Source organism: Burkholderia cepacia, assembly GCF_029962485.1.
GTDB lineage: Bacteria > Pseudomonadota > Gammaproteobacteria > Burkholderiales > Burkholderiaceae > Burkholderia.
On sequence record NZ_CP073637.1, the window covers coordinates 968,145 to 1,023,465 of the forward strand.

The window sequence follows — 55,321 nt, forward strand, 5'->3', positions numbered from 1 at the left end:
CTTTCCGGCCGTGCCGCTCGGCACGCTCGCGTCGAACCTGATCGGCGGCTACGTGATCGGCGTGGCGGCCGTCATGTTCACGGCGCGCGTCGGGCTGCCGCCCGAGTGGCGCCTGTTCGTGATCACGGGCTTCCTCGGCGGCCTCACGACGTTCTCGACCTATTCGGTCGAAGTGATGACGCATGCGCTCGAGGGGGAATTCGGATGGGCGTTTGCGGTGGCTGCCCTACACTTGACTGGATCGTTCGCGCTCACGGCGCTCGGCATGTGGACCGCGCGTGCGTGGCTCGCGGCGGCCTGAGCGTGCCGCCATCGGAGGGTGCGATGGACAGGGTCTTCTTGCGCTTCTATGTGCACGAGCAGCACCGGCTGCACTGGAAGCCGCTGTGGGAATGGCTGCTGGAGGAGGCGAGCCGGATGGGCGTCGCGGGCGGGTCGGCATTTCGCGCGATGGCCGGCTTCGGCCAGCATCGCGTGCTGCACGAGGACCGCTTCTTCGAACTGCAGGGATCGCTCGCGATCGAGGTCGAATTCATCGTCACCGAGGACGAGGCGCAGCGGCTGCTCGAGCGGCTGTCACGTGAAAAGGTGCGCGTGTGTTACGCGATGATGCCGGCGCGCTTCGGCGTGATCGACACGCTGGCCGCACCGCCGGCCCAGGGGCCGGCGGCGTAGGACGGTGGGCTGGATCAGATGCCGAACATCGTCAGCGAGACGGCCGCGCGCGTGACGATCATCAGCAGCACCTGCACGATCACGAACAGCAGGATCGGCGACAGGTCGATGCCGCCGAGGTTCGGGATCACGCGGCGCAGCGGGTTCAGGAACGGTGCGGTGAGCTGGAAGAGGATCGGCATCGCCGGCGAGCGCGGGTTGAGCCATGACAGCAGCGCCATCAGGATCGTCATCCAGATCACGAGATTGAGCGCCCACTTCACGACGGTGAGCAGTGCGACCACGACGAGCGTCGCGATCACCGCGGCCGGATCGAAGCCGGCCATCACGACCATCAGCACGACGTAGACGAGCGCGGTGAGGAGGGCTGCGACGACGCTGGCCCAGTCGATGCCGCGCACGCCGGCGATCACGCGGCGCAGCGGCAGCACGAGCCAGTTGGTCGCCTGCAGCACGGCCTGCGTGACAGGGTTGTACGGTGGCACGCGGACGGCTTGCATCCAGATGCGCAGGATCAGCGCGGCGCCGAACAGCGTGAAGACGGTATTGAGCAGAAAACGGGCGATCTCGCCGAACATCGTTGGCATCCTTTTTATACAGTCAGTAGCGCGCGGCCGCCAACGCCGGTTGGCGGCGCATCGGCCGACACAGTATCACGCCTCGTCGCGCGACGGGGAGGGGTGCGCGGCCGTGCGCGCGAGCGACGTTTCGACCGCTTCGGCAAGCGCCGGCAGCGACGCCGGCGGTGCGGCGCGCTTCGCCGCGAGCGCGACCGCGCGGCGCGTCAGCAGCGCATACAGCGCCGCGTGATCGCCGCCGAGCGTTTCAAGCAGTGCCAACTGGCGTTCGACGATGCCCGTATCGCCGCGCGACACCGGGCCGGACAGCGCGTTCGCAAGCCCCTTGTCCCGCGCGGTCTCGATCGTGCCGGCGAGCATCGGCAGCAGCGCACGCAGCGCGGCGTCCTCGTCGAAACCGAGGCCGCGCCACAGCTCGACCGCCTCCGACAATCCGCACAGCGCGAAGCTCGCCGCGTAGTGCGCGGCCGCGTGGTACAGCATCCGGCCGCCGGCCGGAATCGACAGCGGATGGCAGCCGAGTGTGGCAGCAAGTCGCAGCAGCGTCGCGTGCAGCGCACCGGTTGCTTCGATCGTGACCGAGCAGCCATCAATGCGTGCGAGGTCGGCATCGGTGCCGCCGAACAGGTAGAGCGGATGGAAGCCGCCGGTGGCCACGCCTTGGTGCCTGGCCGGGTCGAGCAGCGCAACCGCCGACGCGCCGCTGCAGTGGACGACTGCCTGGCTGGCGGCGCGCGACGCGTCGAAGCGGAGGGCGGCCGCGGTCGGCGCGAGATGGTCGTCGGGCACTGTCACGAAGATCAGGTCGGCGGCCTCGGCAACTTGCTGCGGCGTGTCGACTGCGCGGCACCCGCCGATGCGCGCGGCGAGGTCGGCAGCCGATGCGGGTGTGCGGCTCGTGATCGCGACGACCGGGAAGCCTGCCTGCGCGAAGCGCTGCGCGACGCAGCGCGCGAGGCGGCCTGCACCGATGAAGCCGAGGCGGGGTGTGTCGGGAAGGGACATGGCAGCGAGCGTAAGCAAAAGCGAAGCAACCGCCAGTATCGCAGGAATGTCGGTGGCGTCGCGCAAGGGCAGTTGTCGCGCCGCTGCGGGTATTCATTACCGACGCGCGCCCCGATCCTCTCGCGTATCGGTGCCCGTGGCGACGGTCGAATCATGATCGTGGAATCCGACCCCGAAACACATCGCGCGCACGTCCCGCTTGAAATGTCGGCATCTTGTCTCAAATTTGTAATCGTTCATTACGTGCGCGTGCCTGCTGCGCGCGCCGTATCCGGTAAGACTGACCGGCCAGTGTGTCGCGACCCGAGTCGTCGGACGGAATCGCGCGATCTGCAAGGGTCGCCGCGCGCTCCGGACGCCACACCGCAGGGCACCTCAAGCCGCGTGCAATTGCAATTTGCAACAAATGCACGATACGCGAGGGGCGGGTTTTCGCTACATTGCTTCCATGCGACGTGCATGCCCGCCGTTGCCGACAGGAGCGCACAAAATACCGCTCCAGCAGGAGAATCGAAGTGAAAAAGCTCATTCCGTTCATCGCCGCCGCCGCGCTGGGCCTGGGTGCCGCAAGCGCCGCGCAGGCTCACGTGTCGATCGGGGTCGGCATCGGTATCCCGGTCGCACCCGCGTACCCCGTCTATGCACCGCCGCCGCCCGTGTACTACGCGCCGCCGCCTCCGCCCGTCTATTACGCACCGGCGCCGGCCTACTATGCACCGCCGCCCGCCGTGGTCGTCGGCGGCTATGGTGGCTATGGCGGTTACTACGGTCGTCCGTACTACCGTCATGGCTACGGCGGCTGGGGCCATCACGGCTACTGGCGTCGCTGATTCGTCCCGCGCGGCCTGACCGCGCGTGGCAAAACGGCGCATCGTCCCGTGAGGGGCGCTGCGCCGTTTTTCTTTGGGGCGGCCGCTTGATGTGCGGCCCGTGCGGGCCGGCTTCGCTTACACCGCGTGCACGATCAGATCGCGGTAGCCGCCGACGATCACGCTGTACGAGAAATACGCGAACAGCAGCGCCGACGCGATATGGCACGCACGCATCAACCCGGCGCCCGCGCGCTTGCGGCCCTGGCTCGCGAGCGTGCACATGAAGAGCGTCCAGGCGAGGCCGCCGAGGAAGAAGCCCGACAGGAACACCGACGCGGTGGCCGGCGTCGTCGCGCCGGCCTTCGCGATCAGTGCGCCGCCGACCGCCGCGAACCACAGGATCGCGCTCGGCGACGACATCGCAAGCAGCATCCCGCGCAGGAAGCTGCGACGTGCACTCGCGCGCGGCTGCGGGGTGTCGGCTGCATCGTCGTCGCCCGTGCCGGCCGGCGCCAGCGCTTCGCGCGCCATCTTCCACGTGAGAAACAGCAGCACCGCGCCGCCGCCGATCCACACGATCCAGCGCACGGGCTCGAACTGCAGCAGCACGGCCATTCCGGCGAGCGCGAGCGCCGCGTAGACGAGGTCGCCAACGCACGAGCCGACACCGAGCCAGAAGCCCGGCCGGAAGCCGTGCGACAGCGTCAGCGACAGCATCGCGACGTTCACGAGGCCGATGTCGAGACAGAGCGACAGCGACAGGAAGAAACCGTCGGACAGCATGGAGGCGGGCGGAAAGCTCATCTTCGTCGTTCTTGTGGCGATTGCGGTGCACGGGCCGGCGCGCGCCGGCCGCATGACTTCAGAGGCCGATCTCCTGCCAGAGCCGGTCGACGCGCGCCTTCACGGCCGCATCCATCTCGATCGGGCGGCCCCATTCGCGATTCGTCTCGCCGGGCCACTTGTTGGTCGCGTCGAGCCCCATCTTCGAGCCGAGACCGGCCACCGGCGATGCGAAGTCGAGATAGTCGATCGGCGTGCTGTCGACCATCACCGTGTCGCGCACCGGGTCGACGCGCGTCGTGATCGCCCAGATCACTTCCTTCCAGTCGCGGATGTTCACGTCCTCGTCGACGACCACGATGAACTTCGTATACATGAACTGCCGCAGGAAGCTCCACACGCCGAACATCACGCGCTTCGCGTGGCCCGCGTAGCTCTTCTTCATCTGGACGATCGCCATCCGGTAGCTGCAGCCTTCGGGCGGCAGGTAGAAGTCGGTGATCTCGGAGAACTGCTTCTGCAGCAGCGGCACGAACACCTCGTTGAGCGCGACGCCGAGCACCGCGGGTTCGTCGGGCGGCTTGCCCGTGTAGGTCGAGTGGTAGATCGCGTCGCGGCGCATCGTGATGCGCTCGACGGTGAACACGGGGAACCACTCCTGCTCGTTGTAATAGCCGGTGTGGTCGCCGTACGGACCTTCGAGCGCATGCTCGTACGCGGCCGCCGCGTTGCCGGAAGGGCGCGGCGGTGCGCCGGCCGGTGCGGGGGCAAGGGCGCCTTCCTGCGGATAAATGAAGCCTTCGAGCACGATCTCCGCGCGCGCGGGCACCTGCAGCGTGTCGACGCCGGGCGTCAGGCACTTCGCGAGCTCCGTGCGGCTGCCGCGCAGCAGGCCGGCGAACTGATACTCGGACAGCGAATCGGGCACGGGCGTCACCGCGCCGAGCGTCGTGGCCGGATCGGCGCCGAGCACGACCGCGACCGGATACGGCTTGCCGGGGTTCTGCAGCGCGAACTCGCGGAAGTCGAGCGCGCCGCCGCGATGCGCGAGCCAGCGCATGATCAGCTTGTTGCGGCCGATCAGCTGCTGACGGTAGATGCCGAGATTCTGGCGCGACTTGTTCGGCCCGCGCGTGACCGTCAGGCCCCACGTGACGAGCGGCCCCGCATCGCCGGGCCAGCAGGTCTGGATCGGCAGCCTGTTCAGGTCGACGTCGTTGCCTTCCCAGACGATCTCCTGGCAGGGCGGCGACGACACCGACTTCGGCGCCATGTCCCACACGGCCTTCGCGAGCGACAGCAGCTTGCCGGCATCCTTCAGGCTCTTCGGCGGATCGGGCTCCTTCAGCGCGGACAGCAGGCGCCCGAGATCGCGCAGCGAATCGAGCGCGGCGTCGTCGCCCGCATCGACCCCCATCCCGAGCGCGACGCGGCGCGGCGTGCCGAACAGGTTGCCGAGCACCGGGAAATCGTAGCCGGTCGGCGCGTTGAACAGCAGCGCAGGGCCGCCGGCGCGCAGCACGCGGTCGCACAGCTCGGTCATTTCGAGCACGGGCGACACGGGTTGCGTGACGCGCCGCAGTTCGCCGAGCGCCTCGAGGCGCTGGATGAAATCTCGTAAGTCTTTGTATTTCATGAAGAAGGTCCGGGCCACCCGTATGACGGGCAGCGATGGGTGGGCGCAGCGGCCGACTGCGGCCCCGAATCGACCGACGATTTTACCCGCGCCGCCGCACGGCCGCCCGGCGGAGAAAAAAGTCGACCGCGCGCAAACCCCCTACGGCACGGGATTTGCGATCTGAAGAGCGATCGTAAATTACTTGTTGTTATGATTTCGCGGTTTTATAGTGTTGACGATCTATAAAACCCTGCTAGAATCCGCTCACATTGGCTGCAGGGTAAAAGGCTTCGAGCCGCCAATCACCGATCTTTGACGCAGCGCGTCACCGTCCGCCGAATCCTGCACGGCGTATCCGACGGCTTTAGTAGTAGTCCCAGCCAGCGCTACCAGACGCTGGTTTTTTGCGTGGGTGCCACCGCGTATGCCCGCCTCGCCCAGTGTGCGAAGGCGCCGGCCCTCTTACACCGTGGCCCCGAACGGTACTTATACCGTTTCCCCGATGTTTGTACGTCCCAACCAAGGCGTGCGGCATCGTGATTCCGCGGCGCGTTTTCTGTCTCGCCATCGAGCTGAGCGAGCCGCACGAGTCATGTTCATGGGAGATGATCTGAATGAACGCTTGGTTATCGTGGCGTCCCAATGAGCAGCATGCGCAGATCGTGCGCAACATGCTGCGTCGCGGGACGCGTGTCAGTCACCATCTATTCAGCGTTGTCGGCTGTTTCGCTGTCGCAATTGCGCTTGCACTGTGGCTGCTGCCAACCGTCCGCGGCACGCTCGCCGCGAAGCTGATGCCGGTCGTATCCGCGGCCGTGCAGGCCGGGCCAGCCCGTTTGCTGTCCGGTCATCCGCTGCCGAACTTCGCGCCTGCCGGCGCGCAGCCGCAGCAGGAAGAGACGCCTGAAACGGACGCGCTTGCGGTCGGCCTCGATGTCGCACCGGAAGCTGCCGCACAGGGCGCCCAGGCCGATGCTTCCGATCCGGCCCGCAACGGCCCGTCGCCGGTCGCACTGGCCAAGCTGATCCCGACCCAGCGGGTCGCGGCCGATGCGCGCGACGACCGTGCACTCGCGTCGAACCGCGAACAGGCGCTCGTCGCGACCTACCTGTCGCGCCGTTACCGCGTCGCACAGGAGCCGCTCGGCCAGCTCGTCAAGGCTGCGTTCCAGACCGGCCGCGACGTCGGGCTCGATCCGCTGCTGCTGCTGTCCGTGATGGCGATCGAGTCGGGCTTCAACCCGTACGCCGAAAGCGGTGTCGGTGCGAAGGGTCTGATGCAGGTCATGTCGAAGGTCCATTCCGACAAGTTCGAATACTTCGGCGGCACCGATACGGCGCTGCAGCCGCTCGCGAACCTGCAGGTCGGCGCGCTGGTGCTGAAGGACTGCATTGCACGCGGCGGCTCGCTCGCGACCGGCTTGCGCATGTACAACGGTTCGACGAACCCCGAAGACAACGGCTACGGTTCGAAGGTGATGGCCGAGCGTGGTCGCCTGCGCGACGTCGCACGCGGCCGCAGCGTGCCGGTCAACGCACCGCAGGCACCGGCTCAGCCGGCGAAGCCGATCGTCACGGCTGCCGTGACGGCAGCGGCAGGCGGCGCGAAGCGCGTGCACGCGACGCTCGACAGCGCGACGTCGGCGAAGGCGGCCGCGCCGAAGGAAGCATCGCCTCAGGATGACGCGAGCGTCGACACCGCGAAGCAGTCGCACGGCGATCGTTCGGAGCTCGGCGCGTAACGTCACGCGTTCCGCCCGGTTCCAGCCGGCAGGCAATGAAAAAGGCACCCGATCCGGGTGCCTTTTCTTTTTGCGGCGCGTGAAACGGCCAGTGTGCGGGCCGTAGCAGTCAGTGCTGCCCGAACAGCGTCGCGAGCCGGTCGACCGCCTCTTCGAGCCGCGAGTAGGCCGTCGCATACGACAGGCGGATATAGTCGCGCGGCGCATGTACGCCGAAGTCCATGCCGGGCACCAGCACGACGCCGGCGTCATGCAGCATCGCCTGCGTGAGCGCGGCGCTGTCGCCGGCTGCCGGATGGGCGACGCCGCCGCAATGCGCATACACATAGAACGCACCGTCCGGCATCACCGGCACCGTGAAGCCGAGCCGTTCGAGTGCCGGCGCGATGAAATCGCGGCGGCGCTTGAATTCGAGCCGGCGCGCTTCATAGAGGTCGAGTGTGGCTGGCTCGAAGCACGCGAGCGCTGCGTGCTGCGCGAGCGCGGACGGGCAGATGAACAGATTCTGCGACAGTTTCTCGAACGTGCCGACCAGCGCGGGCGGCACGACGAGCCAGCCGAGCCGCCAGCCCGTCATGCTGAAATACTTCGAGAAGCTGTTCACGGTGATTACGTCGTCGCCGAACGACAGTGCCGACACGGGCGCCGCGTCGTAGCTGAGCCCCTGGTAGATCTCGTCGACGATCGTGAAGCCGCCGCGGGCGCGCACGGCTTCGACGATCCGCTTGAGTTCGTCCGGTTCGAGCGATGTGCCGGTCGGGTTCGACGGCGACGCGAGCAGCACGCCGCGTGTGCGGTTGCCCCAGCGCGTGCGGACATCGTCCTCGGTGAGCTGGAAGCGCGCGTCCGGGCCGCTCGGCACGAGCACCGCGCGGCCTTCGGCCGCCGCGACGAAATGCCGGTTGCACGGATACGACGGGTCGGGCATTAGCACTTCGTCGTCACGGCCGACGAGCGCGAGGCACGCGAGCAGCAGCGCGGCCGACGCGCCGGCCGTCACGACGATCCGCTCCGGGCTGATCGTGAGGCCGTACGCGCGCGCATAGTGCGCGGCGATCGCCTCGCGCAGCGGCGCAATGCCGAGCGCGCTCGTGTACTGCGTGACGCCACGGCGCAGCGCGGCCGCGGCAGCTTCGACGACAGGCTCCGGCGCGGTGAAATCCGGCTCGCCGATGCCCATGTGGATAACATCGCGCCCGAGGGACTCGAGCCGCTGTGCCTCCTTCATCAGTTCCATCACATGGAAGGGCTGGATCGCGTCGACGCGTGCGGCGAGCGTGACGAGCGAATCGGCGGTGGTATTCATCGGCGGGCAGGGCGGGGGAGAGGAAGAATGAAAAACGGGCGCTTGCGCGCCCGTGGACCGGCAAACGGCGTCAGCCGTTGCGGCGCGCCTGCGTTTCGGCGGGGCGCAGCTTCGCGGCGAGCTTGTCGAGCACACCGTTCACGTACTTGTAGCCGTCGGAGCCGCCGAACGTCTTCGCGAGTTCGACCGCTTCGTTGATGATCACGCGGTACGGCGTTTCGACATGGTGCGTGAGCTCGAACGTCGCGATCAGCAGCACCGCGCGTTCGACCGGCGACAGCTGCTCGATCGGACGGTCCAGCGACGGCGTCAGCGCTTCGACGAGCGTGACGTGCTCGCGGATCACGCCGTGCAGGATCGCGTCGAGCAGCTCCTTGTCAGCCTTGTCGTAACCGAGCGCGCCGCGCAGTTGCGCGTCGATCTCACCGGAGGACGCGTTCGACAGCAGCCACTGATAGAGGCCTTGCGTCGCCAGCTCGCGCGATTGTCGGCGGGCGCTCTTCTTCATGCGCGCTCCTCTTCGTCGTCTTCGTCTTCCTCTTCGTCCTCGTCGTCATCGCCGAGCTGGTCGAGGGCCATCGTCAGGTTGGCCATCTCGACGGCGACGCGTGCGGCGTCACGACCCTTTTCGGTCATGCGCGCGACGGCCTGCTCGTCGTTTTCGGTCGTCAGGACCGCGTTCGCGATCGGCAGGTTGAAGTCGAGGCCGATGCGGGTGATGCCCGCGCCGCTCTCGTTCGACACGAGTTCGAAGTGGTAGGTCTCGCCGCGAATCACCGCGCCGAGTGCGATCAGCGCGTCGAACTGGCCGCTTTCCGCGAGCTTCTGCAGCGCGAGCGGGATTTCCAGCGCGCCGGGTACCGACACGAGCAGTACGTCTTCACCGGTGACGCCCAGGCGTTCCAGTTCTTCGACGCACGCGTCGGCGAGGCCGTTGCACACGGGCTCGTTGAAGCGCGATTGCACGATGCCGATACGCAGGCCGTCGCCTTCGAGATTCGGTTGGTATTGTCCGATTTCCATGATCTTGTCCGTGGTGTGGATGAACGGTTATAGGGCGAAAGCGTCGTGGCGGGTTACGCGTTGGACGCCGGGCAGGACTTGGCTTCGCCGCCGGGCATCGGAATGAAGCCCGTGACTTCGAGGCCGTAGCCGGACATGCTGCCCAGCTTGCGCGGATTCGACAGCACCTGCATCTTGCCGACGCCGACATCGCGCAGGATCTGCGCGCCGATGCCGAACGTCTTGAAATCGACCGGCCGGCGCTTGAGCGCAGCAGCCTTTTCTTCCTCGTCGAACGCCTTGAAGACGTCGATCAGGTGTTCCTTCGTGTCGCCGCAGTTGAGCAGCACGATCACGCCGAGGTCGCGCTCCGCGATCTCGCGCATGGCGGCGTCGAGCGTCCACGAGTGCGTCGACACACCCGTTTCGAGCAGGTCGAGTACCGACAGCGGCTCGTGCACGCGCACCGGCGTATCGAGGTCGGGCGACGGCGCGCCGCGCACCAGCGCGATGTGCGGCGAGCCGCTCGGCTGGTCGCGGTACAGCACCGCGCGGAACGTGCCGTGCGCGGTCTGCATCGAGCGCTCGGCGATCCGCTCGATGATCGATTCGGTGCGGCTGCGGTACTGGATCAGGTCGGCGATCGTGCCGATCTTCAGGTTGTGTTCCTTCGCGAATTCGATCAGGTCCGGCAGGCGCGCCATCGTGCCGTCGTCCTTGATGATCTCGCAGATCACCGCGGCCGGCGTGAGGCCCGCGAGCGCGGTGAAATCGCAGCCGGCTTCGGTGTGGCCCGCACGCACGAGCACGCCGCCCGGTTGCGCCATGATCGGGAACACGTGACCCGGCTGCACGATGTGCTCGGGGCGCACGTCGTGCGCGACCGCGGTGGCGATCGTGTGCGCACGGTCGGCGGCCGAGATGCCGGTCGTCACGCCTTCGGCCGCTTCGATGCTGACCGTGAACGCGGTGCCGTACTGCGTGCCGTTGCGGTAGGTCATCAGCGGCAGGTGCAGCTGCTTGCAGCGTTCCTGCGTCAACGTCAGACAAACCAGGCCGCGGCCGTACTTGGCCATGAAGTTGATCGCTTCCGGCGTGACGAATTCGGCGGCGATCACGAGGTCGCCCTCGTTTTCGCGGTCTTCTTCGTCGACCAGGATCACCATCCGGCCGGCTTTCAGCTCGGCGATGATGTCGAGCGTGGAGGCGAGCGTCATAAGGGGGGCGAGAAAGAGGAAAGTGCGTATTTTACGCCAGCCGGACGGTGTTTCGGCCGGCATGGGCCACGCGCGTCGGGCAAGCGCTCCGGAAAGCGTCGCGGACGGCCCGCGCGGCAGGCCCGACGGGCCGCCGCGCGTGGCCGGCACGCGGGTGCAGAAGGTTGTGGGCCGGGCCGAACCCGGCCGCGTGTCATGCCTGCTGGTCGCGCCCGCCGAGGTAGTCGAGCTTGCCGAGCTCGACGCCGCTGTGGCGCAGGATGTCGTAGGCGGTCGTCACGTGGAAGAAGAAATTGGGCAGCACGAAGTTCAGCAGGTACGACTGGCCGGTGAACTCGATCGGGCCGACGCGCATCTTCAGCACGATCTGGCGCGCCTCGCTGCCGTCGATCTGTGCGGCGTCGAAGCCTTTCAGGTAGTCGATCGTCTTCTGGATGCGTGCGTGCAGCTCGTCGAAGGTTTGTTCGACGTCGGGAAAGCTCGGGATCTCGGCACCGGCGAGCCGCGCCGCGCAGCCCTTCGCCGTATCGGTCGCGATGTAGACCTGGCGCACGAGCGGCAGCATGTCCGGGTAGAGGCGTGCACCGGTGAACACCGACGGATCGATCTGTTTCTCGGCCGCGTGCGCCTGCGCCTTGCCGAGGATGTGCTGCAGGTTGGTCAGGCCGCGGATCAGGACAGGCAGCGAAGCCTGGTACATCGAGATGGACATGGGAACGACTCCTGTGGGAAGAGGGGCGGCCGGTGCGCGGCGCGTCGTGCGTGGCGGCGTTGAAACCGCTGTTGACGCATCTTAGCGCGACGGCATGACCCATGTGCGTCGTTGGCCATTCGGCCAGGAATCGCCAGGGCAAACGACAGCTGGCCGCGCCGGAGCGGTTTCAATCACGCTGGAACGGCGGCCCTCACGGGCACCGGGCGTCGATCCGAAAATCGTCGTATCATGAAACACGAAACACGAAATATGAAGTAACGGAGACCCGCATGATCGAACTCGACAGCGCCGCATCGGCCGTCCTTGCCCGGCTGGCGTCCTTCGGCCAGGAAAACGACGCGCAGATGGCCGAGCGCAACCGCAAGATGCTCAACCTCGAGCCGTCCACGGCCGAACTGCTGTACCTGCTCGTCACCGGCGCGCGGCGCCGGCGCGTGCTCGAGATCGGCACGTCCAACGGCTACAGCGCGATCTGGCTCGCGCATGCGCTACGGGAAACGGACGGGCAGCCGCTCGTCACCGTCGAGTATTCGCCGGAGAAAGCCGGGCAGGCGAGGGCCAACCTGCGCGCGGCGTCGCTGCAGGACTGGGCGCAGGTGATCGAAGGCGACGCGACGCAAGTCTGCGCGGCCGTGACGGGCCCGTTCGACTGTGTGTTCTTCGACGCCGATCGCGTGAGCGCGCCGCTGCAACTGGCGCACCTGCTGCCGAAGCTGACCGCCGACGCGCTGCTCGTCGCGGACAACGCGCTGTCCCATCCGGACGAGATCGCCGGCTATCTCGCCGCGGTCGACGCCACGCGCGCGTTCGACACGACGATCGTGCCGGTCGGCAAGGGGCTCCACATCGCACGTCGCCGGCGGCCGGCATGACGCGCGCCACGCTCGAGCGCACGACACTGGGGCGCGACGCCTACGGGGCGATCCGGGAGATGCTGGTCGACGAAGCGCGCTTCGCGGCGGGCGAGAAGATCAGCATCGAGGCGCTGTCGCGCGATCTCGGCATCAGCCGCTCGCCCGTGTGGGCGGCGGTCTCGCGTCTGGAGGCCGAGGGGCTGCTGCAGGTCGTCCCGCGCCAGGGCGTGTTCGTGATCGCGTTCGACCGCGCGCGGATCGTGGCCATCTTCGAGGCGCGGGAAGCGCTCGAGGGCATGGCCGCGCGCCTGGCGGCGCAGCGCATGACGCCCGAAGATCACGCCATGCTGGACGAAGCGCTGGTGCGGCAGGCGCATGCGGTCGACGTGCGCGACGGCGACGCATACCGCATCGCCAACCTCGATTTCCACCACGGGTTGCTCGCCACCGCGCGCAACGTGACGATCGAGACGTCGCTCAGGGCGCTGTACGCACAGGTGCAGACGATGTGTGCGGGCGGCGCGAGCCCGATGGACGACTGGGCGCGACTCGGCGGGAATGTCGCCGAACACCGGCAGGTGTTCGACATGATCGCGAAGCGCGATGCGGATGCCGCCGAGCGTGCGGCGCGCGACCATGTGCGGCAACTGCTCGACACGATACTGGCGCGAGCGGGTGGGGAAGGCGCGGATGCCTGATTGCCGGCGGCATGCCGGCGGGTGATGCCGGGCAGGATGAAGAAAAGCGGCGGCTGTCGATACCCGGATATCGGGCCGTCAGCCGCCGCTTCGAGGATTGCCGCCGCGATCAGTCCTGATGCGCGCCCTGCGACGACGACAGCATCCGCTCGACATAGCGCGCAATCATGTCGACCTCGAGGTTGACCTTGTCGCCGGCCTTCACATGGCGCAGCGTCGTGACCTCGACCGTATGCGGAATCAGGTTGATCGAGAATTCGCAGCCGTCCGCGCGATCGTCGATCGTGTTGACGGTCAGGCTCACGCCGTTGACCGTGATCGACCCCTTGTACGCGAGATAGCGGCCGAGCTCGCGCGGCGCGACGATGCGCAGTTCGTGCGATTCTCCGACCGGCGCGAAGCGCGACACGGTGCCGAGGCCGTCGACGTGGCCCGACACGATGTGCCCGCCAAGCCGGTCGTGCGCGCGCAGCGCCTTCTCGAGGTTCACTTCGCCGGGTTGTGCGAGGCCGACCGTACGGTTCAGGCTTTCGCGCGACACGTCGACATCGAACACAGTGTCGCGCTTGTCGATCACCGTCATGCACGCGCCCTGGATCGCGATGCTGTCGCCCAGTGCGACATCGGCGAGATCGAGCCCGCCGGCCTGCACGGTCAGGCGCACGCCCGCATCGGCCGACGCGCCGAGCGGATTGATCGATTCGATGCGGCCGACGGCCGCGACAATTCCGGTGAACATCGTGACGATTCCGTTCAGTGAGGCGTATCGGGCGGTGCGAAACGCGCGAGGATCCGCAGGTCGTCGCCGATCCGCTCGACCCCGTGGAACGACAGTCGCGTGCGGGCCTCGAGATTGGCCGGCGAGGCGAGGTCGAACATGCCGGCTGCATCGGCGCCCAGCAGGCTCGGCGCGAGATAGACGAGCAATTCGTCGACGCACTGTTCGCGCAGCAGCGAGCCGTTCAGCTTGTGGCCGGCCTCGACGTGCAATTCGTTGACACCGCGCGCGCCGAGCGCCGCCAGCATTGCGGGCAGGTCGACCTTGCCGTGCGCATTCGCGAGCGGCACGATTTCCGCGCCGCGCGACTTCAGCACGTTCGCTCGCATTTCACCGCCGGCGTCGAGTCGTCCGCAGAAGATCAGCAGCGGGGCGCCCTCGAGCAGCCGCGCGTCGAGCGGCAGGTCGAGGCGGCTGTCCACCAGGATGCGTTGCGGCTGGCGCGGCGTGTCGATGCCGCGCACGGTCAGCAGCGGATTGTCCTCGCGCACGGTGCCGATGCCGGTCAGGATCGCGCAGGCGCGCGCACGCCAGGCGTGCCCGTCGAGGCGCGCGGCCTCGCCGGTGATCCACTGGCTTTCGCCGGACGGCAGCGCGGTGCGGCCGTCGAGCGACGCGGCGGCCTTCATCCGCACCCACGGGCGGCCGCGCGTCATCCGCGACACGAAACCGATGTTCAGCTCGCCGGCTTCATGCGCGAGCAGCCCGCAGCGCACGTCGATGCCCGCGTCGCGCAGCATCCCGAGGCCGCGCCCCGACACCTGCGGGTTCGGGTCTTCCATCGCGGCGACGACCTTCGCGACGCGCGCTTCGATCAGCGCGTTCGCGCACGGCGGCGTGCGGCCGAAATGGCTGCACGGTTCGAGCGTCACGTAGACGGTCGAACCCGCGACGTCGTAGCCGCGCGAGCGTGCATCCTTCAGCGCCTGCACTTCCGCGTGATCCTGGCCGGCCGGCTGCGTGAAGCCTTCGCCGATCACGTCGCCGTCCTTGACGATCACGCAGCCGACGCGCGGATTCGGCGCGGTCGTGTACATGCCGCGCGCGGCGAGCGCGAGCGCGCGTTGCATGTGGGCGAAATCGATATCCGAGAACATGCGCGCGGCCCCGGGTCAGGCAGCGAGTGCCGCGAAGGCGCGGCGTGCGGCCGCGAGCGTCGCGTCGATCACCGCGTCGTCGTGCGTGCTCGACACGAAACCGGCCTCGTAGGCCGACGGGGCGAAGTACACGCCTTCGTCGAGCATCAGGTGGAAGAAGCGGTTGAAACGCTCGGTGTCGCTCTTCGTGACTTCCGCGAAGCTGGTCGGCACGCGCTCGGCGAAATACAGGCCGAACATCGCGCCGATCGAGTCGGCCGCGAACGGCACGCCGGCCGCGCGGGCTTCGGCCGCGAGGCCGTCGGCGAGGCGCTTCGTCTGCGCGGTGAGTGCGTCGTAGAAGCCCGGCGCCTGGATCAGCTGCAGCGTCTTCAGGCCTGCCGCGACCGCGATCGGGTTGCCCGACAGCGTGCCGGCCTGGTAGACGCCGCCGAGCGGCGCGAGGTGGGCCATGATGTCGCGGCGGCCGCCGAACGCGGCGGCCGGCATCCCGCCGCCGATCACCTTGCCGAGGCAGGTGAGGTCGGCCGTGATCCCGTAGTACGCCTGTGCGCCGCCGAGCGCGACGCGGAAACCGCACATCACCTCGTCGAAGATCAGCACGGCGCCGTGCTTCGTGCACAGCGCGCGCAGCGCGTTCAGGAATTCCGGCGTGCCGCGCACGAGGTTCATGTTGCCCGCGACGGGCTCGACGATCACCGCGGCGATCTCGTCGCCGAACGCGCCGAACGCTTCCTCGAGCGCGGCGACGTTGTTGTATTCGAGGACGGTCGTGTGCTTCGCGATGTCCGCGGGCACGCCGGCCGACGTCGGGTTGCCGAACGTCAGCAGGCCCGAGCCGGCCTTGACCAGCAGGCTGTCCGCGTGGCCGTGGTAGCAGCCCTCGAACTTGACGATGCGGCTGCGGCCCGTGAAGCCGCGCGCGAGGCGCAGCGCGCTCATCGTGGCCTCGGTGCCGCTCGACACCATCCGCACCTGCTCGATCGACGGCACGAGCTTGCAGATTTCCTCGGCGATCTCGATCTCGGCTTCGGTCGGCGCACCGAACGAGAAGCCGTCGGCGAGCACGTTCTGCACGGCCGACAGGACTTCCGGATGGACGTGGCCGACGATCATCGGGCCCCACGAGCCGATGTAGTCGATGTACTGCTTGCCGTCGGCATCCCAGAAATACGGACCTTGCGCGCGTGCGACGAAGCGCGGCGTGCCGCCGACCGAACGGAATGCGCGCACCGGCGAGTTGACGCCGCCGGGAATGGTCTTCTGGGCGCGTTCGAAGAGGATCTGATTGTTGGACATGAGCGAAACCTGCGAGAGAAGGGCGCGGGGGCCTGTGCACGGGCCGCGGCGCCTGGGCGGAACGATCGTCTGATTGTACCGGAGACGCGCGCGGCGGGCCCGCCAGCGCTTGTGCGGCCTTTCGGCGCGCGAGGAGCGGCACGGGCCGGAAACGGGGGCCGGATTCGGTCCGGCATCCGGCCCGGCATCCGGCCCGGCTAGCGCGGCGGCTTGCGCTTGCCGGTCAGTTCGGCCCAGCGTTTCTCGAGCGGACCTTCGACCATCGGCTTGATCGACGTGCCGGACGTCTGCGCGTCCCAGGTCTGCACCGAGTACGGGTGGACGCGCAGCGCGTCGCGCGCGATCACGACGTCCTGGTGCGCGTCGACCAGCCAGTCGTAGACGAAGTCGATGCACAACCGGTAGCCGCGCTTCGTCGACGGATCGGGCACCTCGTACGGCGCACGCGTCACGTAGCCGGAGCCGAACACGCCTTTCGGCTCCTTCGCGACGCGGTGCAGGAACACGCGGTCGCCCGGCAGGATGCCGCGTGCGAAGCCGCAGCCCCACACGTCATGCACGGCCTCGCCGGCCTTCACGCGCGCGGCAACCTCGGGCAGCTCGGGCCACGGCCATTTCTTGGGGCTCCAGATCAGCAGGAAAGCGGTCATCGGTTCGGTCGTGCGTTCAAATGATCAGACAAGAGCGGCAAGCTTAATCGAATCCGCGTGCGATCCCGCGCACGGGGGCTTGCCGGCCCGCCATCGTACGCGGCCGACGGCACGCAAAAAAGTTGCGCGTACAATCATGGGCCTGAACGCGTCGCTTGCGGCGCGGCCTCCCGTCTTCACCGCCACGCGCGCCGCGATGCGCGCGGGCTCCACTCCGGATACCCATGTCTCACGTCGTCCGCCGCCGGCCCGATGCCCGGCTGATCCTGTTGCTCGGGGCGCTCGCGGCCTGCGGGCCGATCGCCACCGACATGTACCTGCCGAGCCTGCCGTCGATCGCCGACGGCTTCTCCGTCAGCCCCGGCGCCGCGCAGCGCACGCTGACGAGCTTCATGGCCGGCTTCTCGGTCGGCATGCTGCTGTACGGCCCGCTGTCCGATACGTGGGGGCGTCGTCCCGTGCTGCTCGGCGGCATCGCGCTGTTCACGCTCGCGAGCATCGGCTGCTTCGTGTCAGGCTCGATCGACATGCTGATCGTCGTGCGCTTCCTGCAGGCGCTCGGCGCCGGCGCCGCATCGGTGCTCGCGCGGGCGATCGCGCGCGACGCGCACGAGCCGAGCGACGCGGCGAAGGTGCTGTCGATGGTCGCGATCGTCACCGCGGTCGGGCCGTTGCTCGCGCCCCTGATCGGCGGCCAGATCCTGCGCTTCTCGGGCTGGCGCGGCGTGTTCGTCGTGCTGGCCGTGTTCGGCGCGATCTGCGCGGCCACGGCCTACCTGCGCGTGCCCGAAACCTGGCCGAAGGAGCGGCGCAAGAGTACGGCCGTGCTCGCGTCGTTCGCGTCGTACGGACGCATCCTGTCGGACCCCGTCGCGTGGGGGCACATGTTGTGCGGCGGGATGGCGTTCGCGGCGATGTTCTCGTACATCACCGCGACGCCGTTCGTGTACATCGAGTATTTCCACGTATCGCCGCAACACTACGGGCTGCTGTTCGGCCTGAACGTCGTCGGGATCATGATCGGCAACTTCGCGAACACGCGCCTCGTCGGCCGCATCGGCTCGCTGCGCATCATCGCGGCCGCATCGCTCGTGAGTGCCATCGCGTCGCTCGCGGTCGCGCTCGTCGCGCTGACGGGGTGGGGCGGGCTGTGGTCGATCGTCGTGTGCCTGTTCTTCGTCGTCGGCGTGGTCGGGATCCTGTCCGCGAACTGCACGACCGACCTCATGCATCGCTATCCGCACAACGCGGGCGCGTCGGCGGCCGTGTTCGGCGCGATGCAGCTCGCGCTCGGCGCGCTCGCGAGCGTCGCGATCGGTGCACTCGCGGACGGCACGCCATTCGCGATGGGCGTGACGATCGGCGTGTCGGGCGTGCTGTGTTTCGCCGGACGCTACCTCGTGCTGCGCTGGCACGGCCGGCCGGTGAAAGCGGGCGCCTGACTCGGCAGCCGCGCCGCACAAAGAAAAACGCCACCGGCGCATCGTGCGCGGTGGCGTTTTTCTTTGGGGCGCAGGCAGCGGCTGGCGCCGCGCCGCGTCTCAATCCCGCGCGACGTCCTTCGCCGCCGGCGACGCGCCGTGGCTCAGCCAGTCGAGCACGTCGGCCGTTTCGTCGTCGCTCGCGCGCGCCTTCGCCTGCGCGACGGCCTCAGGCACCTCGCCGTTCGTCGACGCACGACGGATCGCGACGCCGACCGCGAGGATGTCGATCATCAGCAGATGCAGGATCCGCGAGATCATCGACAACTGCGACTCGCGCATCTCGATGTGATCGGTTTCGAGCGCGACGGTCGCGCGCTTCGCGAGCGGCGTGTTGCTCGACGTGATCGCGATCACCTTGGCGCCGGCCTGCATCGCGACGTCGAGCACGCGCAGCAGCTCGGGCGCGCGTCCCGACTTCGACACCGCGACGATCACGTCGCCCTTGCCGAGCAGCGCGGCCGACGCGGCCTGCATGTACAGGTCGCCGTATGCGATCGTCGGAATCCCGAAGCGGAAGAACTTGTAGTGCGCGTCCTGCGCGACGATGTTCGAGTTGCCGAGCCCGTAGAACTCGATGCGCCGCGCGCCGTTCAGGATCTCGATCGCGTTCTCGACGTGCTCGAAATTCAGGTGCTCGCGCAATTGCAGGATCGCGGACACCGTGTTGTCGAGCACCTTCGCGCCGAAGTCGGTGGCCGTGTCGCCGAGATGCACCTGGCTGTGGCTCATCGGGATCGTGCCGGTGAGGCCGGTGGCGAGCTTCAGCTTGAAGTCCGACAGCCCCTGGCAGCCGAGCGAGCGGCAGAAACGGATCACGGTCGGCTGGCTCACGTCGGCCTTGCGCGCGATGTCGACGATCGGATCGTTGATGATCGAGCGCGGATGGTTCAGCGCGAGATCGGCGACGCGGCGCTCGGCCGGCGTCAGCGCGTCGCGCATCTGGCGGATCCGCTCGAACACGGCCGACGACGCGCCGCCCGAGCGGTTCGACAACTGCTCGGCGAGGATCGCCGATACGCCGAGGAACGCCGGGTATTCGGCGGTGATCAGGTAGGTCGGGATGTTCTCGAGGTAGTGCGTGAAGCGGCCCTTCGCCTCGAAGCGCGCGCGGAACGACGAGCGCGTGAACAGCTCACCGAGCTTCAGCGCGACGCCGCCGCCGATGTACACACCGCCGAGCGCGCCGAGCGTCAGCGCGACGCTGCCCGCGAACGCGCCGAGAATCCCGCAGAAGCATTCGACCGTCTCGAGCGCGAGCGCATCGCCCGCATGCGCGCGCTCGACAATCTCGACCGTGTCGACGGTCGCGGCCACGCGCTTCTTGTCACGCGCGGCGAGCGCGCGATAGATGATCTCCATGCCGGGGCCCGCGCACACGCGTTCGAACGACACGTGCGGAAACTTCTTGCGCGCGTACTGCAGCACCAGATCCTCGCGCTCGTCCTGCGGCGCGAACGACGCGTGGCCGCCCTCGCTGCCGAGCGCGATCCAGCGGTCGTCGGCCGGAATCAGCCCCGACACGCCGAGCCCGGTGCCGGGCCCGAGCAGCCCGATCACGCTGTTCTGACGTCGCGCGCCGCCGCCGACCTGCACGCGCTGCGCGTCGGTCAGGCCAGGTAGCGCCATTGCGAGCGCGGTGAAATCGTTGACGACGAGCAGCGTGTCGAAGCCGAGCGCGCGGCGCGTCGCCTCGATCGAGAAGCTCCAGTCGTGGTTGGTCATCGTGACCTGGTCGCCGTCGACCGGATTGGCGATCGCGATCGCCGCGTGGTTCACGCGGCTGATCTTCACGTCCTTCAGGTACTTGCGGATCGCGTCGGTGATCGTCGGGTAATCGGCGCCGGGATACACGCGGATCTGCGTGATCTCGCCCGGGCCGGTTTCCAGCGCGAAGCGCGCGTTGGTGCCGCCGACATCCGCGAGCAGGCGCGGGCCGTCGGCATGCTGACTCGCGACGACCGCCTTACTTTGCGCACCAGTAGACATCGAGCTGGGTCCCCTTGTCGTTGGCCAGTTGGGAAATCGCGTTCTTCTGCAGCGACGCGGCCGCGGCGTCGAGCACGTCGCGTTTGCGGTCGCCCGCGATCAGCAGGAACAGCCGGTCGACGCGCTTCAGCGCATCGAGCGAATAGCTCACGCGCGCATGCGGCGCGGCGCCGGGATGCACGGCGACGAAACGCTCGGGCGTCGTGATCGCGTGGTCCCATTCGGGTGCGTCGGCGAAGATCGACGCGGTGTGGCCGTCCTCGCCCATGCCGAGCACGGCGACGGTCGGCACGCGGTAGTCGGCGTTCGCGTTCAGTGCGGCGACGTGCGCATCGAGCGTGCTGCGCGTGTCGACGAGCGGCAGGAAGCGGGCAGGGGCCGCCGCGTGCTGCAGCAGCGTGTCGCGCACGAGTTGTGCGTTGCTGGCTGCGTCGTCGTCCGGCACCCAGCGGTCGTCGACCAGCGTCACGTCGACGCCGGCCCAGTCGAGCGCCGCGTGCGACAGCGTGTGCAGGAACGGGCGCGGGCTCGTGCCGCCGGACACCGCGAGCGTCGGGCGCGCGGGCCCGGCGAGCGCGGCCCGCAGCGCCTCGCCGACGGCGCGCGCGAGCGCTTCGCTTTGCGCTTCCTGGGTGTCGAAAGCGTGGATCTCGATCACATCTCCTCCGGACTGCTTTGTCTGTTCAAATCGTACGAATCGTGGGGCACGTAGCCGCGTGCGATGACGTGCGCGGCTACGTTTACATCAGTTCTCTTCTTCAAGCCAGCAGGTGTCGTGCTGCGCGAGCATCGCGCTCGCCGCGGCCGGCCCCCACGTGCCCGCCGCATACGGCTTCGGCGGCTTCAGCGTGCGCGCCCATTCGTTCAGGATAGGCTCGACCCAGCGCCATGCGGCTTCCTGTTCGTCGCGACGCACGAACAGCGCGAGGCGGCCGTTGATCACGTCGAGCAGCAGGCGCTGGTACGCCTCCATCTGCCCTTCCTTGAAGAACTGGTCGAACGCGAGGTCGAGGTGCACGCTCGCGAGGTTCATCCCTTCGCCCGGCTGCTTGGCGAGGCAGTACAGGCGGATCGTCTCGTTCGGCTGCAGCCGGATCACGAGGCGGTTCGAGCCGGGGCGCAATGCCGTGGGCCCGAGCGCCGAGTGCGGCACCGGGCGGAAGTTCACGACGATCTCGGCTACGCGATCGGCAAGACGCTTGCCGGTGCGCAGGAAGAACGGCACGCCGGCCCAGCGCCAGTTCTCGATCTCGACCTTCAACGCGACGAAGGTTTCGGTCTGGCTGTCGGGCTTCACGCCCGGCTCGGTCGCATACGCCGGCACCTGCGCGCCCTTGATCACGCCCGCATGATACTGGCCGCGCACGGCCACCTTGCCGATGTCGCGCGGATCGACCGGTTTCAGCGCGCGCAGCACGCGCAGCTTCTCGTCGCGCACCGAGTCGGAATCCATCGAATGCGGCGGCTCCATCGCGACGATCGACAGCAGCTGCAGCAGGTGGTTCTGCACCATGTCGCGCAGCGCGCCCGTATTGTCGTAGAAATCGCCGCGCGCCTCGACGCCGAGTTCCTCGGCGATCGTGATCTGGATGCTCTCGACCCATTCGCGGCGCCACAGCGGCTCGAACAGCGCATTGCCGAAGCGCAGCGCGAGCAGGTTCTGCACCGGCTCCTTGCCGAGGTAGTGGTCGATCCGGTAGATCTGGCCTTCCGCGAAGATCTCGCCAACCGCGTCGTTGATCGCGTTCGACGATTTCAGGTCGTAGCCGAGCGGCTTCTCGAGCACGATGCGCGAGCCTTCGTTCAGGCCGACCGACGCGAGCGCCTTGCAGATCGGCACGAACAGCGACGGGCCCGTCGCGAGGTAGAACACGCGGATGCCGGGCAGCGATGCGATCGCGTCGCGCAGCACGACGTAGTCTTCCGCGCGGCCGAGGTCGAGCTTCACGTACTCGATGCGATCGAGGAAGGACTTCCACGCGGCTTCGTCGAACGCCTTGCCGGCGGCTTTCTCCGCATGCGGCTTCACGTGCGTGTCGACCCACTCGAGATAACCCGCCCGATCCGATTCATGTCGTGCCACGGCGATGATCCGGCCGCTCTCCGCCAGCATGTTCGCGCGGTGCGCTTCGAACAGCGCGGGCAGGATCTTGCGCATCGACAGATCGCCGGTGCCGCCGAAAAGTACGAAGGTAAAGCTGGAATCGGTATGCATGTGTCTCCGCCGTGTTGGGGGTGCTGGGAAGCGATCCGTAGTGCGATAAAAATATTTTTGACACTGAATTGTAGTTTAACTACAATCCGCCGCAAGGGGTAGCACCTGGGTGAAGAAAAAAAGAAGTGCGGTCGATGAACTGCGCGAGCTTCACCTTCGGGAGCGCCTTGTGCCGAATGTTATCGGACATTGGCGGCGCACATCGTCCGCGCGCCGTCGGCCCCGGGCTCGCGTCGCATCATCGCGGCGGGCCAGAAACACAAAGAGGAGACACGCCGTTGAATCTCGATTCACGCTTTCTGTAAGAGCCCGGCCGGTCATCGGCCCCGTACGCTGCATGCGTCCCGCGGCTCGATTTCCCCGTCGTTATCAAGAAGCCGGTTCCCGGTCAGGGAACCTCACGAGTTGATTCAGTCTGGAGGAGATAAGTAATGAAAGTTCGCTCGATCATGGGTGCGCTCTGCGCCGCGGGTCTGATGGCTGGCGCCGTGGCGGCGCAGGCGGCCGAGAATGTAACCGTGCTGCACTGGTGGACCTCGGGTGGCGAGTCGAAGGCCGTCGGCGTGCTGAAGGACGACGTGCAGAAGCAGGGCTACGTGTGGAAGGACTTCGCGGTCGCGGGCGGCGCCGGCGCCGCGGCGATGACTGCACTGAAGACCAAGGTGATCAGCGGCGACGCACCGTCGGCCGCGCAGATCAAGGGCCCGCTTATCCAGGACTGGGCCGATCAGGGCGTGCTCGTCAACATCGATTCCGCTGCCGGCGACTGGAAGCAGAACCTGCCGCCGGAAATCGACAAGATCATCAAGTACAAGGGCCATACCGTCGCCGCGCCGTTCTCGGTGCACCGCGTGAACTGGCTGTACATCAACAAGGCCGCGCTCGACAAGGTCGGCGCGAAGGTGCCGACCACCTGGCCCGAATTCTTCGCGGTGGCCGACAAGCTGAAGGCCGCGGGCATCCAGCCGGTCGCGATGGGCGGCCAGCCGTGGCAGGACCTGACGCTGTGGGAAGACGTCGTGCTGTCGCAGGGTCCGGCGTTCTACAAGAAGGCGCTGGTCGACCTCGACCAGGCGACGCTGACGTCGCCGCAGATGCTGTCCGTGTTCGACACGGTGCGCAAGATCCAGGGCTACTTCGATACCGGCCGTAATGGCCGCGACTGGAACCTCGCGACCGCGATGGTCATCAACGGCAAGGCCGGCATGCAGTTCATGGGCGACTGGGCGAAGGGCGAGTTCGAGAACGCCGGCAAGAAGGCGGGCAAGGACTACATCTGCGCAGCGGTGCCGGGCACCGCAAACTCGTACACGTTCAACGTCGACTCGTTCGTGTTCTTCCAGCAGAAGGGCGAGAAGGCCGCGACGCCGGGCCAGCTCGCGCTCGCGAAGACGATCATGACGCCGGACTTCCAGGAGCAGTTCAGCCTGCTGAAGGGTTCGGTGCCGGTGCGCCTCGGCGTGAAGATGGACAAGTTCGACGACTGCGCGAAGAAGTCGTACGCCGACGAGCAGACCGCGATCAAGTCGGGCGGCTTCGTGCCGTCGCTCGCGCACGGGATGGCGCAAAGCGACGCGACCGCCGGCGCGATCACGGACGTCGTGACGAAGTTCATGAACTCGCAGCAGGATTCGAAGAGCGCGGTCGCCGCGCTCGCGAAGGCCGCGAAGGTCAAGTAACGCGCGACAGGCGCCCGGCCGGAAGCGCTTCGTCGGCCGGGCGTTTTTGCATGTGCAGCAAACGGGCTCGCCCGCGGGCCCGTGCCGTACCTGGCGCCGGCCCGGCCTGCGTCGCCCTCGTTCCAGGAGTCGAATCAAGTGGCTGCCCCTCTTAACGGAAACGGATCCGGCGCTGCCGCCGCGCGGCGTACGTCGCCGATGTCGGCCTTCGCCGATCGCTGGATTCCGAAGCTCGTGCTTGCGCCGAGCGTCGCGATCGCCGTGGTGTTCATCTACGGCTTCATCCTGATTACCGGCTATCTGTCGCTGACCAACTCGCGGCTGTTGCCGAACTACGAATTCGACGGCTTCGGCCGTTACACGGACCTGTTCCAGAACGACGTGTGGTGGACCTCCGCCGCGAACCTCGGCTGGTTCGGGATTCCGTTCATCGCGGTCTGCGTCGCGCTCGGCTTGTTCCTCGCGATCCTGCTCGACCAGCGGATCCGCAACGAAGGCGCGCTGCGTGCGATCTTCCTGTACCCGATGGCGTTGTCGTTCATCGTCACCGGCACCGCGTGGCAGTGGATCCTGAACCCGGGCCTCGGCCTCGAGAAGGTGATGCACGACTGGGGCTGGACGAGCTTCTCGTTCGACTGGCTCGGCGATCCGGACAAGGCGATCTTCTGCGTGGTGATCGCAGCCGTGTGGCAGTCGACCGGTTTCGTGATGGCGCTGTTCCTCGCGGGGCTGCGCGGCGTCGATGCGGAGATCTTCAAGGCCGCGCAGGTGGACGGCGCGACGCTGCCGACCATCTACCGCAAGATCGTGATCCCGAGCATGCGCCCGGTGTTCTTCTCGGTGCTGCTGATCCTGTGCCACATCACGATCAAGACCTTCGACCTCGTCGTCGCGCTGACGGCAGGCGGCCCCGGCACGTCGTCGTCGCTGCCGGCCATGTTCATGTACACGTTTTCGTTCAACCGCGGCCAGCTCGGGCTCGGCGCGGCGTCCTCGGTGATGATGCTCGCGACCGTGGTCGCGGTGCTGGTGCCGCTGATGTATATGGAATCGAGGAGCACCCGCAATGCAGCCTAAGATGACGATCAGCCGGGCAGTGATCTATGCGGCACTGATCCTGTTCGCGCTGTATTTCCTGTTCCCGATCTACGTGATGCTGTCGACGTCGTTCAAGGATCTCGACCAGTTGCGCACCGGCAACCTGCTGACGCCGCCCACCAGCTGGACCATCGATCCGTGGGTGAAGGCGTGGAGCGGGGCGTGCACCGGCGTGCGCTGCGACGGGATGAAGCCGTTCTTCCTGAACTCGCTGCAGATGGTGATTCCGGCCGTGCTGATCTCGTCGCTGATCGGCGCGTTCAACGGCTACGTGCTCACGCACTGGCGCTTTCGCGGCGCGGACGCGCTGTTCACGATGATGCTGGTCGGCTGCTTCATCCCGTTCCAGGTGATCCTGCTGCCGATGGCGCGCCTGCAGGGGATGCTCGGCCTCGCCAACACGATTCCAGGCCTCGTGTTCGTGCACGTCGTGTACGGGATCGCGTTCACGACGATGTTCTTCCGCAACTTCTACGTGAGCGTGCCGGCCGAGCTGGTGAAGGCCGCGCGCATCGACGGCGCGGGCTTCTTCACGATCTTCACGAAGATCCTGCTGCCGGTGTCGCTGCCGATCTTCATGGTGTGCCTGATCTGGCAATTCACGCAGATCTGGAACGACTTCCTGTTCGGGATCGTGTTCTCCGGTGTCGATTCGATGCCGATCACGGTGGCGCTGAACAACCTCGTCAACACGTCGACGGGCGTGAAGGAATACAACGTCGACATGGCCGGCGCGATCATCGCCGCGCTGCCGACGCTGCTCGTCTACATCGTCGCCGGCCGCTACTTCGTGCGCGGGCTGACGGCGGGCGCGGTGAAGGGGTAGGCGCGGCTTTATCCGATACGACGAACCGGCCGCGCACGACGCGCGGCCCATCGAAACGAACCCGACGCGGCGCCCGAGTGCGCCGCGCGAGACGAGACAGAGGATTCACAGCATGGCAAGCCTTTCCATCCGTGACGTGTACAAGACCTACCCGAACGGGGTGCCGGTCCTGAAGGGTGTCGACATCGAGATCGAGGACGGACAGTTCCTGATCCTGGTCGGCGGGTCGGGCTGCGGGAAGTCGACGCTGCTCAACATGATCGCCGGGCTCGAGACGGTCACGAGCGGCGAGATCTGCATCGACGGCAAGGTCGTCAACGACCTGTCGCCGAAGGATCGCGACATCGCGATGGTGTTCCAGTCGTACGCGCTGTACCCGTCCATGACGGTGCGCGAGAACATCTCGTTCGGCCTGAACATCCGCAAGGTGCCGAAGCAGGAGCAGCAGCAGATCGTCGACCGCGTGTCGCAGATGCTGCAGATCCAGCACCTGCTCGACCGCAAGCCGGGCCAGCTGTCCGGCGGCCAGCGCCAGCGTGTCGCGATGGGCCGCGCGCTCGCGCGCGATCCGTCGCTGTTCCTGTTCGACGAGCCGCTGTCGAACCTCGACGCGAAGCTGCGTATCGAGATGCGCGCGGAAATCAAGCTGCTGCACCAGCGCCTCGGCACGACGATCGTCTACGTGACGCACGACCAGATCGAGGCGATGACGCTCGGCGACCGGATCGCGGTGATGAAGGACGGCGTGGTCCAGCAGTTCGGCGCGCCGCAGGAGATTTACGATTCGCCGTCGAACCTGTTCGTCGCGGGCTTCATCGGCGCGCCGCCGATGAACTTCATCAACGGCAAGCTGGTCGAGCAGGGCAGCGGGATCGCGCTCGAGATCGATACGGGCCTCGCGCGCAGCGCGCTGAACCTGCCGTTCGACGCGAAGCGGATGAACGGCCACGTCGGCCGCGAGGTGATCCTCGGGCTGCGCCCGGAGCGCATCACCGACGCGCGCAACGCACACCACGGCGAGGCGTCGACGCTGCAGCCGATCGACGTGCGCGTCGACGTGACCGAGCCGACCGGGCCGGATACGCACGTGTTCGCGCAGGTGAACGGCAAGCGGATCGTGAGCCGCGTGCATCCGGCCGCGAACCCGCAGCCGGGTCAGACGCAGTCGCTGCTGTTCGACGTGTCGAAGGCCGTGCTGTTCGATCCGGCATCGGAAGAGCGGATCGCGTGACGCAGCGGTTGCGCTGAACGAAAGAGCAAGGGGCCGTGTCGAACGGCCCCTTTTGTTTGCGTGATGCGGCCGACGTGGCCGCGGACGTGGCGATCAGTGCGGCAGCCGCACGTCGAACTTGAACGTCGCGAGCCGCGCGACGAGGATGAAGCCGGTCGCGAGCAGCACGCTGTACACCGAGTCGAACTGCAGCCACACGAGCAGCAGATAGAACCAGCAGCCGACGAACGCGCAGGTCGCGTACGGCCGCGAATCGCGCAGGATCAGCGGGATGTCGTTGCACAGCACGTCGCGGACGATCCCGCCGACCACGCCGGTGATCACGCCCATCATCACCGCGATGAAGCGCGGCATCTCGGCGTCGAGCGCGATCGCCGTGCCCGAGATGCTGAAGATGCCGAGCCCGATCGCGTCGGCGATCAGCAGCAGCCGTTCGGCCGACAGTCGCGACAGCATCCGCAGCACGAACGGCGCGAACAGCGCGAGCACGAAGATCGCGATCACGTAGTCGTCGTGCACGACCCAGTAGAACGGCCGGCGCTCGAGCAGGATGTCGCGCAGCGTGCCGCCGCCGAACGCGGTCGCGAGCGCGACGACGAACGTGCCGACCGAGTCGAGGCGGTTCTTGCGCGCCTCGATGAAGCCCGAAATCGCGAAGGCCAGCGTGGCGATCGCCTCCAGTATCGCGATCGCGAGCGTCAGCCTAGGATGCGGCACGCGGCCCCCGCTCGGCCGGCGCCGCATGCGGCTGCAGCAGCACGAGTACCGCGCCTGCACCGCCGTCGTTGCCGCGCGCCTCGCAGAACGCGATCACTTCTTCCTTCTGCACGAGCCACGCGCGCACCTTGCCTTTCAGCACGGGTTCCTTGCCGATCGAGCCGAGCCCCTTGCCGTGGATCACGCGCAGGCAGCGCAGCCCCTTCTTGCCGGCTTCGCGGATGAATTCGGCGAGCGCGTCGCGCGCCTCGTCGCGCCGCATCCCGTGCAGGTCGATCTGCGCCTGCACGATCCACGCGCCGCTGCGCAGCTTGCGCACGACGTCGCGGCTGATGCCGGGGCGGTGGTAGTACAGCGAGTCGTCGCTGTCGAGCAGCGTCTCGGGATCGAATTCGTCGGACAGCGTCGCATTCAGCACGGCTTCCTCGTCGCGCTGGGTCTGCTTCGGCACCGGGTCGGGCGGCGTGCGGCCCGACGACGCGCGCGGCGGCGCGTTCAGCGGCCGGATCGAGCCGATTTCGTTGCGGAACAGGTTCGCGTCGGCTTCCGCCTTGCGCTCTGCCTTCGCGGTTTCGACGCGCGTGCGTTCGCGGCGCTCGGCTTCGCCTTGCAGCGACTTGCGTAATGCGCCGAGGCCCGCGAGGCCCTGGCCGCGCAATGCGGCCGGATCGGGCGCGGGCGGCGGGGCGGCCGGCGCGGGGTTCGCGGGACGGGCGGCGATCTTCCGCTTCGCGGGATCGCTCGGATGGGGCTGGTTCTTCGCCATGATTCGGTAACAGGGCAGGCGCGTTCGGGCGCGCGGGCAAAAAAAAGCCGCTGCACGGCGGCAGCGGCTTTCCGGTCGGGCCCGCTTCGCGGCAGCGGACGCCATTGTAGCGCCCGGCGCGGTCAGGCTCGCGGCTTACTTCTTGTCGTGCAGGCTTTCGAGGTAGCGCTGCGCGTCGAGCGCGGCCATGCAGCCCGTGCCCGCGCTCGTGATCGCCTGGCGATACACGTTGTCCTGCACGTCGCCTGCAGCGAACACGCCCGCGACGCTCGTCGACGTCGCGTTGCCGTGCAGGCCGCTCTTCGTCAGGATGTAACCGTCCTTCATCTCGAGCTGGCCCTGGAACAGGTCGGTGTTCGGCTTGTGGCCGATCGCGACGAACACGCCCTGCACGGCGAGGTCTTCCGTCGCGCCGGTCTTCACGTTCTTGATGCGCAGGCCCGTGACGCCCGAATCCTCGCCCGTCACTTCGTCGAGCACGTGATCCCACTTGATCACGACGGCGCCTTCCTTTTCCTTCTCCAGCAGGCGGTCGATCAGGATCGGCTCCGCGCGGAACTTGTCGCGGCGGTGGATCACCGTGACCTTCTTCGCGATGCCCGTCAGGTAGAGCGCTTCCTCGACGGCCGTGTTGCCGCCACCGATCACCGCGACTTCCTGGCCGCGATAGAAGAAGCCGTCGCAGGTCGCGCAGGCCGACACGCCCTTGCCCATGAAGTGTTCTTCGGACGGCAGGCCGAGATACTGCGCGGACGCGCCGGTCGCGATGATCAGCGAGTCGCACGTGTATTCGCCCGAGTCGCCGATCAGGCGGATCGGCTGCTCGTGCAGCTTCGCGGTGTGGATGTGGTCGAAGATGATTTCGGTGTTGAAGCGCTCGGCGTGCTCGAGGAAGCGCGCCATCAGCTCCGGACCCTGCACGCCTTTCGCGTCAGCCGGCCAGTTTTCGACATCGGTCGTGGTCATCAGCTGGCCGCCCTGCGCGATGCCGGTGATCAGCACCGGGGACAGGTTGGCGCGTGCCGCGTAGACGGCGGCCGTGTAGCCGGCGGGGCCGGAACCGAGAATCAGGACTTTGGCGTGTTTGGGCGTGGACATGTGCGAATCCGTAAAAGGCGGCCGTGGCGGGCGGGGTAGGGCTCGCCGTACGATCCGGGTTGACCGGGATGCCGTCATAGATGGGTATCAGACGCGCATTATAAAGGTCCCGTTGCTGCGTTGCCGAACGAGAGTTTCAATCGTCGCGATAGCGTTTCGCGACGAGCCGCCCGTGCCGACGCGGCAGGCCGGGCGTCCCGCCGGTGCGCGGCGGCGCGTTGTCGCACACGCTCCGGGCCGGCACGGCCGGCCGGTCTCGAGCGTGCTCAGCCGGCCGGATCGGTACCCCGTCCCTGTTATGTAACCGTCATTTACACTTGGCGGCCCGGTGCAGCGTTTACAATAAGCGGGATCGAACGACAGGCGGGCGCACGGCCCGTCCTCTTTATACGGATTCATGGCAAAAGCTCCTTATTCCGCCCAGGCACAGGCGTTGCCGCACCGGATGTCGAAGCTCCTCACGGAGATCCGCTGGATTCTCCAGGTCGCGCTCTGCGCCTTTCTGGTGATGGCCCTGCTGAGCTACAGCCGGCGCGATCCGAGCTGGACGCACGCCGCCCAGGTCGATCACATCTCGAACTGGGCCGGTCGCGTCGGCGCGTGGACGGCCGACATCATCCTGCTGCTGTTCGGCCTGTCGGCCTACTGGCTGATCGTGCCGCTCGGGCGGCGCATCGCCGTCAACTACCGCCGCATCACGCGCCACGAGGCGATTCCCGACGAACCCGAGCGGCCGATCGGCTGGCTCACCGAAATCTTTGCGTTCGTGCTGGTCGTGCTCGCGTGCGACGGCATCGAGGCGCTGCGCATGTGGTCGCTGAAGGTGCAGTTGCCGCGTGCGCCGGGCGGCGTCGTCGGCGAGGCCGTCGCCGGTGCGATGTCGCATGCGTTCGGCTTCACCGGCGGCACGCTGCTGCTGCTGATCGCGCTCTCGATCGGCCTGTCGCTGTATTTCCGCTTCTCGTGGCTGTCGGTCGCCGAGCGCGTCGGCGGCGCGATCCTGTCCGCCGTCAACGTCGCGAAGCTGCGCCGCGAGGCCGAGCGCGACCGCAAGCTCGGCGAGGCCGCGGCCGTGCGCCGCGAAGGCAAGGTCGAAGAGGAGCGCGTGCGCATCGAGGATCACGAGCCCGTGACGATCGTGCCGCCGGTCGTCACGCCGGTGAAGTCCGAGCGCGTCGAGCGCGAGCGCCAGGTGCCGCTGTTTACCGACTTGCCGGGCGATTCGACGCTGCCGCCGGTGTCGTTGCTCGATGCCGCGCCGAAGACGCAGGAAGCGATTTCCGCCGATACGCTCGAATTCACGTCGCGCCTGATCGAGAAGAAGCTGAAGGACTTCGGCGTCGAGGCGAGCGTCGTCGCCGCGTATCCGGGCCCGGTCGTCACGCGCTACGAGATCGAGCCGGCCACCGGCGTGAAGGGCAGCCAGATCGTGAACCTCGGGAAGGATCTCGCGCGCTCGCTGTCGCTCGTGTCGATCCGTGTCGTCGAGACGATCCCCGGCAAGAACTACATGGCGCTCGAACTGCCGAACCAGCGCCGCCAGACGGTGCACCTGTCCGAGATCATCGGCTCCGAGGTGTATGCGGCCGCCTCGTCGGCGCTGACGCTGAGCCTCGGCAAGGACATCGGCGGCAAGCCCGTGTGCGCGGACCTCGCGAAGATGCCGCACCTGCTGGTGGCCGGCACGACCGGTTCGGGCAAGTCGGTCGGGATCAACGCGATGATCCTGTCGCTGCTGTACAAGGCCACCGCCGAACAGGTGCGCCTGATCCTGATCGATCCGAAGATGCTCGAAATGAGCGTCTACGAAGGCATTCCGCACCTGCTGTGCCCGGTCGTCACCGACATGCGCCAGGCCGGCCACGCGCTGAACTGGACGGTCGCGGAGATGGAGCGCCGCTACAAGCTGATGAGCAAGCTCGGCGTGCGTAACCTCGCCGGCTACAACAACAAGATCGACGACGCGGCGAAGCGCGAGGAGAAGATCCCGAATCCGTTCAGCCTGACGCCCGAGGATCCGGAGCCGCTCGGCCGCCTGCCGAACATCGTCGTCGTGATCGACGAGCTGGCCGACCTGATGATGGTCGTCGGCAAGAAGGTCGAGGAACTGATCGCACGGATCGCGCAGAAGGCGCGCGCGGCCGGCATCCACCTGATCCTTGCGACGCAGCGTCCGTCCGTCGACGTGATCACGGGCCTGATCAAGGCAAACGTGCCGACGCGGATCGCGTTCCAGGTGTCGTCGAAGATCGACTCGCGCACGATTCTCGACCAGATGGGCGCCGAGTCGCTGCTCGGGATGGGCGACATGTTGTACCTGCCACCCGGCACCGGGCTGCCCGTGCGCGTGCACGGTGCGTTCGTCGCAGATGATGAAGTGCATCGCGTCGTCGACAAGCTCAAGGAGCAGGGCGAGCCGAACTACGTCGAGGGCCTGCTCGAAGGCGGCACCGCCGACGGCGACGAGGGCTCGGCCGGCGCGGGAACCGGTGAAGGCGGCAGCGAGTCTGATCCGCTGTACGACCAGGCGGTCGAGATCGTCATCAAGAACCGCCGCGCGTCGATCTCGCTGGTGCAGCGCCACCTGCGGATCGGCTATAACCGCGCGGCGCGGCTGCTCGAGCAGATGGAGCAATCGGGGCTCGTGTCCGCGATGTCGTCGAGCGGCAACCGCGAAATTCTTGTGCCGGCGCGCGACGCGGAATGAGTCCGCGGCGTTCGCAGCGCCGGCCACCCAGGGAGAAAACCGCAATATGCAGCAACATTCGTTCGCAATGTCCCTTCGTTCGACGCGGCGCTGGCTCGGCGCGGCGCTCGCCGGCGCATCGCTGATGCTCGCGGCGACGCACGCGTTCGCGGGTGGCGCCGAGCAGTTGAAGGCCTTCGTGTCGCAGGTGCGTTCGGCGAAGGGCGATTTCACGCAGCAGATCGTCAAGGCGCCGGCCAAGGGCGCGAGCGCCGTGCAGGCCGTGCCGAAGCCCACCGACAATTCGAGCGGCACGTTCGTGTTCGCGCGTCCCGGCAAGTTCATCTGGACGTACCAGAAGCCGTACCAGCAGGTGCTGCAGGCCGACGGCGAGAAGCTCTACGTGTATGACCGCGACCTGAACCAGGTCACCGAGCGCAAGCTGAACGGCGCGCTGGGCGCGAGCCCGGCCGCGATCCTGTTCGGCAGTAACGATCTCGACAAGAACTACACGCTGCGCGATGCCGGCGAGAAGGGCGGCATCGAGTGGCTCGAGATGTTGCCGAAGGCGCAGGACACGCAGTTCCAGCGGATCGGCATCGGCTTCCGGAACGGCACGCTCGCCGCGATGGAGCTGCATGACGTGTTCGGCAACGTGACGCTGCTGACGTTTACGAACATCCAGACGAACCCGCCGCTGAAGGGCGACACGTTCAAGTTCGTCGTGCCGAAGGGCGCCGACGTGATCACCGGCTGACCGGCGCCGCGCGCCGTTCTCCCGCAACGGGCCTGCCGGCGACGGCAGGCCCGTGTTGTTTCTGGGCGCGGGCACCGGGCGCGGGCACCGGGCGCGGGCACCAGGCGCGGGCACCAGGCGCGGCGGCGCCGTCGTGCGGCTGTCATAATGTCGGGTCCGGCGGCCGGTTCGGCCGCCATTGTTTGATGTGGAGCGAGGGTTCATGTCCGACCTGTTTCAAGTCGAGCCGCGCCGCCCGCTCGCCGAGGCGCTGCGGCCAAAGACGCTCGCCGAGGTGATCGGCCAGACGCATTTGCTGGGCGAAGGCAAGCCGCTGCGGCTCGCGTTCGAATCGGGCAAGCCGCATTCGATGATCCTGTGGGGGCCGCCCGGCGTCGGCAAGACGACGCTCGCCCGGCTCACCGCGCTCGCGTTCGACTGCGAATTCATCGCGCTGTCGGCGGTGCTGGGCGGCGTGAAGGACATCCGCGAGTCGATGGAGCAGGCGAAGGACACGCTGAACCGCACCGGCCGCCACACGATCCTGTTCGTCGACGAGATCCACCGCTTCAACAAGGGGCAGCAGGATGCGTTGCTGCCGTTCGTCGAGTCGGGCCTCGTGACCTTCATCGGCGCGACCACCGAGAACCCGAGCTTCGAGGTCAACTCGGCACTGCTGTCGCGTGCGCAGGTGTACGTGCTGAAGTCGCTGAACGACGACGAGATGCGCCAGTTGCTGACGCGCGCGCAGGAAATCGCGCTCGACGGCCTCGCGTTCGACGACAAGGCGATCGATACGCTGGTCGGCTATGCGGACGGCGACGCCCGCCGCTTCCTGAACCTGCTCGAGCAGGCGCAGACGGCGGCGGCGTCGGCCGGCGTCGCGACGATCGATGCCGACTTCGTCAGCAACGCGATGACGCTGAACGCGAGACGCTTCGACAAGGGCGGCGACAACTTCTACGACCAGATCTCGGCGCTGCACAAGTCGGTGCGCGGGTCGAGCCCGGACGGCGCGCTGTACTGGTTCTGCCGGATGATCGACGGCGGCGCCGATCCGAAGTATCTCGCGCGGCGCATCGTGCGGATGGCGTGGGAAGACATCGGCCTGGCCGATCCGCGCGCGCTGCAGATGGCGAACGACGCGGCCGAGACCTACGAGCGGCTTGGCTCGCCGGAAGGCGAACTCGCGCTCGGGCAGGCGGTGATCTATCTCGCGTGCGCGGCGAAGAGCAACGCCGGCTACAACGCGTTCAACCAGGCGATGGCGTTCGTGAAGCAGGACAAGTCGCGCGAGGTGCCCGTGCACCTGCGCAACGCGCCGACCAAGCTGATGAAGGAACTCGGCTACGGCCACGCTTACCGTTACGCGCACGACGAGCCGAATGCGTATGCGGCCGGCGAGACGTATCTGCCGGACGGGATGCGCGAGCCGCGCTGGTACCAGCCGGTGCCGCGCGGGCTCGAATCGAAGATCGCCGACAAGCTCGCGTGGCTGCGCGACCTCGACCGCGAGGCCGGCAAGAAGGACTGACGGCGCGTTGCGCGGGCCGGTTCGGCCTGCGCCGCCGCCGATCCGTCAGCGCTTGCGGCCCGGCTGCTGTTTCTTCCAGTATTCGAACGGCTCCTCGTGGCATTCGATGTCGAGTTCGGCGACGCGCCCATGCAGGCGCTCCTGCGCGTCGGCGATCGCGAGGTTGTAGATCGCGGGCGCGATCTCCTCGACGAAGAAATGCAGCAGCGCGCCGGCCTGGATGTTGCCGATCGGCTCGTCCATGTTTTCCGTGAAATAGCGTTGCAGCGACGCGATTGCGCGGTCGCGGACATCCTTGTCGAGTTCGATGGCCATCGGGTTCCTCGGGGTGCGGTGAGGTGAAACCGGGCGCTTCGCGTGATGCGTTGCCGCCCGCCGGCGCCGCTGTTTTGTGATCCGCGAGGGTCGGGCGCGCCGCGATTCGCCGGCCGCCGGCGCACGGGCCGGCCAGGCCATGTTGCCACGGCCGCCGCCCGTTTGCGGCATTGTCCGTCCGGCCGGTGCCGTGGCGGCCGCGCGGTGCGTTAGAATTCCCGTCTTACACAACGATTTTCCAAGTCCTCCCATGCTCGACATCCAGTTGCTGCGCAAAGACCTCGACGGCGTCGCGAAGCGCCTCGCCGATCGCGGCTACACCCTCGACGTCGCCGCGTTCTCCGCACTCGAAGCGGAACGCCGTGCGATCCAGACCCACACCGAAGAGCTCCAGGCGCGCCGCAACAGCCTGTCGAAGCAGATCGGCGCGATGAAGGGGAAGGGCGAGGACACGTCGGCCGTGATGGCCGAGGTCGGCGGGATCGGCGACGACATGAAGGCGTCGGAAGCCAAGCTCGGCGACATCCAGGCGCGCCTGTCCGACCTGATGCTGGGCATGCCGAACGTCGCGCACGACAGCGTGCCGGTCGGCAAGGACGAAGCCGACAACGTCGAGGCGCGCCGCTGGGGCACGCCGCGCCAGTTCGATTTCGCGGTGAAGGATCACGTCGATGTCGGCACGCCGCTCGGCCTCGATTTCGAGACGGGCGCGAAGCTTGCCGGCGCACGCTTCACGATGCTGCGCGGCCCGATCGCGCGCCTGCACCGCGCACTCGCGCAGTTCATGATCGACACGCACACGCAGCAGCACGGCTATACCGAAACGTACACGCCGTACATCGTGAACCCCGAGATTCTCTACGGCACGGGCCAGCTGCCGAAGTTCGCGGACGACATGTTCCGCGTCGAGAAGGGCGGCGCGGAGAACACGGTCACGCAATACCTGATTTCCACGTCCGAGATCTCGCTGACGAACACCGTGCGCGAGTCGATCGTCGAAGGATCCGCGCTGCCGATCAAGCTGACCGCGCATTCCCCGTGCTTCCGCTCGGAAGCCGGCTCGTACGGCCGCGATACGCGCGGGATGATCCGCCAGCACCAGTTCGACAAGGTCGAGATGGTGCAGGTCGTTGCGCCGGAAACGTCGTACGCGGCGCTCGACGAAATGGTCGGCCATGCGGAAGCGATCCTGCAGAAGCTCGGCCTGCCGTACCGCGTGATCACGCTGTGCACGGGCGACATGGGCTTCTCGGCCGCGAAGACGTTCGACCTCGAAGTGTGGCTGCCCGCGCAGAACACCTACCGCGAGATCTCGAGCTGCTCGAACACCGAGGCGTTCCAGGCGCGCCGGATGCAGGCGCGTTTCCGCAACGCGCAGGGCAAGCCGGAGCTCGTGCACACGCTGAACGGTTCGGGGCTTGCAGTCGGCCGCACGCTCGTCGCGGTGCTGGAGAACTACCAGAACGCGGACGGCTCGGTCACGGTGCCGGAAGCGCTGCGTCCGTACATGGGCGGCATGGAGCGCATCGACGCGCCTGCCCAGGCGTCGTAACGCAGGCCGTCGAAGTCCTCGCAAAAAAATTTGCATAGAGGGCTTGTCAGCCAGGAAGAGATCGTCTTATAATCTTTTCTTTCGCGGAAACGACCAACCGCGAAATGCAGTAAGGAAGGAGAGGTGGCAGAGTGGTCGAATGTACCTGACTCGAAATCAGGCGTACGGTTTCCCCGTACCGTGGGTTCGAATCCCACCCTCTCCGCCAAAATACGAAGCCCCTTGATCCGGAAGGATCAAGGGGTTTTTCGTTTTGGGTCGGCGGTGCGCGTGTCGATTGCGACGTCAGGCTCGCTACCGGCACACCGGATCGTGCTGATACGTTAGCCACCAACTGCGCACATGATCGTGCCGCGCCTTCGATGCAGCGTCGCTGCATGACGAACCGGCTGTCGAAAGTCCTGACGTCTTTCGCGCTGCTGATCGTTGTTTTCGTGTCGACACCGTTTCCCGCGCAAAGCCCGTTCATCCATTTCGGCATCGCCGATCCCCATACCGCGTCGACCGTGTCTCGCTATGACCTGCTATGCAGCGGGCAGTTTCGGCAAGTCAGCCTGTCCAAATCGCAGGGGCTCGTGTCGTTGCCGTCGTTCCACGTGATCCTGGCGCTGCTGCTTGCGTATGCGGTGCGGCACGTCCTTGCGTGTTCGCTGCGGCGGTCGTGCTGAATGCCGTGATGATCGTGTCGGCGCCGACGCAGGGCGGCCAGCATCTGGCCGACGTGATCGCCGGGATCGTATTCGGCGTGCTGGCGATCGTCGTCGTCCGTCGCGCGATGGCGCGCCCGCGCATGGCCGCGATCGCCGCGCCGCACGCAACGCATCCGACCTGCTCCGACCGCGCCGCGCACCGGTCTTCGCCGCTTTCCTCAGCTTTAAGCCCTCGATTCCCGCGCTGTTAACACGGCGTGGCGGCCGGCACCCGTGCCGTGCCGCCTCGCTCCCCGTCGATTCAAGGTCCCATGAAGCTGAGCGACAAGATTCCCCTCGCGTTCGCTGTCGCGCTGTTGCTGATTCGTCGCGTCATTGCATCGATGCGCTCAGGCTTGCGCGACGGCGTGCCCTGTCTCGCGCAACATAAGGGACGCCAGCAGCGCAACTGCGACGGTTCCCACCCAGAACATGCCTGATTCGCGGAAATGGGCGACCACGTCGGTTCCGGCCACGCCGAGCGATTTTCCGATGCTGAATGCAAACACCGGCCCAAGTATTGCCGTGACCAGGAAGGTGATGAAATTTATCCCGCCGGTGGCGCTTCCCTTGACGTGGTCGGGATTCACCTCCTTGATGATCGTGTAAGGGATCATCGCGGCTCCGGACGCAATGCCGATCACGAGCAACGTGAGCCACGCAGGCACGAGGGCCGGTGCAAGCGAAAGCTGGATGCCGCAGATGAGCATCACCACTGCACCCCCGATCAACGCGGGCTTGCGGCGCTTCATCGTATCCGCAACCCAGCCAAGCAGTGGACAACCGATCACCCAGCCGAGCGGCACCATCGAGGCTGCAAACACCGCGCTTTGATAGCCGAACCCGCGGTCCTCCTGGAAGAGGCGGACGCCCCACACCATGTCGCCGATGGTCGTCGGTGCAAACAGCAGTCCTGCCGTCAAGCCGCACAGGTACGACTGAGGGTTCGAAAACACGATCCGGTAGGGCGTAAGTACGTTGCCGATCCCGCTCGTTGCCGACGCGCTGCGTTGCTCCGCGGGCGTGAGCAGCAGTAGTACGGTGCCGGTTGCGATCACGAGTACACCCAGCAGAATCCAGAATCCTCCCGCGGACAGCACGCCATGGATCATCGGGCCCACGGTCAGTTGACCGAGCGAACCGCCGAGCATTCCCACGCATTGCGTGACACCGATGGCCGTTGCCAGTCGCTGGGCCGAAAAGCCGTGCGCGGCCAGGTAGACCGCTCCGGTGAACGCGAACGCGGAACCGGCGCCTTGCAACAGCCTGCCGACTGTCCCCGCGAGTTCATTGGGCACGGCGAACAGCACACACCCGAGCCCGAGAATACCCATGCCGGCGGGGACAACGTACTTCGCGCCGCGGCGATCGAGCAATACGCCGGCGACCAAGCTCGCACTGGAATAGGTGTAGTAGTACACGCCGAGAATGGAGCTGACGCCGAGCGCGTCGACGCCGAACGCATGCGACAGCTCCGGAATCATGACGGCAGGCGCGGAGCGTCCGGCGTACTCGAGGAAATAGAAAATCGTGGCGCAGGCCCAGGCGATTGCGAACGCCCTGGCCGTTTTTGCGGGGGCGTCGAGCGACGATAGCGAAACGGACATGGTTGTTCTCCAGGTTGACTAGTTGGTCGCGGCGGATTGCGGATCACCGATCGAACGCAGTCCGTGCAAGTTCCACGATTTCGTTTCCCTGCGCGTTGAGCACGGCCTTCATCATCCAGAGGCTGAATCCCGCGGCCTGCTCGAGTGAGATTTTCGGCGGCATGACGAGTTCGAGCGGATTGGTCGCGACGTCGATCAGAGCGGGCCCGTCGTGTGCGAACGCTTCCTTGACGGCGTCGCCGAGCAGCGCTGCATCCTCGACACGAACACCGAAGATGCCCATTGACTGCGCAACGGCGGCAAAGTCCGGATTGTCGAGATGCGTGCCGACGGGCAGAAAGCCGCCGGCTTTCATCTCGATGTCGACGAATCCGAGCAGGCCGTTATTGAAGACGACGATCTTGATGGGCAGCTTCGACTGGCGCAACGTCAGCAGATCGCCCATGAGCATGGTGAAACCTCCGTCGCCCGACATCGATATCACCTGACGATCGGGAAACGCGGTCTGCGCGCCGATCGCCTGGGGCATCGCATTGGCCATCGAGCCGTGAAGAAACGAACCGAGCAACCGGCGCTTGCCGTTGACGCGCAGATAGCGCGCAGCCCAGACCGTGGGCTCGCCGACATCGCAGGTGACGATCGCATCCTCGGCGGCCATGTCGCTGATTACCTTCGCAACCAGTTGAGGATGGATGCGTCGATGCCTGGAGGCGCCGAGTGCAAGTGCATCGAGACCCGCTCGGGCCGCCTTGTAGTGATCGAGCGCGACCCTCAGGTGAGCGTCGTCGGTCTTTTCGTCGAGGTGCGCGAGCAGCCGGGCGGCGGTGTCCTTGACTTCTCCGATCACGCCGAGTTCGAGGCGGCAGCGCTTGCCGAGATTTTCTCCGCGGAGGTCCACCTGAGCGACCCGCGCATGCCGCGGATAGAACTGCCTGTACGGAAAGTCGGTCCCGAGCATCAGCAGTGTGTCGCACGCATTCATCGCGTGGTAGCCGGACGAGAAGCCGATGAGGCCGGTCATGCCGACATCGTACGGGTTGTCCCATTCAACGTGTTCCTTGCCCCGAAGCGCGTGCACGACCGGCGCCTTGAGTTTGGTAGCCAGTGCAACGACCTCGTCGTGCGCGCCGGCGCAGCCCGCTCCGCAGAGCAGTGTCACCCGTTTGCTGCCGTTGAGCAGATCGGCCAGTGCCGCGATGTCGCTGGCCTGGGCGACGCACTTCGGCGTGCGTGGAATCAGATTGGCCGAGGGTAACTGCGCGCCCGCCTCGCGCAGTGCGATATCCCCGGAGATGACGACGACCGCGACTCCCTGCTTCGTGACTGCCTCGCGGATTGCCGTTTCGACGATGCGCGGCACATGCGCCGGGTCCGTGACCAATTCGGCATAGTGGCTGCATTCCTTGAACAGGGTTTGCGGATGAGTCTCCTGGAAATATCCGGACCCCGTTTCGGTGCTCGGGATGTGCGCGGCGATCGCTACGACCGGTACCCGGTTGCGATGGCAATCGAATAACCCGTTGATCAGGTGCAGGTTGCCTGGCCCGCAACTGCCTGCGCAAACGGCCAATTCGCCGGTCAGTTGTGCGTCCGCACCTGCGGCAAATGCTGCAACTTCTTCGTGACGCACTGCCATCCATGCGATTTTTTCGCGCTTGCGCAGCGATTCGGTAATGCCGTTGAGGGAGTCGCCGACCAGTCCGTAAATCCTTTTGACGCCGGCCGCTTCGAGTGTCTCTACCAGTCGTTCTGCCACGGTAATCACGATCTAGCTCCTTTGCAGCAAGAGGGAAGGGCTGAATGGCTCGCTCTGGACGAGACGAGTCTTCATGTCCGATGAATGAAAATCGGTCATTCGAAAAAATGGCGCGTAATAATAATTAATAAAAACCAAGCCTGTTTTTTTGATTTTGTTGGCTGTTTTTTTGGGGTTTTAAATTAGCTGGTAATGCGAGATATATCGGTGAATATCGTGATTTCATCATGGTGGTGATATTCGATGGGGTCAATTAAATTTACATTAAGCGATATGGCGAATTCTTAAGGCCGACTGAGCGTGCTGTTCGCCACGTCCCTCGGCCGGCGCGCGCGGCGGCCCTTCGTCGCTTTCCTCAGCTTTAAGCCTTCGATCCCCGCGCCGTTAACACGGTGCGGCGGCCGGCACCCGTGCCGCGCCGCATCGTTCCCCGTCGATTCAAGGTCCCATGAAGCTGAGCTACAAGATTCCCCTCGCATTCGCTGTCGCGCTGTTGCTGATGTTCGGTGGCGCGCTGTACGGCATCCACATCCTCAACCGGTCGATCGATGCGTTCGCCGAAGACGTACAGACGAACGTCGGCGACGAACGGCTCGTGTCGGCCACGCTCGTGCAATTCAAGCTGCAGGTGCAGGAATGGAAGGACACACTGCTGCGCGGCAAGCAGCCCGACAAGCTCGACCGGTACTGGCAGGCGTTCCAGACGCGCGAGCGGTCGGTCGATGCGCTCGCTGCGCAACTCGTCCGCCAGTTGCCGGCCGGCGAGAGCCGCTCGCTCGTCGAACAGTTCATGCGTGCGCACACCGCGATGGGCGACGGTTACCGGCGCGGCTTCGACGCGTTCAAGGCGGCCGGCTTCGAGCCGTCGGCCGGCGATGCGGCCGTGGCGGGCGTCGACCGTGAGCCTGCCGCGCTGCTGGAGCGGGCCGCGAAGTCGATTGCGGACGAAAGCGCGGCCGTGTCGGCGCAGGCGAGCCGCGACGCGCAGCATGCGACTACCGCAAGCCTTGCGCTGATGCTGGTCGTGCTCGGCGTCGCGATGGTCGGCGCCTTCCTGTTCAGTCGCGCGATCCTGCGCCCGCTCGATCGTGCGGTGGCGTGCGCGCAAGCCGTCGCGGGTGGCGACCTGACACGCGACGTCGACGCAACCGGCCGCGACGAGATCGCCGATCTGCTGCGTGCGTTGCAGACGATGCAGGCGAGCCTGTCGGGCGTCGTGCTCGAGGTACGCACGCATGCCGAAGCCGTCGCGACCGCGAGCGCGCAGATCGCGTCGGGCAACCACGATCTGTCGGCGCGGACCGAGTCGCAGGCCGCTTCGCTCGAGGAGACGGCCGCCAGCATGACCCAACTGACCGGCATCGTGCGCCAGTCGGCCGAGCATGCGCAGCACGCGGCGCAACTGGCGCGCGATGCGTCGCATATCGCGTCTGCCGGCGGCGGCGTGATGTCGGATGCCGTCCACACGATGAACGGCATCGCCGACAGCGCGGCAAAGGTCGGCGAGATCATCGCGGTGATCGACGGCATCGCGTTCCAGACCAACATCCTCGCGTTGAATGCGGCCGTCGAGGCGGCGCGCGCGGGCGAGCAGGGGCGCGGCTTCGCGGTCGTCGCGGCGGAGGTGCGCACGCTCGCGCAGCGCAGCGCGTCGGCCGCGAAGGAGATCAAGGGGCTAATCGAACAATCGACGCAGCGGGTCGACGAAGGCGCGGTGCTGATCGGCCGTGCGGGGGAGTCGATTCACGAGATCGTCGGCGCCGTGCAGCGCGTCACGACGATCGTCGGCGAGATCTCGTCCGCGTCGCAGGAGCAGAGCGGCGGCATCCAGCAGGTGAATGTCGCGGTCACGCAGATGGATGAAGCGACGCAGCGCAACGCGGCGCTCGTCGAGCAGGCCACGGCCGCGACGCAGGCGCTGGCCGAGCAGGCGAGCGCACTGCGGCACGCGGTGGCCGTGTTCCGGCTGCCGGAAATGGCGTGATGGCTGTCAGGGCGGGCGCGCGACGTGGCGAGCCCGCGCCCGTTTACGCGGACCCGTCACCGCCGATCACGCCGCGGCCGGATACTGCGCAAGCACCCTGGCGCGAATCGACGGCTTGATGTTCGATTGCGCCATGTCACCGCCGTAGTGCGCGACGACGCGCGGGTTCATCACGCGATACCAGAGCGGCGGCACGTACGCGAACAGGATCATCGTCGCGTAGCCGGCCGGCAGTTGCGGCGAATCGTCGAAGTGGCGCAGTGCCTGGTACGAGCGCGTCGGATTCGCGTGATGGTCGGCGTGCCGCTGCAGCTGGTACAGGAACAGGTTGGTGACGACGTGGTTGCTGTTCCACGAATGCTGCGGCGTGCAGCGTTCGTAGCGGCCGGTCGGCAGCTTGCGGCGGCCGAGCCCGTAGTGCTCGACGTAGTTCACGACTTCGAGCAGCGAGGCGCCGTAGACGGCCTGGATCACGAGGAACGGGATCACGACCTTGCCGGCCATCGCGATCGCGACGCCCCACACGACGACGGTCATCGCCCACGCGTGCAGCACCTCGTTGCGCCAGGTCCACGGCGAATGCCCGAGCCGTTCGAGGCGCGCCTTCTCGAGCCGCCATGCCGAGCGGATGCTGCCGGTCACGGTGCGCGGCAGGAATGCCCAGAACGACTCGCCGTAGCGCGCGCTCGCCGGATCCTCGGCCGTCGCGACGCGCACGTGGTGGCCGCGGTTGTGCTCGACGTAGAAGTGGCCGTACGCGACCGGTGCGAGCGTGATCTTCGCGAGCCAGCGCTCGAAACGATCGGTCTTGTGCCCGAGCTCGTGCGCGGTATTGATCGAGATGCCCGTCGAGGCGCCGAGCGACAGGGCGAAGCCGACGTAGTCGTACCACGCGAGCGTGTGCGTGCCGACGATCCAGACGCACATGAAGAACGCGACGTATTCGACGAAAGTCGCCAGATAGACGATGAACCGGTAATAGCGCTCGCGTTCGAGGTGCGGTACGACGGCCTCGGGCGGATTGTCGCGATCGTCGCCGATCAGCGTGTCGAGGATCGGGATCACGCCGAATGCGAACAGCGGGCCGAACCACCAGAACACATGAAGACCTGTCGACAGCGCAAGCTGGGCAGCGAGGATGGGTAGCGTGATCGTCAGTGCGCCGAGCAGCCACAGGTACCGCTTGCCATCCGACCAGCCCGCGGCCGATCCGTCGGTCATTGCCATTGTCTCCCTCCAGTCAGCGGGCCCGATGGGCGGCCGCATGCACGGTTGTTCGAATCCTCGTGAGCCCGCGACGCGCACGCGGTGGCACCGGATCGTTGTCCGGTTCTGCCTGTTATACGACCCGTACGCCCGCTTGCCAAACACCGGCGCTAGGCGCGCGACTCCAAACGGAAGGGCGCGCGCGAGCCATGCCGGGAGGGGCCGGCACGCGCTGATTGAAACATGCGAAGCAGGCCGGATCGGCTCGCGCACGCCGCGTGTTTGTCAGATGAATCGTGCAGCGTGCGTGCGAGCGTGTCGATCGTGCGCGTCCGCAACAAATGTTGCATTGCAATAAACCGGATGGGCGAACACTGGAGGAGCGCGCTTTTTGTTTGCTTATATTACGCAGCATTACGGCGCCGGGAGTGACCTGCGACGCGCTCCGGAATGCGACTGCCATGCATTGCAAGGCACACCGGGCGAGACGCCGGACGGCGAATCTTCGACGGATGTCCGTCGGCGCGCATCGGCATGCCGATGCTGCACCTGCACACCGGTTGGCTCATGCCGCGGCTGGTGACGCCTGTTGCCTTTCGATCCGCGCCGTCATTTGAAAATAACGATTTGACTCATGCCCCGCTTTCGGTTGAAGCTAATAGCTTGCTGTCCGAAGGGGGCTGTGCCTGCATGAGTTCGACCTTGACCGTTCGTCGTATCGTTGCCAACCAGGGCAGCGTGTATCGCGAACTCCGCGCCGCATCGCTGCGTGAGCCCTACGCACCGGGCGAAGCGCCGGAGGCCGAATTGCTGAACGTCGAAACGGACGCAGCGTCGGCGATCGCCGCGCTGCGCGCCTTGTCCGACGAGTCGACGACTTTCCTGCTGTACACCGAAGGCCATCCGGCCGGCATGATCGGCGCGTATTTCGACAACACGCCCGATCGGCGCGCGTTCGTCAGCGAACTGTGGGTCGCGCACGCGGTGCGTCATCTGCGCGGCGGCGTGCTGCTGCTGGAGACGGCCACCGCATGGCTCGCCGAGCGCGGCGCCAGCGACGTCTACGCGTGGATCGCCGATGCGAACCGCAACGCGATCCGGTTCTACGAGCGTGCGGGTTTCGGCAACACCGGCGAGCACGCGCCGATCGCGCGGATGCCCGGCGCGATGAAATCGCTGTTCGTGTCGCAGGTGAAGCACTGACGCACCCTCGAAACACGGGCCGCGCGGCGCGATGAAGGCCCGATCGCCCGCTTGCCCGCCCGCCTGCCGGTTGTGTGCCCGCCCGGGCCGCCGCAACCCCGAGTCCCAAAAATAATGGCTGCGCGCGTGGACGCCTGTAAAATACGCAAAAAATTTTTGCAGAGTATCCATGTCGCTTAAAAAATCGCCATTCTTCGAGCTGCGCAGCGGATCGGTCGATACGTTGTTGTTCACCGTGAAGACGACCGATCTCGACGCGTTGCGTACCGAACTGGTCAAGCGCTTCGAAGCGACTCCCGAGTTTTTCGCCGACGATGTCGTCGCGATCGACGTCCGCCGTCTGGCTGACGGCGAACGCGTCGCGCTCGCGGACATCCGGCAGATGCTGAACGACGTGCGGATGCGCCCGGTGGGCGTCGTTGCACTGGCAACGCAGGGCTGGGCGGGGGAAGCCGGCCTGCCGTTGCTCGAGGCGCGCGATCGCCGTGTGCCGGCTGCAAGGCCGGCCGAGGGCGTGGAACCGTCGCCGATCGCCGAGGCCGTTGTCGCCGCGGCAGCCGCGGCGACGCCCGAACCGGCGTCGGAGCAGGCGCCGGCATCGAATCAGCCGGGTGGCCAGACGCTCGTGATCGACCGGCCGTTGCGTTCGGGGCAGCAGATTTACGCGAAAGGAGACCTCGTGGTGCTCGCGCCGGTCAGTCACGGCGCGGAGATCATCGCGGAAGGCAATATCCACATCTACGCGCCGTTGCGCGGCCGCGCTCTCGCGGGCGTGCACGGTAATCACGACGCGCGCATTTTCTGCACGTGTCTCGAACCGGAACTGATTTCGATCGCGGGTATCTATCGAACAACCGAGAACCCGTTGCCCGCCGACGTACTGGGCAAATCGGTGCAGATCCGGCTCGAAGAGGAAAAACTGATGATCGAACCGCTGCGCCTGACGTAAATCACGCGGCACGCTCCGGATCGATCGGCTCTCATTGACGAACACAGGGTATTGGGTAAATGGCAAAAATCATCGTGGTGACCTCGGGCAAGGGCGGCGTGGGCAAGACGACGACGAGCGCGAGCTTTGCGTCCGGTATCGCGCTGCGCGGCCACAAGACGGCTGTGATCGACTTCGACGTCGGCCTGCGCAACCTCGATCTGATCATGGGCTGCGAGCGTCGCGTCGTGTATGACCTCGTGAACGTGATCCAGGGCGAAGCGAACCTGAACCAGGCGCTGATCAAGGACAAGAAGTGCGAGAACCTGTTCATCCTGCCGGCGTCGCAGACGCGCGACAAGGATGCGCTGACGCGCGACGGCGTCGAGAAGGTGCTGAACGACCTCGTCGCGATGGACTTCGAATACATCGTCTGCGATTCGCCGGCCGGTATCGAGGCCGGCGCGCTGCACGCGATGTACTTCGCGGATGAAGCGCTGATCGTCACGAACCCGGAAGTGTCGTCGGTGCGCGACTCCGACCGCATTCTCGGCATCCTGTCGTCGAAGACGAAGCGCGCGACCGAAGGCAAGGATCCGATCAAGGAGCACCTGCTGATCACGCGTTACAGCCCGAAGCGCGTGAGCGAAGGCGAGATGCTGTCGCTCGAGGACATCAGCGAGATCCTGCGCATCAAGCTGATTGGCGTGGTGCCCGAGTCGGAAGCCGTGCTGCATGCATCGAACCAGGGTCTGCCGGCCGTGCATATCGACGGTACCGACGTCGCCGAAGCGTACAAGGACGTCGTCTCGCGCTTCCTCGGCGAGGACAAGCCGCTGCGCTTCACCGATTACCAGAAGCCGGGCCTGCTGCAGCGCCTCTTCGGCAGCAAGTAACGGAGGCCGCCCATGTCCATCCTTTCGTTTCTCCTCGGCGAGAAGAAGAAATCCGCATCGGTCGCGAAGGAGCGCCTGCAGCTCATCATCGCGCACGAGCGGGTCGGTGGCCGGCCGCCGGCCGATTACCTGCCGGCGCTGCAGAAGGAACTCGTCGCGGTCATCTCGAAGTACGTCCATATTTCGAACGATGACATCCGCGTGAGCCTCGAGCGCCAGGACGACCTCGAAGTCCTCGAAGTGAAGATCGAGATTCCGCAAGCCTGACGCTTGCCGGTGTCCCTCCGCACGGCGGCGCCTGCCGCCGTGCGCGTCTTACGCCCTGTTGCACTTTCGGGCACGCCGTAACACGGCGCCTGTCGGCCGTAATCGCCCCTCCCGCATTGAACGAATACGCTCGCGTAACTTGTTCAATCAGGAGGTTGTGATGGCTGTCTCTACTGTTCAACGTCGTATCGTTTCGCTCGCCCTGTTTGCCGCGGGCCTGTCAGCCGTCGTCGCGCCGTTTGCCGCGCATGCGGACGAGATTCTCGTCGGCACACCCGTGATCGCACCGCAGGGCCGCGTGGTCATCGCCGAGCCGGTTGCCGTGCGCACCGAGGAGATCGTCGTCGTTTCGCCGAACGCACCGCCGCCCGTGCGCTACGAGGTCGTGCCGACCGCGCGCGTGGGCTACGTGTGGGAGCGTGGGCACTGGCGCTGGGAGCATGGCGGCTACGTGTGGATCGGCGGCCACTGGGAAGCCGAGCGCGTCGGCATGCAATGGGTGCCGGGCCACTGGGACCAGCGCGGTCCGAACTGGTTCTGGACCCGTGGCCACTGGGCGTGATGGAGGCGCGTGATGAAAAGAACCGTCATTGCCATCGCGCTCGTCGCGATCACGCTGGCCGGGTGCATCGTCGTGCCGGCACGGCCCGTCTACTACCGGCCGGCGCCGGTCGTGATCTACTGAGCGTCGCGCGGGCCGGGTTGCGCCGGGCCGTTCGCGCCGGCCGCAGCCGGTTCGTCGCCCTGCGGGGCCGGTGTGTGCGCCGAGCTTGCGCCCGGCGTTGCAGCGACCGGCTCGTCGCCGCCTTCGTCGCGCAGCGTGTCGAGCGGATCGGCCGGCGCGGCGGCCGCGTCCTGCGGCTCCGTCACGCCGGTCACGCCGGTTGCAGCCGCCGTGCTCGCAGCCGCGCTCGCCGCCGATGCCGCGGCCGGTTCGGTGGCCGCGGCGGGCGGCGCGAGATAGCGCAGCGCGAGCGTTTCGTAGAGCGGCGGCGCGAAAAAGCGCGATATGCGGCTCGACACCAGTGCGGTCGCCATCAGCGAAATCACGAGCGCATGGCCGTTGATCATTTCCATCACGATCACGAACGACGTGATCGGCGACTGCGTGACGGCCGCCAGATAGCCGACCATCGCGAGTGCGATCAGCATCGGCAGGCTCATGTTGCTGAACACGACGTGCAACAGGTTGCCGAATCCGGCGCCGATCGACAGCGACGGCGCGAAGATCCCGCCCGGGATGCCCGGCAGGTACGACGCGACCATCGAGATCATCTTCAGGAACGGATAGAACACCGACAGGTGCTGGCTGCCGTCGAGCAGGCCGCGCGCCTCGGCGTAGCCGCTGCCGAAGGTCGTGCCGCCCGACACCAGGCCGACGACGGCGATCGCGAAGCCGCACAGTGCGGCGAACGTGATCGGCCGCTCGCGGTACAGGCCCAGCAGTTGCGCGGGCAGCCAGCGCCCCGTGTTCAGCAGCAGCCAGCAGAACAGGCCGCCCGCGATGCCCGTGACGATCGCGGTGACCAGCACCGCGACCGCCAGCAGTTTCGGGAAATGGAGGCCGGCATCGATCGTGCCGAAATACGTGTAGTTGCCGTTCAGGCCGAGCGCGACGACACCGGCGAGGATGATCGCGGTGATCAGCACGCCGCTTGCGCGCGCGGAGAAGCTGCGCGTCAGTTCCTCGATCGCGAACACGACCCCGGCGAGCGGCGTATTGAACGCGGCCGACAGTCCGGCCGCCGCGCCGGCCAGCACGAGCTGCCGTTCGATCTGCGCGTTCGAGCGCGGGTAGAAGCGTCGAAGGTTGAACATCAGCGCCGCGCCGACCTGCACGGTCGGCCCCTCGCGACCGATCGTGAAGCCGCCCAGGATGCCCAGGAACGAAATCAGCACCTTGCCGAACAGGATGCGCAGCGTCAGCAACCGGGCGCCGAACGCGCTCGGGCGCGCATGCAGCGTCGCGATCACCTGCGGGATGCCGCTGCCTTCGGCGCCGCGGAAGAACCGGCGCGTGAGCCATACCGACACGGCGGCGATCGCGGGCGTCAACAGCAGCGGCAGCCACACCGCGTGCTCGCGCATCGCGCGGAAGGACTCGTAGCCCCAGTCGATCAGCCGCGCGTAAAGTACGGCTGCGAGCCCGACGACGATCGCGCCGAGCCAGAAAATGCCGTACTGTCGCCAGATGCGCAGCGAGCGACGGGTGAGGGCCGGAAACAGGGCGGGAATGGCAGGGCGTGGCATCGGCGGTGGCCATCAGGCAAAGAACCGATTATAAAAAGAACCGGCGCCGTGCAGTCGGGCGACAATGTTTTGCAAGCTTGTAGCATTTCGTTGCAAATGTAATTCAGGAGTAATGTTCGCGACGGGCATCCGTCGTTAGCATCCCCAAATGGCTGGCTCTTCCCCGCAAAAGTGAAACGCATCCTCATCGTGAAAGTGACGTCGCTCGGCGACGTCGTCCAGACGTTGCCCGTCGTCGCCGATCTGCATCGCGCCTTTCCGGGCGTGACGGTCGACTGGGCCGTGGACGAATCGTGTGCCGAGGTCGTGCGCTGGCATCCGGGCGTGAGCGCCGTGCTGTGCGCGCCGCTGCGCCGCTTCAAGAAGCTCCGCAACACCGGCGACCTGAAGGCGATTTCGTCGTCGATCGGCGCGTTGCGGGCGCATCGCTACGATGCGGTCATCGACCTGCACGGCGTGTACAAGAGCGCGATCATTTCGGCGCTGGCGCGTGCGGCGCGCCGTGTCGGCTACCAGACCCAGGATCTCGGCGAAACGGGCGCGCGTTTCGCGTATTCGCATCGTTTCGGCCCGCGGCCGGACTGCGATGCGTGGCACGGCATGCGCGTGAGCGCCGGCGAAGCGCTCGGCTACCGGCCCGAAGGCCTCGCCACCTACGGCATCGTCCCGCCGCAGGGCGCGAACCTGCCGGCGGCCGTGACCGATGGTGCACCGTTCATGCTGCTGTTCCATGCGACGTCCAATCCCGACAAGAAATGGCCGGCCGACCATTGGGCCGCGCTGGCCACGCAGATGATGGCGCGCGGCGTGCGGGTGCTGTTGCCGTGGGGATCGAGCGCCGAGCATGACGACGCGAAGGACATCGCCGCGCGTGCGCCGGGCGCAGTCGTATTACCGGCGATGACTGTGCGCGAACTCGGCGCGGCGCTCGGACGGGCCGCGCTGGTGGTGGGGGTCGATACGGGATTCGTTCACATGGCGCATGCGTTGCAGCGGCCGACCGTGATGATCTTCGTCGCGACTTCGCGCCACCATTGCGGTATCGGCGGTGCGCCGAATGCCCTGTCGATCGGCGAGCCGGGCGCGATGCCATCCGTCGACGAGGCGCTGGACGCGATCGATGCGGTCGCCCCTGCCTATGGCGCGCTGCGCGCGCGCCTGACCGCCTGACGGCTTGCCGTGGGCCGGTTCAGGCCAGCAGCGCCTCGATCGTGATGACGGCGGCGATGGCCGCCAGATTTGCCAACAGCGCCTCGAACACGAGGCCGCGCCACGTCTTCGGCCGGAACCGCAGCGCGAGCAATAGCGCGCCACCCAGCGCGAGTGCGAGGATCAGGACGAGATCGGCATTGCCGAGGCGGATATTCATGGCGGCGGCTCCTGTCGGGGCGGGATCCCCGGGCACGCAACGGCGCGCCCAGGATCGAGTATAGGCAGCGCCTGCCGCCGCACAACCCGGGTCGCCCCGGGGGCTCAGACGAGCGATGCGTCGCGCGTTTCGCGCATCAGCAGCACGCCGATCAGGCTGATCGCCGCCGCGACCGACACGTATCCGCCGACCCATGACAGCCCGCCGCGCGCCGCCAGCAGTTGCGCGATATACGGTGCGATCGACGCGCCGAGGATCCCGCCGAGGTTGTACGCCACGCCCGCGCCCGTATAGCGGACGTTGGTCGGGAACAGTTCCGGCAGCAACGCGCCCATCGGCGCGAACGTCACACCCATCAGGAACAGCTCGATCGTCAGGAACAGCGCGACGAGCGGCATCGAGCCGCTGCCGAGCAACGGCTCCATCGCGAAACCCGACAGCAACGCGGCGATCGCGCCGACGATCAGCACCGGCTTGCGGCCGAAGCGGTCCGACGCCCACGCGGAAAGCGGTGTCGCGAGCCCCATGAACACGACGGCGAAACACAGCAGCCCGAGGAAGCTCTGGCGCGGAATATGCAGCGCCGACACGCCGTACGACAGCGAGAACACCGTCGAGATATAGAACAGCGTGTAGCAGACGACCATCGCGAGCGCGCCGAGCAGCGTCGGCTGCCAGTGCTGCGTGACGAGCGTCGCGACCGGCACGCGTACGCGCTCGTTACGGTCGAGTGCGGCCTGGAACGCGGGCGTTTCGGTGATCTTGAGCCGCACGTACAGGCCGAGCGCGACGAGCACCGCGCTGACGAGGAACGGAATGCGCCAGCCCCAGCTGCGGAACTGCTCGTCGGACAGCGACAGCGCGAGCGCGAAGAACAGGCCGTTCGACATCAGGAAGCCCACCGACGGTCCGAGTTGCGGGAACATCCCGAACCAGCCGCGCTTGCCCTGCGGCGCGTGCTCGGTCGCGAGCAGCGCCGCGCCGCCCCATTCACCGCCGAGGCCGATCCCCTGGCCGAAGCGCAGCACGCACAGCAGCACCGGTGCGAGCGCGCCGATCGCGTCGTAGCCGGGCACGAAGCCGATCGCGGTGGTCGACACGCCCATCACGAGCAGCGATGCGACGAGCGTCGACTTGCGGCCGATGCGGTCGCCGAAGTGCCCGAACAGGAACGAGCCGATCGGGCGGGCAATGAATGCGATGCCGAACGTGACGAACGCGGACAGCGCCTGCGCGGTCGCGGAGCCGTGCGGGAAGAACACGGGGCCGATGACGAGCGCGGCGGCCGTCGCATACACGTAGAAATCGTAGAACTCGATCGCGGTGCCGATGAAGCTCGCGAACACGATGCGCCGGTGGCTGACGGCGCCGGCCGAACCGGTTGCGTGAGCAACGGTCGGGGGGGATGCGGACATGGATGTCTCCGTTTTGTCGTTGGGGCGGTCGGCTGAGCGTGCGGTCGGGCAGGCGGATGCCTGCCGGGTGCAGCCGAGCGGATGATGCGGATGACGCGATGGCGGCGTGGACACGCGCCGTGGCGCGGACGTCACCCGCCGGTCGACGATGGAGACGGGTACGTCGCCGCCGCCCGGTGCCGGCGTGGTCGGCTCGCATGCCGGGTGGGGCGCGCGAACGCGCGCGCGGCGTGATGGCCGCGCGGTTGCGGAAAATTATAGCCAGCGCTGCCGCTCACCGGCAATCGCGCGGCGGCGGCGCATCAGTCGATCGATTGCGCTTGCGCGGACGCCGTGCTTTGCAACTGGAAGTGGCCGTCGTCGTTGAAGAGCCAGCCTTCCATCAGTTCGAGCCGGCCGTTGCCGTCGAGCAGCCGCGATGGTGGCGGCGGCAGCGGCGCCGAGCGGCGCAGCGACGCGAGGGCGAGCGCTTCCGCCTCGCTGTCGCCGTTGCTGCGATAGACGGACGCATTGACGAGCCGGCCGCCGCCATCGACAGTGAAGGACACGACCACGAGCGATCGGAGCATCGCCTGCGGCGTGCCGTGCAGCATGCCGGACGGATTGCGTTCGGCGACACGCCGCGCGACCTCGACGCGATACTGGTCGAGACTGCCGCTACGCGTGATCGAGGGAATCGTCAGGATCGAATGCAGTGAAGACGGCGGCGTGATCGTGCACGCCGAGAGCAGGGCGGCGACGGCCAGCGCGGCAACACGCAGCCGGTCGACGCGCAAACGGAGAAGGGGGCGCATGGGAGGCTAGCCGGGAGTGACTATAAAAAAATGATAGGCGCACGGACGCGAGTCGATATCGGGACAAACGCATAACGCGCGACGCAGGGCGTTGCGATTGCTGATGACGAGGCGGCGTGCGCAGCGTACCGCGATGTGACGTGACACGTGACGGCACGCTCGCGCGGCTGCCGCACGCGCGCATCCCGGCGTGCGTGTTGCAAGGTTGAAAGCAAGGCGACGAACGCGAGTGGCGCGCAGGCGCGTGACGATGGTTTGGCCGGGCGCGTCGGTTGCCGCTGGCTGCACCGAGGCAGGCGCCCGCGCAAGCGTCGGCGATGCGTGCCGCCCGGTTCAGAATCCGTGCGTGACGAGCGACAGCACTGACAGGTCCGGGTGCGTCCCGTCAATGATGCTCTTGCCGATGTGCACGGCTTCGTGGACTGCCTCATCGACGCTCGCGAAGCTTTCCTCGCCGTCCGCGTGGAACGGTACCGCGTGGCCGGGCAGCGCGGGGTTCGCGCCCGGATGGCACACGTAGCCGGTGTAGGTATGACGCGTGTCGCTGCCGGGCACGGCGGCCGGCACGACATGGATCTCGAAGCCTTCGTAATCGACGGGTTCCGTCGCGCTCGACAGTTCGGTCATGGCGATCTCCGTGTGCCGCGCGCAGGGTTGGCGCGTGCGGCATCGAGTACGCGGCGGCGGTCGTGTCGCCGTGTTGATCGAATTCTAGGTGATCGAGCGACCGGCCGGGAGGCTTCCGGCACGGTGATGGGGTGAGCCCGTGGCCGCGGCTCAGCTGCCGCGCGAAGTACCGACGCGAGCGCGACGGCTTCGCGCGCGGCGCTGCATCATTGTTTGCAGCGCGCGTCCTTGCGTTGCACCACGATGATCACCGGGTATTTCTGGCCATGATCGAGTTCCACGCGCGCGACGACGGTGAGCGTCGCCGGATCGGAATCGTCGTACACGCTGACCTGTTCGTTGCGCAGGTAGGTCACGCCGGTGCAGTTCGACGTGCGTCCGTCGTCGCCCACCTTGCACTGGAGGTCGTTGTCCTTCAGGTAGTTGTAGGGCGACGGGCTCGCGAGGTATTCGCTCAGGCCGCGCGGCGAACCGCCGACGCCGCTGACGGTTGCGATCGCGCACGATGCCGGTGTGCCGCTGCCGGATGCGGTGTCGGCGGCCGCATGCGTGCTGACGGCAGCCAGCAGGGCGACGAGCGACGAGACGATGAGGGGCTTCATGACGTGGGTTTCCCGTTTCGCGAATCGGAGCGCGGGATTGTAACGGCATCCGGCGCGACGCGTCGGGACGTGCGGGTAGGGCGCGCACGGACAAACCGATAAGCAAAAACCCCGTCATTCAACGAATGGACGGGGTTTGGCGAACTTCCTGGCGGAAGCGGTGAGATTCGAACTCACGGACAGTTTCCCGTCGCCGGTTTTCAAGACCGGTGCCTTAAACCGCTCGGCCACGCTTCCACACGAGGCGGCATTGTAACCGAAATGCCGCCTCGCTCATTCCTTCAATCGTCGCGCAGGAACAATTCCTGCAGGTCGTTGAGGAAACGCTGGCCGAGCGGCGTCGGCGCGATCTGCGCGAAATCGCGCGCGATCAGCCCGCGTCGCTCCGCTTCCTGCAGCGCCGGCTCAATCGTGCTCATCGGCAGGCCCGTGCGTTCGGCGAAGCTGTGCACCGGGAAGCCCTCGACGAGCCGCAGCGTGTTCAGCATGAACTCGAACGGCAGGTCGCGCGCACCGACTTCACGCTCTTCCTGTACGGCCGTGCCGGCCTTTGCCTGCTCGATGAAGGTCGCCGGATGCTTGTAGCGTGCCTGCCGCAGGATCCGGTTCGGGAACGACAGCTTCGTGTGTGCGCCCGCGCCGATCCCGAGATAGTCGCCGAAGCGCCAGTAGTTCAGGTTGTGCTTGCACTGATGATTCGGCTTCGCATACGCGGACACTTCATAGCGCCCGTAGCCGGCCTCGGCCGTGCGCGCATGGATCCACTCCTGCATGTCGGCCGACGCGTCGTCGTCGGGGACGACGGGCGGGAACTTCGCGAACATCGTATTCGGCTCGAGCGTCAGGTGGTACAGCGACAGGTGCGGCGGCGCGAACGACAGCGCGGTCTCGATGTCGGTGCGGCATTCGTCGAGCGTCTGGTTCGGCAGCGCGAACATCAGGTCGAGGTTGAAGTTGTCGAAGTTCTTTGCGGCGA

The 55,321-nt window shown here is 66.9% G+C and carries 54 protein-coding genes and 2 tRNA genes (2 of these 56 only partly in view); 25 read left to right on the plus strand and 31 right to left on the minus strand.

Translation table 11 applies throughout. The features are described 5' to 3' along the window. A protein-coding gene (crcB, locus tag KEC55_RS04465) for a fluoride efflux transporter CrcB (protein WP_282506916.1) crosses the window boundary here: on the plus strand, window positions 1–301 show its 3' portion. 86 nt of this gene lie to the left of the window's left edge; only the last 301 of its 387 coding nucleotides appear in the window; its start codon lies off the left edge, out of view; the stop codon is at window positions 299–301. A gap of 23 nt (window positions 302–324) precedes the next feature. Further along, window positions 325–675, plus strand: coding sequence for a DUF190 domain-containing protein (locus tag KEC55_RS04470; RefSeq protein ID WP_282506917.1), 351 nt, complete (start codon window positions 325–327; stop codon window positions 673–675). A 14-nt stretch (window positions 676–689) separates the two neighbouring features. On the opposite strand, the gene KEC55_RS04475 is transcribed toward KEC55_RS04470, so the two are convergent. Together KEC55_RS04475 and KEC55_RS04480 are read right to left on the minus strand one after the other, a co-directional pair. Next, on the minus strand, window positions 690–1,253 hold the full coding sequence (locus KEC55_RS04475; protein WP_282506918.1) for a YggT family protein: 564 nt from the start codon (window positions 1,251–1,253) through the stop codon (window positions 690–692). A 75-nt stretch (window positions 1,254–1,328) separates the two neighbouring features. Beyond that, window positions 1,329–2,258 carry a Rossmann-like and DUF2520 domain-containing protein gene (locus KEC55_RS04480; protein WP_282506919.1) on the minus strand — a complete coding sequence of 310 codons (930 nt, stop codon included), beginning with the start codon at window positions 2,256–2,258 and terminating at the stop codon, window positions 1,329–1,331. 515 nt (window positions 2,259–2,773) lie between these two features. Between KEC55_RS04480 and KEC55_RS04485 the strand changes: the two genes are divergently transcribed. Then, window positions 2,774–3,088 (plus strand): hypothetical protein, encoded by a 315-nt coding sequence (locus KEC55_RS04485; protein ID WP_048243148.1) that lies wholly within the window; start codon window positions 2,774–2,776, stop codon window positions 3,086–3,088. A gap of 117 nt (window positions 3,089–3,205) precedes the next feature. On the opposite strand, the gene KEC55_RS04490 is transcribed toward KEC55_RS04485, so the two are convergent. Then, window positions 3,206–3,874, minus strand: coding sequence for a LysE family translocator (locus KEC55_RS04490; RefSeq protein ID WP_282506920.1), 669 nt, complete (start codon window positions 3,872–3,874; stop codon window positions 3,206–3,208). Between the two features lie 58 nt (window positions 3,875–3,932). Further along, the gene (locus tag KEC55_RS04495) at window positions 3,933–5,489 is read right to left on the minus strand and encodes a UbiD family decarboxylase (protein ID WP_282506921.1); all 1,557 of its coding nucleotides are present in this window, start codon (window positions 5,487–5,489) and stop codon (window positions 3,933–3,935) included. 596 nt (window positions 5,490–6,085) lie between these two features. On the opposite strand from KEC55_RS04495, the gene KEC55_RS04500 reads away from it, so the two are divergent. Beyond that, window positions 6,086–7,213: a transglycosylase SLT domain-containing protein gene (locus KEC55_RS04500; protein WP_282506922.1), complete on the plus strand. Its 1,128-nt coding sequence runs from the start codon at window positions 6,086–6,088 to the stop codon at window positions 7,211–7,213. A 109-nt stretch (window positions 7,214–7,322) separates the two neighbouring features. Here the strand turns inward: KEC55_RS04500 and KEC55_RS04505 are convergent, their stop codons facing one another. The 5 genes from KEC55_RS04505 to KEC55_RS04525 all read right to left on the minus strand — a co-directional run bounded on the left by KEC55_RS04505 (window position 7,323) and on the right by KEC55_RS04525 (window position 11,450). Beyond that, window positions 7,323–8,519, minus strand: coding sequence for a pyridoxal phosphate-dependent aminotransferase (locus KEC55_RS04505; RefSeq protein WP_282506923.1), 1,197 nt, complete (start codon window positions 8,517–8,519; stop codon window positions 7,323–7,325). A 70-nt stretch (window positions 8,520–8,589) separates the two neighbouring features. Further along, the gene (nusB, locus tag KEC55_RS04510; protein ID WP_176049341.1) at window positions 8,590–9,027 is read right to left on the minus strand and encodes a transcription antitermination factor NusB; all 438 of its coding nucleotides are present in this window, start codon (window positions 9,025–9,027) and stop codon (window positions 8,590–8,592) included. Beyond that, complete coding sequence (ribH, locus tag KEC55_RS04515) at window positions 9,024–9,542, minus strand: 6,7-dimethyl-8-ribityllumazine synthase (protein WP_011351235.1); 519 nt, start codon at window positions 9,540–9,542, stop codon at window positions 9,024–9,026. Before ribH ends, nusB begins: the two co-directional genes overlap by 4 nt. A 53-nt stretch (window positions 9,543–9,595) precedes the next feature. Next, window positions 9,596–10,738: a bifunctional 3,4-dihydroxy-2-butanone-4-phosphate synthase/GTP cyclohydrolase II gene (gene ribBA, locus KEC55_RS04520; RefSeq protein WP_282506924.1), complete on the minus strand. Its 1,143-nt coding sequence runs from the start codon at window positions 10,736–10,738 to the stop codon at window positions 9,596–9,598. A 193-nt stretch (window positions 10,739–10,931) separates the two neighbouring features. Beyond that, on the minus strand, window positions 10,932–11,450 hold the full coding sequence (locus KEC55_RS04525; RefSeq protein ID WP_176049339.1) for a DUF1993 domain-containing protein: 519 nt from the start codon (window positions 11,448–11,450) through the stop codon (window positions 10,932–10,934). 272 nt (window positions 11,451–11,722) lie between these two features. On the opposite strand from KEC55_RS04525, the gene KEC55_RS04530 reads away from it, so the two are divergent. Both KEC55_RS04530 and KEC55_RS04535 read left to right on the plus strand, forming a co-directional pair. Further along, entirely contained in the window at window positions 11,723–12,325 is a 603-nt protein-coding gene (locus KEC55_RS04530) for an O-methyltransferase (RefSeq protein ID WP_282506925.1), read from the plus strand. Beyond that, window positions 12,322–13,005, plus strand: a complete 684-nt coding sequence (locus KEC55_RS04535) for a GntR family transcriptional regulator (RefSeq protein ID WP_282506926.1) — start codon at window positions 12,322–12,324, stop codon at window positions 13,003–13,005. Before KEC55_RS04530 ends, KEC55_RS04535 begins: the two co-directional genes overlap by 4 nt. Window positions 13,006–13,114: 109 nt before the next feature. On the opposite strand, the gene KEC55_RS04540 is transcribed toward KEC55_RS04535, so the two are convergent. The 4 genes from KEC55_RS04540 to KEC55_RS04555 all read right to left on the minus strand — a co-directional run bounded on the left by KEC55_RS04540 (window position 13,115) and on the right by KEC55_RS04555 (window position 16,829). After that, entirely contained in the window at window positions 13,115–13,744 is a 630-nt protein-coding gene (locus KEC55_RS04540; protein WP_282506927.1) for a riboflavin synthase, read from the minus strand. A gap of 14 nt (window positions 13,745–13,758) precedes the next feature. After that, complete coding sequence (gene ribD, locus KEC55_RS04545) at window positions 13,759–14,880, minus strand: bifunctional diaminohydroxyphosphoribosylaminopyrimidine deaminase/5-amino-6-(5-phosphoribosylamino)uracil reductase RibD (protein ID WP_282506928.1); 1,122 nt, start codon at window positions 14,878–14,880, stop codon at window positions 13,759–13,761. A 15-nt stretch (window positions 14,881–14,895) separates the two neighbouring features. Next, window positions 14,896–16,179 carry a glutamate-1-semialdehyde 2,1-aminomutase gene (gene hemL / locus KEC55_RS04550; protein ID WP_014897811.1) on the minus strand — a complete coding sequence of 428 codons (1,284 nt, stop codon included), beginning with the start codon at window positions 16,177–16,179 and terminating at the stop codon, window positions 14,896–14,898. A gap of 197 nt (window positions 16,180–16,376) precedes the next feature. Next, window positions 16,377–16,829: a hypothetical protein gene (locus tag KEC55_RS04555; RefSeq protein WP_282506929.1), complete on the minus strand. Its 453-nt coding sequence runs from the start codon at window positions 16,827–16,829 to the stop codon at window positions 16,377–16,379. Window positions 16,830–17,053: 224 nt separating this feature from the next. On the opposite strand from KEC55_RS04555, the gene KEC55_RS04560 reads away from it, so the two are divergent. Continuing rightward, window positions 17,054–18,271, plus strand: coding sequence for a Bcr/CflA family multidrug efflux MFS transporter (locus KEC55_RS04560; protein ID WP_176049333.1), 1,218 nt, complete (start codon window positions 17,054–17,056; stop codon window positions 18,269–18,271). A 99-nt stretch (window positions 18,272–18,370) separates the two neighbouring features. On the opposite strand, the gene KEC55_RS04565 is transcribed toward KEC55_RS04560, so the two are convergent. The 3 genes from KEC55_RS04565 to zwf form a co-directional block, all read right to left on the minus strand. Beyond that, window positions 18,371–20,299, minus strand: coding sequence for a bifunctional transcriptional regulator/glucokinase (locus tag KEC55_RS04565; RefSeq protein ID WP_282506930.1), 1,929 nt, complete (start codon window positions 20,297–20,299; stop codon window positions 18,371–18,373). Beyond that, a complete protein-coding gene (pgl, locus tag KEC55_RS04570) occupies window positions 20,277–20,957 on the minus strand; it encodes a 6-phosphogluconolactonase (RefSeq protein ID WP_176049331.1) in 681 nt (226 codons plus the stop codon). The genes KEC55_RS04565 and pgl overlap by 23 nt, the downstream gene beginning before the upstream one ends. 87 nt (window positions 20,958–21,044) lie before the next feature. Further along, complete coding sequence (gene zwf, locus KEC55_RS04575; RefSeq protein WP_282506931.1) at window positions 21,045–22,514, minus strand: glucose-6-phosphate dehydrogenase; 1,470 nt, start codon at window positions 22,512–22,514, stop codon at window positions 21,045–21,047. Between the two features lie 431 nt (window positions 22,515–22,945). On the opposite strand from zwf, the gene KEC55_RS04580 reads away from it, so the two are divergent. The 4 genes from KEC55_RS04580 (at window position 22,946) to KEC55_RS04595 (ending at window position 27,348) form a co-directional block, all read left to right on the plus strand. After that, window positions 22,946–24,193 carry an ABC transporter substrate-binding protein gene (locus KEC55_RS04580; protein WP_060229382.1) on the plus strand — a complete coding sequence of 416 codons (1,248 nt, stop codon included), beginning with the start codon at window positions 22,946–22,948 and terminating at the stop codon, window positions 24,191–24,193. Between the two features lie 138 nt (window positions 24,194–24,331). Further along, window positions 24,332–25,270, plus strand: coding sequence for a carbohydrate ABC transporter permease (locus KEC55_RS04585; protein ID WP_176049328.1), 939 nt, complete (start codon window positions 24,332–24,334; stop codon window positions 25,268–25,270). Next, on the plus strand, window positions 25,260–26,117 hold the full coding sequence (locus tag KEC55_RS04590) for a carbohydrate ABC transporter permease (protein WP_226154311.1): 858 nt from the start codon (window positions 25,260–25,262) through the stop codon (window positions 26,115–26,117). The genes KEC55_RS04585 and KEC55_RS04590 overlap by 11 nt, the downstream gene beginning before the upstream one ends. A 112-nt stretch (window positions 26,118–26,229) precedes the next feature. Beyond that, window positions 26,230–27,348, plus strand: a complete 1,119-nt coding sequence (locus KEC55_RS04595; RefSeq protein ID WP_282506932.1) for an ABC transporter ATP-binding protein — start codon at window positions 26,230–26,232, stop codon at window positions 27,346–27,348. A 93-nt stretch (window positions 27,349–27,441) separates the two neighbouring features. On the opposite strand, the gene KEC55_RS04600 is transcribed toward KEC55_RS04595, so the two are convergent. The 3 genes from KEC55_RS04600 to trxB all read right to left on the minus strand — a co-directional run bounded on the left by KEC55_RS04600 (window position 27,442) and on the right by trxB (window position 29,929). Further along, the gene (locus KEC55_RS04600; RefSeq protein ID WP_176049326.1) at window positions 27,442–28,092 is read right to left on the minus strand and encodes a trimeric intracellular cation channel family protein; all 651 of its coding nucleotides are present in this window, start codon (window positions 28,090–28,092) and stop codon (window positions 27,442–27,444) included. Next, window positions 28,052–28,831 (minus strand): Smr/MutS family protein, encoded by a 780-nt coding sequence (locus tag KEC55_RS04605; RefSeq protein ID WP_176049325.1) that lies wholly within the window; start codon window positions 28,829–28,831, stop codon window positions 28,052–28,054. Before KEC55_RS04605 ends, KEC55_RS04600 begins: the two co-directional genes overlap by 41 nt. Before the next feature lie 135 nt (window positions 28,832–28,966). After that, window positions 28,967–29,929: a thioredoxin-disulfide reductase gene (gene trxB / locus KEC55_RS04610; protein WP_282506933.1), complete on the minus strand. Its 963-nt coding sequence runs from the start codon at window positions 29,927–29,929 to the stop codon at window positions 28,967–28,969. A 397-nt stretch (window positions 29,930–30,326) separates the two neighbouring features. Here trxB and KEC55_RS04615 point away from each other — a divergent pair, with 397 nt between their 5' ends. From KEC55_RS04615 to KEC55_RS04625, 3 genes are all read left to right on the plus strand, one after another. After that, window positions 30,327–32,636 (plus strand): DNA translocase FtsK, encoded by a 2,310-nt coding sequence (locus KEC55_RS04615; protein ID WP_282506934.1) that lies wholly within the window; start codon window positions 30,327–30,329, stop codon window positions 32,634–32,636. Between the two features lie 46 nt (window positions 32,637–32,682). After that, window positions 32,683–33,372 (plus strand): outer membrane lipoprotein chaperone LolA, encoded by a 690-nt coding sequence (gene lolA, locus KEC55_RS04620; protein ID WP_282506935.1) that lies wholly within the window; start codon window positions 32,683–32,685, stop codon window positions 33,370–33,372. 202 nt (window positions 33,373–33,574) lie between these two features. Continuing rightward, window positions 33,575–34,885: a replication-associated recombination protein A gene (locus tag KEC55_RS04625; protein ID WP_282506936.1), complete on the plus strand. Its 1,311-nt coding sequence runs from the start codon at window positions 33,575–33,577 to the stop codon at window positions 34,883–34,885. A gap of 45 nt (window positions 34,886–34,930) precedes the next feature. Here KEC55_RS04625 and KEC55_RS04630 read toward each other — a convergent pair whose 3' ends face one another. Then, window positions 34,931–35,200 carry a DUF2164 domain-containing protein gene (locus KEC55_RS04630; protein ID WP_282506937.1) on the minus strand — a complete coding sequence of 90 codons (270 nt, stop codon included), beginning with the start codon at window positions 35,198–35,200 and terminating at the stop codon, window positions 34,931–34,933. A gap of 250 nt (window positions 35,201–35,450) precedes the next feature. Here KEC55_RS04630 and serS point away from each other — a divergent pair, with 250 nt between their 5' ends. The 4 genes from serS (at window position 35,451) to KEC55_RS04650 (ending at window position 37,653) form a co-directional block, all read left to right on the plus strand. Further along, a complete protein-coding gene (gene serS / locus KEC55_RS04635) occupies window positions 35,451–36,752 on the plus strand; it encodes a serine--tRNA ligase (RefSeq protein WP_282506938.1) in 1,302 nt (433 codons plus the stop codon). Window positions 36,753–36,869: 117 nt separating this feature from the next. Continuing rightward, window positions 36,870–36,960 (plus strand) — tRNA-Ser (locus KEC55_RS04640). Between the two features lie 169 nt (window positions 36,961–37,129). Then, a complete protein-coding gene (locus KEC55_RS04645) occupies window positions 37,130–37,420 on the plus strand; it encodes a phosphatase PAP2 family protein (protein ID WP_282506939.1) in 291 nt (96 codons plus the stop codon). An 8-nt stretch (window positions 37,421–37,428) separates the two neighbouring features. Then, window positions 37,429–37,653: a hypothetical protein gene (locus KEC55_RS04650; protein WP_282506940.1), complete on the plus strand. Its 225-nt coding sequence runs from the start codon at window positions 37,429–37,431 to the stop codon at window positions 37,651–37,653. A 138-nt stretch (window positions 37,654–37,791) separates the two neighbouring features. On the opposite strand, the gene KEC55_RS04655 is transcribed toward KEC55_RS04650, so the two are convergent. Next, window positions 37,792–39,048 carry an MFS transporter gene (locus tag KEC55_RS04655; protein WP_282506941.1) on the minus strand — a complete coding sequence of 419 codons (1,257 nt, stop codon included), beginning with the start codon at window positions 39,046–39,048 and terminating at the stop codon, window positions 37,792–37,794. Window positions 39,049–39,091: 43 nt separating this feature from the next. After that, the gene (gene poxB, locus KEC55_RS04660) at window positions 39,092–40,816 is read right to left on the minus strand and encodes a ubiquinone-dependent pyruvate dehydrogenase (RefSeq protein WP_282507482.1); all 1,725 of its coding nucleotides are present in this window, start codon (window positions 40,814–40,816) and stop codon (window positions 39,092–39,094) included. A 436-nt stretch (window positions 40,817–41,252) separates the two neighbouring features. Here poxB and KEC55_RS04665 point away from each other — a divergent pair, with 436 nt between their 5' ends. After that, a complete protein-coding gene (locus KEC55_RS04665) occupies window positions 41,253–42,788 on the plus strand; it encodes a methyl-accepting chemotaxis protein (RefSeq protein ID WP_282506942.1) in 1,536 nt (511 codons plus the stop codon). Between the two features lie 66 nt (window positions 42,789–42,854). On the opposite strand, the gene KEC55_RS04670 is transcribed toward KEC55_RS04665, so the two are convergent. Further along, window positions 42,855–44,015, minus strand: a complete 1,161-nt coding sequence (locus tag KEC55_RS04670) for an alkane 1-monooxygenase (protein ID WP_282506943.1) — start codon at window positions 44,013–44,015, stop codon at window positions 42,855–42,857. Window positions 44,016–44,684: 669 nt separating this feature from the next. Between KEC55_RS04670 and KEC55_RS04675 the strand changes: the two genes are divergently transcribed. From KEC55_RS04675 to KEC55_RS04695, 5 genes are all read left to right on the plus strand, one after another. Continuing rightward, window positions 44,685–45,197 (plus strand): GNAT family N-acetyltransferase, encoded by a 513-nt coding sequence (locus KEC55_RS04675; RefSeq protein WP_176049476.1) that lies wholly within the window; start codon window positions 44,685–44,687, stop codon window positions 45,195–45,197. Window positions 45,198–45,366: 169 nt separating this feature from the next. After that, complete coding sequence (gene minC, locus KEC55_RS04680; RefSeq protein ID WP_282506944.1) at window positions 45,367–46,146, plus strand: septum site-determining protein MinC; 780 nt, start codon at window positions 45,367–45,369, stop codon at window positions 46,144–46,146. A gap of 59 nt (window positions 46,147–46,205) precedes the next feature. Continuing rightward, on the plus strand, window positions 46,206–47,021 hold the full coding sequence (gene minD, locus KEC55_RS04685) for a septum site-determining protein MinD (RefSeq protein ID WP_176049316.1): 816 nt from the start codon (window positions 46,206–46,208) through the stop codon (window positions 47,019–47,021). A 12-nt stretch (window positions 47,022–47,033) separates the two neighbouring features. Further along, entirely contained in the window at window positions 47,034–47,288 is a 255-nt protein-coding gene (gene minE, locus KEC55_RS04690; RefSeq protein ID WP_006486661.1) for a cell division topological specificity factor MinE, read from the plus strand. A gap of 160 nt (window positions 47,289–47,448) precedes the next feature. Then, the gene (locus tag KEC55_RS04695; RefSeq protein WP_282506945.1) at window positions 47,449–47,850 is read left to right on the plus strand and encodes a YXWGXW repeat-containing protein; all 402 of its coding nucleotides are present in this window, start codon (window positions 47,449–47,451) and stop codon (window positions 47,848–47,850) included. 116 nt (window positions 47,851–47,966) lie between these two features. Here the strand turns inward: KEC55_RS04695 and KEC55_RS04700 are convergent, their stop codons facing one another. Continuing rightward, window positions 47,967–49,538 (minus strand): chloride channel protein, encoded by a 1,572-nt coding sequence (locus KEC55_RS04700; protein ID WP_282506946.1) that lies wholly within the window; start codon window positions 49,536–49,538, stop codon window positions 47,967–47,969. A 171-nt stretch (window positions 49,539–49,709) separates the two neighbouring features. On the opposite strand from KEC55_RS04700, the gene waaC reads away from it, so the two are divergent. Further along, complete coding sequence (waaC, locus tag KEC55_RS04705; RefSeq protein ID WP_282506947.1) at window positions 49,710–50,708, plus strand: lipopolysaccharide heptosyltransferase I; 999 nt, start codon at window positions 49,710–49,712, stop codon at window positions 50,706–50,708. 19 nt (window positions 50,709–50,727) lie between these two features. On the opposite strand, the gene KEC55_RS04710 is transcribed toward waaC, so the two are convergent. The 7 genes from KEC55_RS04710 to hemW all read right to left on the minus strand — a co-directional run. Then, a complete protein-coding gene (locus KEC55_RS04710) occupies window positions 50,728–50,907 on the minus strand; it encodes a hypothetical protein (RefSeq protein WP_282506948.1) in 180 nt (59 codons plus the stop codon). Window positions 50,908–51,011: 104 nt separating this feature from the next. Further along, the gene (locus tag KEC55_RS04715; RefSeq protein ID WP_176049312.1) at window positions 51,012–52,322 is read right to left on the minus strand and encodes an MFS transporter; all 1,311 of its coding nucleotides are present in this window, start codon (window positions 52,320–52,322) and stop codon (window positions 51,012–51,014) included. Window positions 52,323–52,624: 302 nt separating this feature from the next. Further along, window positions 52,625–53,116, minus strand: a complete 492-nt coding sequence (locus KEC55_RS04720) for an energy transducer TonB family protein (RefSeq protein WP_282506949.1) — start codon at window positions 53,114–53,116, stop codon at window positions 52,625–52,627. A gap of 333 nt (window positions 53,117–53,449) precedes the next feature. Further along, the gene (locus tag KEC55_RS04725; protein WP_282506950.1) at window positions 53,450–53,743 is read right to left on the minus strand and encodes a hypothetical protein; all 294 of its coding nucleotides are present in this window, start codon (window positions 53,741–53,743) and stop codon (window positions 53,450–53,452) included. A gap of 206 nt (window positions 53,744–53,949) precedes the next feature. Beyond that, window positions 53,950–54,345 carry a hypothetical protein gene (locus KEC55_RS04730; protein ID WP_282506951.1) on the minus strand — a complete coding sequence of 132 codons (396 nt, stop codon included), beginning with the start codon at window positions 54,343–54,345 and terminating at the stop codon, window positions 53,950–53,952. A gap of 149 nt (window positions 54,346–54,494) precedes the next feature. Further along, window positions 54,495–54,582, minus strand: a tRNA-Ser gene (locus KEC55_RS04735). Window positions 54,583–54,626: 44 nt separating this feature from the next. Then, on the minus strand, window positions 54,627–55,321 hold the 3' portion of the coding sequence (gene hemW / locus KEC55_RS04740; protein WP_282506952.1) for a radical SAM family heme chaperone HemW. Its footprint extends 520 nt past the window's final position; 695 of the gene's 1,215 nt are visible here — the last part of the coding sequence; its start codon lies off the right edge, out of view; it ends in the stop codon at window positions 54,627–54,629.

Excerpts from the sequence above, each read along its gene's own strand:
- KEC55_RS04470 (WP_282506917.1), top strand. The coding sequence starts at position 325 with ATGGACAGGGTCTTCTTGCGCTTCTATGTGCACGAGCAGCACCGGCTG.
- KEC55_RS04475 (WP_282506918.1), bottom strand. The coding sequence starts at position 1,253 with ATGTTCGGCGAGATCGCCCGTTTTCTGCTCAATACCGTCTTCACGCTG.
- KEC55_RS04480 (WP_282506919.1), bottom strand. The coding sequence starts at position 2,258 with ATGTCCCTTCCCGACACACCCCGCCTCGGCTTCATCGGTGCAGGCCGC.
- KEC55_RS04490 (WP_282506920.1), bottom strand. The coding sequence starts at position 3,874 with ATGAGCTTTCCGCCCGCCTCCATGCTGTCCGACGGTTTCTTCCTGTCG.
- KEC55_RS04495 (WP_282506921.1), bottom strand. The coding sequence starts at position 5,489 with ATGAAATACAAAGACTTACGAGATTTCATCCAGCGCCTCGAGGCGCTC.
- KEC55_RS04500 (WP_282506922.1), top strand. The coding sequence starts at position 6,086 with ATGAACGCTTGGTTATCGTGGCGTCCCAATGAGCAGCATGCGCAGATC.
- KEC55_RS04505 (WP_282506923.1), bottom strand. The coding sequence starts at position 8,519 with ATGAATACCACCGCCGATTCGCTCGTCACGCTCGCCGCACGCGTCGAC.
- nusB (WP_176049341.1), bottom strand. The coding sequence starts at position 9,027 with ATGAAGAAGAGCGCCCGCCGACAATCGCGCGAGCTGGCGACGCAAGGC.
- ribH (WP_011351235.1), bottom strand. The coding sequence starts at position 9,542 with ATGGAAATCGGACAATACCAACCGAATCTCGAAGGCGACGGCCTGCGT.
- ribBA (WP_282506924.1), bottom strand. The coding sequence starts at position 10,738 with ATGACGCTCGCCTCCACGCTCGACATCATCGCCGAGCTGAAAGCCGGC.
- KEC55_RS04525 (WP_176049339.1), bottom strand. The coding sequence starts at position 11,450 with ATGTCCATCTCGATGTACCAGGCTTCGCTGCCTGTCCTGATCCGCGGC.
- KEC55_RS04530 (WP_282506925.1), top strand. The coding sequence starts at position 11,723 with ATGATCGAACTCGACAGCGCCGCATCGGCCGTCCTTGCCCGGCTGGCG.
- KEC55_RS04535 (WP_282506926.1), top strand. The coding sequence starts at position 12,322 with ATGACGCGCGCCACGCTCGAGCGCACGACACTGGGGCGCGACGCCTAC.
- KEC55_RS04540 (WP_282506927.1), bottom strand. The coding sequence starts at position 13,744 with ATGTTCACCGGAATTGTCGCGGCCGTCGGCCGCATCGAATCGATCAAT.
- ribD (WP_282506928.1), bottom strand. The coding sequence starts at position 14,880 with ATGTTCTCGGATATCGATTTCGCCCACATGCAACGCGCGCTCGCGCTC.
- hemL (WP_014897811.1), bottom strand. The coding sequence starts at position 16,179 with ATGTCCAACAATCAGATCCTCTTCGAACGCGCCCAGAAGACCATTCCC.
- KEC55_RS04555 (WP_282506929.1), bottom strand. The coding sequence starts at position 16,829 with ATGACCGCTTTCCTGCTGATCTGGAGCCCCAAGAAATGGCCGTGGCCC.
- KEC55_RS04560 (WP_176049333.1), top strand. The coding sequence starts at position 17,054 with ATGTCTCACGTCGTCCGCCGCCGGCCCGATGCCCGGCTGATCCTGTTG.
- KEC55_RS04565 (WP_282506930.1), bottom strand. The coding sequence starts at position 20,299 with ATGTCTACTGGTGCGCAAAGTAAGGCGGTCGTCGCGAGTCAGCATGCC.
- zwf (WP_282506931.1), bottom strand. The coding sequence starts at position 22,514 with ATGCATACCGATTCCAGCTTTACCTTCGTACTTTTCGGCGGCACCGGC.
- KEC55_RS04580 (WP_060229382.1), top strand. The coding sequence starts at position 22,946 with ATGAAAGTTCGCTCGATCATGGGTGCGCTCTGCGCCGCGGGTCTGATG.
- KEC55_RS04590 (WP_226154311.1), top strand. The coding sequence starts at position 25,260 with ATGCAGCCTAAGATGACGATCAGCCGGGCAGTGATCTATGCGGCACTG.
- KEC55_RS04595 (WP_282506932.1), top strand. The coding sequence starts at position 26,230 with ATGGCAAGCCTTTCCATCCGTGACGTGTACAAGACCTACCCGAACGGG.
- KEC55_RS04600 (WP_176049326.1), bottom strand. The coding sequence starts at position 28,092 with ATGCGGCGCCGGCCGAGCGGGGGCCGCGTGCCGCATCCTAGGCTGACG.
- KEC55_RS04605 (WP_176049325.1), bottom strand. The coding sequence starts at position 28,831 with ATGGCGAAGAACCAGCCCCATCCGAGCGATCCCGCGAAGCGGAAGATC.
- trxB (WP_282506933.1), bottom strand. The coding sequence starts at position 29,929 with ATGTCCACGCCCAAACACGCCAAAGTCCTGATTCTCGGTTCCGGCCCC.
- KEC55_RS04615 (WP_282506934.1), top strand. The coding sequence starts at position 30,327 with ATGGCAAAAGCTCCTTATTCCGCCCAGGCACAGGCGTTGCCGCACCGG.
- lolA (WP_282506935.1), top strand. The coding sequence starts at position 32,683 with ATGCAGCAACATTCGTTCGCAATGTCCCTTCGTTCGACGCGGCGCTGG.
- KEC55_RS04625 (WP_282506936.1), top strand. The coding sequence starts at position 33,575 with ATGTCCGACCTGTTTCAAGTCGAGCCGCGCCGCCCGCTCGCCGAGGCG.
- KEC55_RS04630 (WP_282506937.1), bottom strand. The coding sequence starts at position 35,200 with ATGGCCATCGAACTCGACAAGGATGTCCGCGACCGCGCAATCGCGTCG.
- serS (WP_282506938.1), top strand. The coding sequence starts at position 35,451 with ATGCTCGACATCCAGTTGCTGCGCAAAGACCTCGACGGCGTCGCGAAG.
- KEC55_RS04645 (WP_282506939.1), top strand. The coding sequence starts at position 37,130 with ATGACGAACCGGCTGTCGAAAGTCCTGACGTCTTTCGCGCTGCTGATC.
- KEC55_RS04650 (WP_282506940.1), top strand. The coding sequence starts at position 37,429 with ATGATCGTGTCGGCGCCGACGCAGGGCGGCCAGCATCTGGCCGACGTG.
- KEC55_RS04655 (WP_282506941.1), bottom strand. The coding sequence starts at position 39,048 with ATGTCCGTTTCGCTATCGTCGCTCGACGCCCCCGCAAAAACGGCCAGG.
- KEC55_RS04665 (WP_282506942.1), top strand. The coding sequence starts at position 41,253 with ATGAAGCTGAGCTACAAGATTCCCCTCGCATTCGCTGTCGCGCTGTTG.
- KEC55_RS04670 (WP_282506943.1), bottom strand. The coding sequence starts at position 44,015 with ATGGCAATGACCGACGGATCGGCCGCGGGCTGGTCGGATGGCAAGCGG.
- KEC55_RS04675 (WP_176049476.1), top strand. The coding sequence starts at position 44,685 with ATGAGTTCGACCTTGACCGTTCGTCGTATCGTTGCCAACCAGGGCAGC.
- minC (WP_282506944.1), top strand. The coding sequence starts at position 45,367 with ATGTCGCTTAAAAAATCGCCATTCTTCGAGCTGCGCAGCGGATCGGTC.
- minD (WP_176049316.1), top strand. The coding sequence starts at position 46,206 with ATGGCAAAAATCATCGTGGTGACCTCGGGCAAGGGCGGCGTGGGCAAG.
- minE (WP_006486661.1), top strand. The coding sequence starts at position 47,034 with ATGTCCATCCTTTCGTTTCTCCTCGGCGAGAAGAAGAAATCCGCATCG.
- KEC55_RS04695 (WP_282506945.1), top strand. The coding sequence starts at position 47,449 with ATGGCTGTCTCTACTGTTCAACGTCGTATCGTTTCGCTCGCCCTGTTT.
- KEC55_RS04700 (WP_282506946.1), bottom strand. The coding sequence starts at position 49,538 with ATGCCACGCCCTGCCATTCCCGCCCTGTTTCCGGCCCTCACCCGTCGC.
- KEC55_RS04710 (WP_282506948.1), bottom strand. The coding sequence starts at position 50,907 with ATGAATATCCGCCTCGGCAATGCCGATCTCGTCCTGATCCTCGCACTC.
- KEC55_RS04715 (WP_176049312.1), bottom strand. The coding sequence starts at position 52,322 with ATGTCCGCATCCCCCCCGACCGTTGCTCACGCAACCGGTTCGGCCGGC.
- KEC55_RS04720 (WP_282506949.1), bottom strand. The coding sequence starts at position 53,116 with ATGCGCCCCCTTCTCCGTTTGCGCGTCGACCGGCTGCGTGTTGCCGCG.
- KEC55_RS04725 (WP_282506950.1), bottom strand. The coding sequence starts at position 53,743 with ATGACCGAACTGTCGAGCGCGACGGAACCCGTCGATTACGAAGGCTTC.
- KEC55_RS04730 (WP_282506951.1), bottom strand. The coding sequence starts at position 54,345 with ATGAAGCCCCTCATCGTCTCGTCGCTCGTCGCCCTGCTGGCTGCCGTC.